Origin of the sequence: Bradyrhizobium sp. LTSP857 (assembly GCF_000938285.1) — a bacterium.
In the GTDB taxonomy this organism is placed as follows: Bacteria; Pseudomonadota; Alphaproteobacteria; order Rhizobiales; family Xanthobacteraceae; genus Bradyrhizobium.
Map to the genome: position 1 here is coordinate 838,917 of NZ_JYMS01000049.1, position 54,381 is coordinate 893,297.

The 54,381-nt window shown below is 64.0% G+C and carries 61 protein-coding genes (1 of these 61 cut by a window edge); 32 read left to right on the forward strand and 29 right to left on the reverse strand.

Translation table 11 applies throughout. The features are described 5' to 3' along the window. Positions 1-203: 203 nt before the first annotated feature. The 6 genes from UP06_RS37425 to UP06_RS37450 are packed head-to-tail and all read left to right on the forward strand — an operon-like array spanning position 204 to position 6,260. Positions 204-1,109 carry an STAS domain-containing protein gene (locus UP06_RS37425; protein WP_045008630.1) on the forward strand — a complete coding sequence of 302 codons (906 nt, stop codon included), beginning with the start codon at positions 204-206 and terminating at the stop codon, positions 1,107-1,109. 2 nt (positions 1,110-1,111) lie between these two features. Beyond that, a complete protein-coding gene (locus UP06_RS37430) occupies positions 1,112-1,501 on the forward strand; it encodes an STAS domain-containing protein (protein WP_045008631.1) in 390 nt (129 codons plus the stop codon). Next, the gene (locus tag UP06_RS37435; protein WP_045008632.1) at positions 1,482-1,886 is read left to right on the forward strand and encodes an anti-sigma regulatory factor; all 405 of its coding nucleotides are present in this window, start codon (positions 1,482-1,484) and stop codon (positions 1,884-1,886) included. Before UP06_RS37430 ends, UP06_RS37435 begins: the two co-directional genes overlap by 20 nt. Next, positions 1,886-2,878 (forward strand): ATP-binding SpoIIE family protein phosphatase, encoded by a 993-nt coding sequence (locus UP06_RS37440; RefSeq protein ID WP_045008633.1) that lies wholly within the window; start codon positions 1,886-1,888, stop codon positions 2,876-2,878. The genes UP06_RS37435 and UP06_RS37440 overlap by 1 nt, the downstream gene beginning before the upstream one ends. A gap of 5 nt (positions 2,879-2,883) precedes the next feature. Beyond that, positions 2,884-4,653 carry an ATP-binding protein gene (locus UP06_RS37445; RefSeq protein WP_245305644.1) on the forward strand — a complete coding sequence of 590 codons (1,770 nt, stop codon included), beginning with the start codon at positions 2,884-2,886 and terminating at the stop codon, positions 4,651-4,653. Further along, positions 4,650-6,260, forward strand: coding sequence for a response regulator (locus tag UP06_RS37450; protein WP_045008635.1), 1,611 nt, complete (start codon positions 4,650-4,652; stop codon positions 6,258-6,260). The genes UP06_RS37445 and UP06_RS37450 overlap by 4 nt, the downstream gene beginning before the upstream one ends. 10 nt (positions 6,261-6,270) lie before the next feature. On the opposite strand, the gene UP06_RS37455 is transcribed toward UP06_RS37450, so the two are convergent. Beyond that, the gene (locus tag UP06_RS37455) at positions 6,271-6,837 is read right to left on the reverse strand and encodes an SET domain-containing protein (RefSeq protein WP_045008636.1); all 567 of its coding nucleotides are present in this window, start codon (positions 6,835-6,837) and stop codon (positions 6,271-6,273) included. Between the two features lie 224 nt (positions 6,838-7,061). Next, the gene (locus UP06_RS37460; protein ID WP_045008637.1) at positions 7,062-7,784 is read right to left on the reverse strand and encodes a TetR/AcrR family transcriptional regulator; all 723 of its coding nucleotides are present in this window, start codon (positions 7,782-7,784) and stop codon (positions 7,062-7,064) included. Positions 7,785-7,892: 108 nt separating this feature from the next. On the opposite strand from UP06_RS37460, the gene UP06_RS37465 reads away from it, so the two are divergent. The 5 genes from UP06_RS37465 to UP06_RS37485 all read left to right on the forward strand — a co-directional run bounded on the left by UP06_RS37465 (position 7,893) and on the right by UP06_RS37485 (position 11,438). After that, entirely contained in the window at positions 7,893-9,290 is a 1,398-nt protein-coding gene (locus UP06_RS37465) for a carotenoid oxygenase family protein (protein WP_045008638.1), read from the forward strand. A 43-nt stretch (positions 9,291-9,333) separates the two neighbouring features. Then, positions 9,334-9,816: an MAPEG family protein gene (locus tag UP06_RS37470; RefSeq protein ID WP_050032610.1), complete on the forward strand. Its 483-nt coding sequence runs from the start codon at positions 9,334-9,336 to the stop codon at positions 9,814-9,816. A 76-nt stretch (positions 9,817-9,892) separates the two neighbouring features. Continuing rightward, on the forward strand, positions 9,893-10,468 hold the full coding sequence (locus UP06_RS37475; protein ID WP_045008639.1) for a hypothetical protein: 576 nt from the start codon (positions 9,893-9,895) through the stop codon (positions 10,466-10,468). 12 nt (positions 10,469-10,480) lie between these two features. Next, positions 10,481-11,035 carry an inner membrane-spanning protein YciB gene (locus UP06_RS37480; RefSeq protein WP_045008640.1) on the forward strand — a complete coding sequence of 185 codons (555 nt, stop codon included), beginning with the start codon at positions 10,481-10,483 and terminating at the stop codon, positions 11,033-11,035. 106 nt (positions 11,036-11,141) lie between these two features. After that, on the forward strand, positions 11,142-11,438 hold the full coding sequence (locus UP06_RS37485) for a hypothetical protein (protein ID WP_045008641.1): 297 nt from the start codon (positions 11,142-11,144) through the stop codon (positions 11,436-11,438). A gap of 127 nt (positions 11,439-11,565) precedes the next feature. Here the strand turns inward: UP06_RS37485 and UP06_RS37490 are convergent, their stop codons facing one another. Together UP06_RS37490 and UP06_RS42490 are read right to left on the reverse strand one after the other, a co-directional pair. Beyond that, a complete protein-coding gene (locus tag UP06_RS37490; protein ID WP_045008642.1) occupies positions 11,566-13,221 on the reverse strand; it encodes a fumarate hydratase in 1,656 nt (551 codons plus the stop codon). Positions 13,222-13,473: 252 nt separating this feature from the next. Further along, positions 13,474-13,647, reverse strand: a complete 174-nt coding sequence (locus UP06_RS42490; protein WP_349509955.1) for a type II toxin-antitoxin system RelE/ParE family toxin — start codon at positions 13,645-13,647, stop codon at positions 13,474-13,476. On the opposite strand from UP06_RS42490, the gene UP06_RS41820 reads away from it, so the two are divergent. From UP06_RS41820 to UP06_RS37510, 4 genes are all read left to right on the forward strand, one after another. Next, a complete protein-coding gene (locus UP06_RS41820; protein ID WP_197087475.1) occupies positions 13,576-13,857 on the forward strand; it encodes a hypothetical protein in 282 nt (93 codons plus the stop codon). The genes UP06_RS42490 and UP06_RS41820 overlap by 72 nt on opposite strands. 133 nt (positions 13,858-13,990) lie before the next feature. After that, positions 13,991-14,470, forward strand: coding sequence for a hypothetical protein (locus UP06_RS37505; RefSeq protein ID WP_045008865.1), 480 nt, complete (start codon positions 13,991-13,993; stop codon positions 14,468-14,470). Positions 14,471-14,778: 308 nt separating this feature from the next. After that, complete coding sequence (locus UP06_RS41825; RefSeq protein WP_197087467.1) at positions 14,779-14,952, forward strand: hypothetical protein; 174 nt, start codon at positions 14,779-14,781, stop codon at positions 14,950-14,952. 116 nt (positions 14,953-15,068) lie between these two features. After that, positions 15,069-15,743: a methyltransferase family protein gene (locus UP06_RS37510; RefSeq protein WP_045008644.1), complete on the forward strand. Its 675-nt coding sequence runs from the start codon at positions 15,069-15,071 to the stop codon at positions 15,741-15,743. A 1-nt stretch (position 15,744) separates the two neighbouring features. On the opposite strand, the gene UP06_RS37515 is transcribed toward UP06_RS37510, so the two are convergent. Both UP06_RS37515 and UP06_RS37520 read right to left on the reverse strand, forming a co-directional pair. Further along, entirely contained in the window at positions 15,745-16,452 is a 708-nt protein-coding gene (locus tag UP06_RS37515; RefSeq protein ID WP_045008645.1) for a glutathione S-transferase, read from the reverse strand. A gap of 229 nt (positions 16,453-16,681) precedes the next feature. Further along, on the reverse strand, positions 16,682-17,353 hold the full coding sequence (locus UP06_RS37520) for a hypothetical protein (protein ID WP_045008866.1): 672 nt from the start codon (positions 17,351-17,353) through the stop codon (positions 16,682-16,684). A gap of 190 nt (positions 17,354-17,543) precedes the next feature. Here UP06_RS37520 and UP06_RS37525 point away from each other — a divergent pair, with 190 nt between their 5' ends. The 4 genes from UP06_RS37525 to UP06_RS37540 all read left to right on the forward strand — a co-directional run bounded on the left by UP06_RS37525 (position 17,544) and on the right by UP06_RS37540 (position 21,191). Beyond that, entirely contained in the window at positions 17,544-18,665 is a 1,122-nt protein-coding gene (locus UP06_RS37525; RefSeq protein ID WP_156163459.1) for an NrtA/SsuA/CpmA family ABC transporter substrate-binding protein, read from the forward strand. A gap of 14 nt (positions 18,666-18,679) precedes the next feature. Continuing rightward, a complete protein-coding gene (locus UP06_RS37530; protein WP_245305645.1) occupies positions 18,680-19,504 on the forward strand; it encodes an ABC transporter permease in 825 nt (274 codons plus the stop codon). Between the two features lie 20 nt (positions 19,505-19,524). Continuing rightward, entirely contained in the window at positions 19,525-20,364 is an 840-nt protein-coding gene (locus UP06_RS37535) for an ABC transporter ATP-binding protein (RefSeq protein WP_045008648.1), read from the forward strand. A 101-nt stretch (positions 20,365-20,465) separates the two neighbouring features. Continuing rightward, complete coding sequence (locus UP06_RS37540) at positions 20,466-21,191, forward strand: Crp/Fnr family transcriptional regulator (RefSeq protein WP_045008649.1); 726 nt, start codon at positions 20,466-20,468, stop codon at positions 21,189-21,191. A 10-nt stretch (positions 21,192-21,201) separates the two neighbouring features. Here UP06_RS37540 and atzF read toward each other — a convergent pair whose 3' ends face one another. From atzF to flgB, 9 genes are all read right to left on the reverse strand, one after another. Beyond that, a complete protein-coding gene (atzF, locus tag UP06_RS37545) occupies positions 21,202-22,587 on the reverse strand; it encodes an allophanate hydrolase (protein ID WP_045008650.1) in 1,386 nt (461 codons plus the stop codon). 168 nt (positions 22,588-22,755) lie between these two features. Further along, entirely contained in the window at positions 22,756-23,748 is a 993-nt protein-coding gene (locus UP06_RS37550) for a Tim44 domain-containing protein (protein ID WP_045008651.1), read from the reverse strand. Positions 23,749-24,070: 322 nt separating this feature from the next. Further along, positions 24,071-26,644, reverse strand: a complete 2,574-nt coding sequence (gene cckA, locus UP06_RS37555) for a cell cycle histidine kinase CckA (protein ID WP_045008652.1) — start codon at positions 26,642-26,644, stop codon at positions 24,071-24,073. A 154-nt stretch (positions 26,645-26,798) separates the two neighbouring features. After that, entirely contained in the window at positions 26,799-27,878 is a 1,080-nt protein-coding gene (gene flhB / locus UP06_RS37560) for a flagellar biosynthesis protein FlhB (protein ID WP_045008653.1), read from the reverse strand. An 11-nt stretch (positions 27,879-27,889) separates the two neighbouring features. Further along, positions 27,890-28,660 (reverse strand): flagellar biosynthetic protein FliR, encoded by a 771-nt coding sequence (gene fliR, locus UP06_RS37565; RefSeq protein WP_045008654.1) that lies wholly within the window; start codon positions 28,658-28,660, stop codon positions 27,890-27,892. A gap of 17 nt (positions 28,661-28,677) precedes the next feature. Beyond that, positions 28,678-28,941, reverse strand: coding sequence for a flagellar biosynthesis protein FliQ (gene fliQ / locus UP06_RS37570; RefSeq protein WP_007612284.1), 264 nt, complete (start codon positions 28,939-28,941; stop codon positions 28,678-28,680). Positions 28,942-29,097: 156 nt separating this feature from the next. Next, the gene (gene fliE, locus UP06_RS37575) at positions 29,098-29,406 is read right to left on the reverse strand and encodes a flagellar hook-basal body complex protein FliE (protein WP_045008655.1); all 309 of its coding nucleotides are present in this window, start codon (positions 29,404-29,406) and stop codon (positions 29,098-29,100) included. Positions 29,407-29,422: 16 nt separating this feature from the next. Beyond that, a complete protein-coding gene (gene flgC / locus UP06_RS37580) occupies positions 29,423-29,848 on the reverse strand; it encodes a flagellar basal body rod protein FlgC (RefSeq protein ID WP_045008656.1) in 426 nt (141 codons plus the stop codon). Between the two features lie 18 nt (positions 29,849-29,866). Further along, positions 29,867-30,271 (reverse strand): flagellar basal body rod protein FlgB, encoded by a 405-nt coding sequence (gene flgB / locus UP06_RS37585; RefSeq protein ID WP_045008657.1) that lies wholly within the window; start codon positions 30,269-30,271, stop codon positions 29,867-29,869. 351 nt (positions 30,272-30,622) lie between these two features. Between flgB and UP06_RS37590 the strand changes: the two genes are divergently transcribed. Continuing rightward, positions 30,623-31,591: a flagellar biosynthetic protein FliO gene (locus tag UP06_RS37590; RefSeq protein WP_045008658.1), complete on the forward strand. Its 969-nt coding sequence runs from the start codon at positions 30,623-30,625 to the stop codon at positions 31,589-31,591. Next, positions 31,588-32,343, forward strand: coding sequence for a flagellar type III secretion system pore protein FliP (gene fliP, locus UP06_RS37595; RefSeq protein ID WP_045008659.1), 756 nt, complete (start codon positions 31,588-31,590; stop codon positions 32,341-32,343). Before UP06_RS37590 ends, fliP begins: the two co-directional genes overlap by 4 nt. A 211-nt stretch (positions 32,344-32,554) precedes the next feature. Here the strand turns inward: fliP and UP06_RS37600 are convergent, their stop codons facing one another. From UP06_RS37600 to fliL, 6 genes are all read right to left on the reverse strand, one after another. Further along, a complete protein-coding gene (locus tag UP06_RS37600; RefSeq protein WP_045008660.1) occupies positions 32,555-32,791 on the reverse strand; it encodes a hypothetical protein in 237 nt (78 codons plus the stop codon). Positions 32,792-32,871: 80 nt separating this feature from the next. Further along, positions 32,872-36,639 carry a hypothetical protein gene (locus UP06_RS37605; protein ID WP_045008867.1) on the reverse strand — a complete coding sequence of 1,256 codons (3,768 nt, stop codon included), beginning with the start codon at positions 36,637-36,639 and terminating at the stop codon, positions 32,872-32,874. A 102-nt stretch (positions 36,640-36,741) separates the two neighbouring features. Next, the gene (locus tag UP06_RS37610; protein ID WP_045008661.1) at positions 36,742-37,500 is read right to left on the reverse strand and encodes a MotE family protein; all 759 of its coding nucleotides are present in this window, start codon (positions 37,498-37,500) and stop codon (positions 36,742-36,744) included. Between the two features lie 9 nt (positions 37,501-37,509). Continuing rightward, a complete protein-coding gene (locus tag UP06_RS37615; RefSeq protein ID WP_045008662.1) occupies positions 37,510-37,956 on the reverse strand; it encodes a DUF6468 domain-containing protein in 447 nt (148 codons plus the stop codon). Next, positions 37,953-39,155: a flagellar motor switch protein FliM gene (fliM, locus tag UP06_RS37620; protein ID WP_045008663.1), complete on the reverse strand. Its 1,203-nt coding sequence runs from the start codon at positions 39,153-39,155 to the stop codon at positions 37,953-37,955. The genes UP06_RS37615 and fliM overlap by 4 nt, the downstream gene beginning before the upstream one ends. Before the next feature lie 19 nt (positions 39,156-39,174). Next, positions 39,175-39,675 (reverse strand): flagellar basal body-associated protein FliL, encoded by a 501-nt coding sequence (gene fliL, locus UP06_RS37625; RefSeq protein WP_045008664.1) that lies wholly within the window; start codon positions 39,673-39,675, stop codon positions 39,175-39,177. 383 nt (positions 39,676-40,058) lie between these two features. Between fliL and flgF the strand changes: the two genes are divergently transcribed. From flgF to UP06_RS37650, 5 genes are all read left to right on the forward strand, one after another. Next, positions 40,059-40,820, forward strand: a complete 762-nt coding sequence (gene flgF, locus UP06_RS37630; protein WP_045008665.1) for a flagellar basal-body rod protein FlgF — start codon at positions 40,059-40,061, stop codon at positions 40,818-40,820. Positions 40,821-40,836: 16 nt separating this feature from the next. After that, the gene (gene flgG / locus UP06_RS37635) at positions 40,837-41,625 is read left to right on the forward strand and encodes a flagellar basal-body rod protein FlgG (RefSeq protein ID WP_045008666.1); all 789 of its coding nucleotides are present in this window, start codon (positions 40,837-40,839) and stop codon (positions 41,623-41,625) included. A 10-nt stretch (positions 41,626-41,635) separates the two neighbouring features. Beyond that, positions 41,636-42,754 (forward strand): flagellar basal body P-ring formation chaperone FlgA, encoded by a 1,119-nt coding sequence (flgA, locus tag UP06_RS37640; RefSeq protein ID WP_045008868.1) that lies wholly within the window; start codon positions 41,636-41,638, stop codon positions 42,752-42,754. Positions 42,755-42,757: 3 nt separating this feature from the next. Then, positions 42,758-43,525 carry a flagellar basal body L-ring protein FlgH gene (gene flgH, locus UP06_RS37645; RefSeq protein ID WP_045008667.1) on the forward strand — a complete coding sequence of 256 codons (768 nt, stop codon included), beginning with the start codon at positions 42,758-42,760 and terminating at the stop codon, positions 43,523-43,525. A 322-nt stretch (positions 43,526-43,847) separates the two neighbouring features. Next, complete coding sequence (locus UP06_RS37650; protein WP_045008668.1) at positions 43,848-44,666, forward strand: N-acyl homoserine lactonase family protein; 819 nt, start codon at positions 43,848-43,850, stop codon at positions 44,664-44,666. A gap of 130 nt (positions 44,667-44,796) precedes the next feature. On the opposite strand, the gene UP06_RS37655 is transcribed toward UP06_RS37650, so the two are convergent. Beyond that, on the reverse strand, positions 44,797-45,576 hold the full coding sequence (locus UP06_RS37655; protein WP_045008669.1) for a 2-keto-4-pentenoate hydratase: 780 nt from the start codon (positions 45,574-45,576) through the stop codon (positions 44,797-44,799). An 83-nt stretch (positions 45,577-45,659) separates the two neighbouring features. Beyond that, positions 45,660-46,688 carry an SDR family oxidoreductase gene (locus tag UP06_RS37660; RefSeq protein ID WP_045008670.1) on the reverse strand — a complete coding sequence of 343 codons (1,029 nt, stop codon included), beginning with the start codon at positions 46,686-46,688 and terminating at the stop codon, positions 45,660-45,662. A 114-nt stretch (positions 46,689-46,802) separates the two neighbouring features. Here UP06_RS37660 and UP06_RS37665 point away from each other — a divergent pair, with 114 nt between their 5' ends. Then, positions 46,803-47,195, forward strand: a complete 393-nt coding sequence (locus tag UP06_RS37665) for a winged helix-turn-helix transcriptional regulator (RefSeq protein ID WP_045008671.1) — start codon at positions 46,803-46,805, stop codon at positions 47,193-47,195. Between the two features lie 280 nt (positions 47,196-47,475). Here the strand turns inward: UP06_RS37665 and dksA are convergent, their stop codons facing one another. Together dksA and UP06_RS37675 are read right to left on the reverse strand one after the other, a co-directional pair. Beyond that, complete coding sequence (dksA, locus tag UP06_RS37670) at positions 47,476-47,841, reverse strand: RNA polymerase-binding protein DksA (protein ID WP_008554760.1); 366 nt, start codon at positions 47,839-47,841, stop codon at positions 47,476-47,478. 226 nt (positions 47,842-48,067) lie between these two features. Next, entirely contained in the window at positions 48,068-48,679 is a 612-nt protein-coding gene (locus UP06_RS37675; RefSeq protein WP_045008672.1) for an NAD(P)-dependent oxidoreductase, read from the reverse strand. Positions 48,680-48,837: 158 nt separating this feature from the next. Between UP06_RS37675 and UP06_RS37680 the strand changes: the two genes are divergently transcribed. Then, the gene (locus tag UP06_RS37680; RefSeq protein ID WP_045008673.1) at positions 48,838-49,209 is read left to right on the forward strand and encodes a winged helix-turn-helix transcriptional regulator; all 372 of its coding nucleotides are present in this window, start codon (positions 48,838-48,840) and stop codon (positions 49,207-49,209) included. Between the two features lie 37 nt (positions 49,210-49,246). Here the strand turns inward: UP06_RS37680 and UP06_RS37685 are convergent, their stop codons facing one another. Next, positions 49,247-49,660, reverse strand: a complete 414-nt coding sequence (locus UP06_RS37685; RefSeq protein WP_045008674.1) for a flagellar assembly protein FliX — start codon at positions 49,658-49,660, stop codon at positions 49,247-49,249. A gap of 268 nt (positions 49,661-49,928) precedes the next feature. On the opposite strand from UP06_RS37685, the gene UP06_RS37690 reads away from it, so the two are divergent. From UP06_RS37690 to UP06_RS37705, 4 genes are all read left to right on the forward strand, one after another. After that, positions 49,929-51,053 carry a flagellar basal body P-ring protein FlgI gene (locus UP06_RS37690; protein ID WP_045008675.1) on the forward strand — a complete coding sequence of 375 codons (1,125 nt, stop codon included), beginning with the start codon at positions 49,929-49,931 and terminating at the stop codon, positions 51,051-51,053. Beyond that, a complete protein-coding gene (gene flgJ, locus UP06_RS37695; RefSeq protein WP_045008676.1) occupies positions 51,053-51,421 on the forward strand; it encodes a flagellar assembly peptidoglycan hydrolase FlgJ in 369 nt (122 codons plus the stop codon). Before UP06_RS37690 ends, flgJ begins: the two co-directional genes overlap by 1 nt. A gap of 11 nt (positions 51,422-51,432) precedes the next feature. After that, complete coding sequence (locus UP06_RS37700; protein WP_045008677.1) at positions 51,433-51,930, forward strand: hypothetical protein; 498 nt, start codon at positions 51,433-51,435, stop codon at positions 51,928-51,930. A gap of 159 nt (positions 51,931-52,089) precedes the next feature. Then, the gene (locus UP06_RS37705; protein ID WP_045008678.1) at positions 52,090-52,449 is read left to right on the forward strand and encodes a hypothetical protein; all 360 of its coding nucleotides are present in this window, start codon (positions 52,090-52,092) and stop codon (positions 52,447-52,449) included. 3 nt (positions 52,450-52,452) lie between these two features. Here UP06_RS37705 and UP06_RS37710 read toward each other — a convergent pair whose 3' ends face one another. The 3 genes from UP06_RS37710 to UP06_RS37720 all read right to left on the reverse strand — a co-directional run. Next, complete coding sequence (locus tag UP06_RS37710; protein ID WP_045008679.1) at positions 52,453-52,821, reverse strand: hypothetical protein; 369 nt, start codon at positions 52,819-52,821, stop codon at positions 52,453-52,455. Between the two features lie 12 nt (positions 52,822-52,833). Beyond that, positions 52,834-53,202 carry a flagellar biosynthesis regulator FlaF gene (gene flaF / locus UP06_RS37715; RefSeq protein WP_045008680.1) on the reverse strand — a complete coding sequence of 123 codons (369 nt, stop codon included), beginning with the start codon at positions 53,200-53,202 and terminating at the stop codon, positions 52,834-52,836. 293 nt (positions 53,203-53,495) lie between these two features. Continuing rightward, positions 53,496-54,381: the end of a DUF1522 domain-containing protein gene (locus tag UP06_RS37720; protein WP_045008681.1), read on the reverse strand. 1,400 nt of this gene lie beyond the right edge of the window; only the last 886 of its 2,286 coding nucleotides appear in the window; the start codon falls outside the window, past its right edge; the stop codon is at positions 53,496-53,498.

Here is a 54,381-nt window from a genome sequence, read left to right on the forward strand (position 1 = left end):
GGCCGTAGCCCGGCACCCGCGGAACTAATGGTTCCCTCGCACGTTGGGAACCTACGGTCTCAGCCCTCTCGCTGGGCGATCATGTTGCCGAGGGCAACGAATTACCAAACAATTCAGCAGGATGCAGGCGGGTGCATTTGCCACCGGAGAGCCGCCCACTCTCAACGAGTGGCCGCGGTTAGGTGTGATGAAGGAGAACAATAATGGCCGCGCAGGCGGGAGTTGGCGTCGCATCGCTCGTGTCACGAAACGAGAAAACCATTCTTCCGGAATGGGTCGAATTGCAGAAGAAGGCCGGCATTCTCCACACCGGCCGCATTTCCGAAGGCGAGTTGCAGTCGCAGTCCAGAAACTTCCTGCATTTGCTGCACGAGGCACTGACGCAGGGCGGGACCGACACCTCCGGCGCGGCTTACGAGCCCGCAAGGGCCATGCTCGCCGATCTCTCGCGAACCCGCGCATTGCAGGGCTTTTCTCCGAGCGAAACTGCGACGTTCATCTTTTCGCTGAAGCAGCCGCTGTTCAACGCGCTCAATCGCGACGGGACGCTGTCCGCGGAGCAGATCGCGTCGACGGTCTCGACGTCAACGGCATTGCTCGACGAACTCGGCCTGTTCACGCTGGAGATCTTCCAGAAAAGCCGCGAAGAGATCATCGTCCGCCAGCAGCGTGAGATCGCGGAATTGTCGACACCGGTCGTCAAATTGTGGGAGGGCATTCTCGCCCTGCCCCTGATCGGTACGCTCGACAGCCAGCGCACGCAGGTGGTGATGGAAAATCTCCTGCAGACCATCGTCGATGACGAGGCCGAGATCGCGATCATCGATATCACCGGCGTGCCGACGGTCGATACGCTCACGGCCCAGCACCTCCTGAAGACAGTCGCTGCCGCGCGCCTGATGGGCGCCGATTGCATGATCAGCGGGATCAGGCCCCAGATTGCCCAGACGATGGTGCATCTCGGCGTCGAGCTGAACGTGATCTCGAAGGCCTCGCTGGCCGACGCGTTCGCAGTCGCGTTGCGACAAACCGGGCGTGCCGTCGTGAAGACGAGGAGAATCGAGGGATTCGCACTTCCGGGGAAGAAGAGCGGCGGGCAGGACGCCTGACGATGGATCGCATCCCTATTCTCAAGTTCGGTAACGCGCTGCTCGTCACCATCCAGGTCGACATGCACGACCGGCTGGCAACGGCGCTGGAAGAAGATCTGACCAGCAAGATCGTCGCCCACAATTCGCGCGGCGTTCTGATCGACATTTCGGCGCTGGAGATCGTCGACAGCTTCATCGGCCGGATGCTGGACAACATTGCCGCGGTCTCGCGCATTCTCGACGCGGACACCGTCGTTGTCGGAATGCGGCCCGCCGTCGCGATCACGCTGGTCGAGCTTGGCCTGTCGCTGACGGGCGTCAAGACCGCACTGAACGTCGAGCGCGGCATGGCCTTGATCCACGATCGCCTCGCCGGGTCGGAGGCAGACGATGCCGACGACCAAGACTGACCGTGTCGCGATCAAGATCTCCGATGACGTGGTTCGGGTGAGGCAATTGACCCGGGCGCTGTCGGTCGAGGTCGGACTGAGCCTGGTCGATCAGACCAAGATCGTCACGGCGTCCAGTGAGCTCGCGCGCAACACGCTGGACTATGGCGGAGGTGGCGAAGTGACGGCAGAGATCGTCGAACAAGGCGGCCGCCGTGGCGTCCGGCTGACGTTCGAGGACAAAGGCCCCGGCATTGCGGATATCGAGCAGGCCCTCAAGGACGGCTTTACGTCCGGCAAGGGCATGGGTCTCGGCCTCGGCGGCGCCAAACGGCTGTGCAACGAATTTTCCATCGACTCCAGGCCCGGCGAAGGCACCAAAGTCACCATTGCACGTTGGAAGTGATGATGAAATCCGTCGGCGTCAACGATCAAAGCGGCGTCGCGGAGGCAAGGCGGGCAGCAACCGATCTCGCCCAACGCGTGGGCTTCACAGAGACCGACAAAGGCAGGCTCGCCCTGGTCGCGACCGAACTTTCAACCAACCTCGTCAAGCACGGGTCGGGCGGGGAAATTCTCGTCGGAACCTATGAGGACAACGAAGGCCAGGGCATTGAAATCCTCGCGCTCGATAAGGGTGCCGGCATGAGCAATGTCGCGGCCTGCTTGGAGGACGGGTATTCCAGTGCAGGCACCGCGGGCCGCGGCCTCGGCGCGGTCATACGGCAATCCCACTACGTCGACATCGGCTCGTGGCCCGGCGTGGGGACCGCCGTGCTGGCGCGCGTAGCGCCTGGCACGCCCCCTTCCATCAAGCCGCCGACTGTCCCAACCTGGGGCGGCGTCTCCATCGCCAAGGCCGGCGAGGATGCCTGCGGTGACGCCTGGAGCGTGTCCAATGCGGGCAATGTCCGCACCCTCCTCGTGGTTGACGGCTTGGGGCACGGACCGGAAGCCTCGGACGCAGCCGTCGAAGCCGTCCGGCTGTTCCATCGCTACAACGGCCACACCGTCGCGACCCTGATCGACTACATCCATGGCGGCCTGCGCGCGACGCGCGGAGCAGCCGTCTCGATCGCGCGCTTCGACCCCGCCACAAAGAACATCAACTTCTCCGGGATCGGCAATGTCGCCGGCGTCATCATCACCGCCGGCGAGACCAAACGGATGGTATCGATGGCCGGAACGGCGGGCTTCAACACGCGGAAGATCCGGGCGTTCGACTACCCGTTTGCTCAGGGCCTGATCATCCTGCATTCGGACGGGCTGGCCTCAAGCTGGACGGTGGACCGTTATCCCAATCTGGCGGCACTGCACCCGTCGCTGATCGCCGCGATCCTCTATCGCGATTTCACCCGGGTTCGCGACGACGCGACCGTGCTCGTGGCCAAATGGTGAAGCTCATGGCGGCATCGTCCAAACTCTGGCCCATCGTCACCGTGCCGATCGAGAACGAGAGCGACGTCGTCGCGGTCCGCCAGCGCGCCCATCGCGTCGCCGATATGCTGGGGTTCGAACGGCAGGACCAGACCCGGATCGCCACCGCGGTCTCCGAGCTTGCGCGCAATGCTTATGGCTATGCCGGCGGCGGTCGCGCGGAGTTCATTCTCGATGCCGCCACGACGCCGCAGCGTTTCGCCATTCGCATCTGCGACAACGGACCGGGCATCGACAATCTCCAGCTCATCCTCGACGGACAATACCGTTCGCCGAGCGGCATGGGGCTCGGTCTGATCGGCGCACGCCGGCTGATGGATACTTTCAGCATCGATTCCAAGCCCGGCAAGGGGACGACCGTCGAGGTCGGACACAAACTGCCACTCCGCGTCGCGCCATGGCCGCGGGCCAAACTCACCGACATCGTATCCAGCCTGAAGAAGGAAACGTCGTCCGATCCGCTTGCGGCTCTGCGAGAGCAGAACCGCGAGCTGATGCAGAACCTGGAGGAGCTGCGACGCCGGGAAGAGGAAAGCCAGCAGCTCAACCAGGAGCTCGGCGACACCAACCGCGGCGTGGTGGCGCTCTATGCCGAGCTCGACGGCCGGGCCGAGCAATTGCGGCAGGCCAGCGAACTCAAGACGCGCTTCCTCTCGAACATGAGTCACGAATTCAGGACGCCCTTGAATTCGGTGCTGGCGCTGTCGCGCCTGCTGCTCGACCGCATCGACGGCGACCTGACGCCGGAGCAGGAACGCCAGGTCGGCTATATCAGGCGCTCGGCCGAAAGCCTGCTCGACCTCGTCAACGACATGCTGGATCTCGCCAAGGTCGAGGCCGGTAAGGCCGAGATCAAGCCGGTCCGGTTCGCGGTGACGAGCCTGTTCGGTGCGTTACGTGGGGCGCTGCGCCCTCTCCTGACCAGTACGGCCGTCGAGCTGCTGTTCGAATCTCCAAAGGATCTGCCGCCGCTCTGCACTGACGAAGCAAAGGTGGCGCAGATCCTGCGCAATTTGATCTCAAACGCGCTCAAATTCACAGAAGAAGGCGAAGTGCGGGTAACCGCGCGCACGGGCGACAACGGCGCCAGCGTCGTCTTCTCCGTTCGCGACACCGGCATCGGGATCGCGCCGGAGCACCATGAACGCATTTTCGAGGAGTTCTCGCAGGTCGATACCAAGCTCCAGAGAAAGGTGAAGGGTACCGGCCTCGGCCTGCCCCTGTCGCGTTCGCTGGCGCGCCTGTTGGGCGGCGACCTCACGGTCGAGAGCGGCCAGGGCCAAGGCTCTGTCTTCTCACTGAAGATTCCGGCTTCGCTGGGCGAGCCGGGGCGCGAAATGCTGACGCGCTCCGCCGACGACAGCAAGAGCGTGCTGCTGATCGATGACGACGAAACCTTCCGCTACGTCATGCGCCAGATCGTCGGCAACGAGACGCGCTATGATTTCATCGAGGCAGACGGCGGCGAGGAAGGATTGCGGCTCGCCCGCGAGAAAAAGCCCGACGTCATCGTGCTCGACCTGCAAATGCCGGCGGTGGACGGCTTCACCGTGCTGCAACAGCTGGCCGCCGACGATCGCACCAACGGCATCCCCATCGTCGTCTCGACCTCGATGACGATCGACGCCTCGCTGAGGTCGCGGCTACCCGAGCACGTGCGGCTGATCTCCAAGAACGCGATCTCCCGCGAAAGCGTGTCCTCGTTCCTGCGCGACGCCGTCCAGGGTGTCTCATGAGCGCCGGCGAAAAAATCGTCATCCTGAATGTCGACGATCTTGAATCGCAGCGCTATGTGAAGACACGCGACCTGCATGCCGCCGGATTTGCCGTGATCGAGGCGCAGACCGGCGCGGAAGCGCTTCGCCTGATCGAGCAGCACAGGCCGCCTCTCGTGCTGCTTGACGTTCAGTTGCCCGACATCAGCGGCTTCGAAGTCTGCGCCTTCATCAAGACGAAGTGGCCGGAAGTGATGGTGTTGCAGACGTCGGCGACATTCACGGCGTCCGAAGACCGCGTCAGCGGACTGAACGCCGGCGCCGATTCCTATCTCGTGCAACCCGCCGAACCGGTCGAGCTTGCCGCCGCGATCAACGCCCTGCTGCGGGTCCGCCGCTCCGAGGATGCCTTGCGCGCGTTGAACGCCACGCTGGACAAGCAGGTTCAGGCGCGCACCGAAGAACTCGAACAGGCCAACCGGAAACTCCGTGAGGAGGTCGTGCAGCGCCAAAAGGCCGAGTCGCAGCTGTTGCAGTCACAGAAGATGGAGGCGGTCGGACAGTTGACGGGCGGGCTTGCGCACGATTTCAACAATCTCCTGACCGCGGTCGTGGGCAATCTCGACCTGATCCGCGCCCGGGCGACCGAGCCGCGCATTGCCAGGCTTGCGGAGAACGCCTTCAAGGCCGCCGAACGCGGCTCGAAGCTGACCGCGCAATTGCTGGCGTTTTCGCGGACCCAGAAGCTTGCCACCGAATCCGTGGATCTCAATCGCCTGATCATGGACGGGTACGAACTGCTCAAGCAGTCGCTCGGGGCCAACATCGCGATGCAGACCGATCTCCACCCGAGCGCGCCTTGCGTGGTCGCCGATTACAACCAGCTTGAAGTCAGCCTTCTCAATCTCGCAATCAATGCGCGAGATGCGATGCCGGAGGGCGGAACCCTGACGATCACCACGGCCTGCGACGACACCGACGATCGCAAGGTCGTGCTGTCGGTGACGGACACGGGGACCGGCATGTCGCCGGAGGTGATCGCGCGCGCCTTCGATCCGTTTTTCACGACCAAGCCTCCCGGCAAGGGAACGGGCCTGGGATTATCCCAGGTCTACGGACTTGTGCGACAGATGGGCGGCGACGTCGCCATCAAGAGCGAGATCGGCAAAGGCACCTCGATCCAGCTATTGCTTCGCCGGTCGAATGTCAGCACGGAGACGGCCACCGAAGCCCAAGGCGCCGCCGAACGCGGACATGCGGAGCGCATTCTGATCGTGGACGACGATCACGACGTCCGCGGTCTCATGACCGACTTCCTGTCCGATATCGGATACGTCGTTCACGAAGCGGACCATGGCGCCGCGGCGCTTGCCTTGCAAAAGACGGTGAACCCGCAATTGATGATCATCGACTTTTCGATGCCGGGCACCAATGGCGCCGAGGTCGTCAAGGCGGCGCGGGCCGTGCAGCCATCCCTGCCCGTCCTGTTCGTCAGCGGCTATGCTGACTCCGCTGCGCTGGAAGCGGCGATGGGGACTGCACCGTTTTTGCGCAAGCCGTTCCGGCCTGCCGAGCTGGCCTCGGCCGTGCGGACGACGCTTGATGCAGGTGGCGGAAGCAAGCCGTGATCGAGAGAAGCTACGCCTTCGCCCGGCCGACCTTGCCGGCGAAATGCTTGCCGTTCAGCTTCTTCTTTTTCGCCGCGGCGCCCTTCGCGCCCGCCTTCAGCGCTTTACGCTCCACGCGCGCCTTCACCTTGGCGCGTTCGGCACGCTCTTCGGCGCGCAGCTTCTTGCGCTTGGCCTCGCAGGAGGGGCACTTGCAGCCGATCGGCTTCAGATAGGCTTTGAAATAGTCGGTGCCGTAATCGTAGTTGATCTCGTCGCCCGGCTCGATGTTCCTGATGGCGCGGATGAACACCTTGCGCTCGCGCGGGCGGACGTCGGATTCCGCGTTGGGCCGGCAGGAATGGTTGATGTAGCGGGCGAGGTTCTTGCGCACCGAGCCGTCGATGGTCCAGCGGCCGTTGAGCTCGAACAGATATTTGTTCTCGATGTCGTCATGCTCGGGGATGCGCGAATCCAGGATCGGTCCGTAATAACGGATGATCCGGGTCCCCTTCTTGATCGGTTTGGTGGCGAAGAGGCCAAGCCCGGTCTTGGAGCGGCCGACGCGATAGGGCTTTTGCGACGAGATGGCTGGCATGATCAGAAGTAAGGAGGACGCGAACGAGGCTGAGTGAGCCCAAGCGAAGTCGCTCTTCTAGAACGATTCCGTGCCGCTGTCAGGTATCTCCCGCGCTTGTTTGAACCTTGCCCACAATGAAGATGTCTGATGCGTGGAGTTCCCGGACATCAGCGCATCTCGTTTGCCCTTGCAGGCGCCCAATCCGTGAGCAGCATCTGCAACACAGCCAAAAGACTGCGGCGCTAAGCCGGCAGCTTTCCTGTCACGGTCGACTTCAGCATCGCTTCCAGCAGCTGCTCGGCCGTCGTACCCGCGGGCAGCCGCTCCAAAATATCCTCGAGCCGCCCGTCCAGCAGCAGCATGGTGAAGCCGTGCACCATCGACCAGGCCCGTGCGATCGCGGCGCCCTGCTCGATTGTCAGCGCATCGCCGCTGATCTGCTCCTGCCGCATCGCGCCGATCGCGTTGGCAAGCCCGGCGAAGGAGGATTCGGCCGCCTCGTGCAGCGACGGCCTGGAATAGTCGAGACGTTCGGTGCGGAACATCAGCCCGTACATGCCGGGATGGGCCTGGGCATAGGCGACATAGGCCTTTGGCCGCGCCAGCGCGCGCGACAGCGGCGTGGTCGCGGAGTCGCACGCCGATGCCATCGCGGCATTGAATTGGCGGAAGCCAATCGCTGCGAGCTCGCTGACGAGCCCGGTGAGGTCGCCGAAATGATGCGTCGGCGCGGCATGCGAGACCCCCGCCTCGCGCGCGACCGCGCGCAGCGTCAGGCCGGCCAGCCCGTCGCGTTCCAGCACGCGTTCGGCCGCTTGGAGCAGCGCCTCGCGCAGGGCGCCGTGATGATAGGGCGTCTCGGCCTTCGCGCTCGCCGGGCGGCGTGTCGGACGTGCTGCCGATGCCGTCTTCTTCGGGGGGCGCGCGAGGCGCGCCGTTTCTGTCTTGGTATCGCTCTTGCCCATGGGCCAAGCTATATGACGCAATATTGACAGTGTAAAGATTTCGCTTGACGAATGAAGCGGTCGGCACTATCTCATCTTTACGATGTAAAGATAAGGGAGAGATGCGCCGTGCAACAGGACGCCACCGCTGAGCGCCGCAACAATATCGCGCCGATCCCGTTCGAGGCGGATGCGCCTGTCCTCAAGATCATTGGCGAATTGCCGCGCGAACTCAACGGCACTCTCTATCGCAACGGCCCCAATCCGCAGTTCGAGGCGCCCGGCGCGCACTGGTTCGTCGGCGACGGCATGCTGCATGCCTTTCACCTCGAGAACGGGCGCGCCAGCTACCGCAACCGCTGGGTCCGAACGCCGAAATGGCTCGCCGAGCACGATGCCGGCCGCGCGCTGTTTGGCGGATTCGGCCGCAAGCTGCCGGATGCGCCGGCAGACCTCACCGACGGCGGCGTCGCCAACACCAACATCATCTTCCATGCCGGCAAGCTGCTCGCGCTGGAAGAGGCGCATCTGCCGACCGAGATCGAGCCGGGCACGCTCGCAACACGCGGCTATCACAATTATCAGGGCCGCGTCGCCGGCAGTTTTACCGCGCATCCGAAGATCGATCCCATCACCGGCGAGCTCGTGTTCTTCGGCTATAATGCGGCGGGGCCGTTGACATCAGCTCTCTCCTACGGATCGATCGATGCGTCCGGCAAGGCGACGCGCTTCGAACGTTTCGAGGCGCCCTATGCCAGCATGGTGCACGACTTCATCGTCACCGAGAACCACGTGCTGTTTCCGATCCTGCCCATCACCGGCAGCATGGAGCGCGCGACGAGCGGGCGGCCGCCCTACGCCTGGGAGCCGGAGAAAGGCGCCTATGTCGGCGTGATGAAGCGCAGCGGCACGGCAAAGGACATCGTCTGGTTCCGCGGTGAAGCCTGCTACGTCTTCCACATCATGAATGCGTGGGAGGACGGCAACAGCATTATCGCCGACGTCATGCAGTTCGAGGAGGCGCCGCTGTTTCCACATCCTGACGGGCGGCCGACCAATCCCGAGAAATCCTTTGCGCGCCATTGCCGCTGGACCTTCGACCTCTCAGGCAATACCGACCGCTTCCAGCAGACTTATCTCGACGATCTCACCGGCGAATTCCCGCGCATCGACGATCGCCGCGCCGGGCTGAAGAGCCGGCACGGCTGGTACGCCTGCGCCAATCCAAAACTGCCGAGGTTCGGCGCGCTGTCCGGCATCGTCCATGTCGACGGCAATGGAACGCGGCTCGGCCATTATCTGCTGCCGGCCGGCGACACCATCTCCGAGCCGGTGTTCGTCGAACGGTCGAAGGATGCGGCGGAAGGCGACGGCTGGCTGCTCGCTGTGGTCTGGCGCGCCCGTGAAAACCGCAGCGACCTCGCCGTATTCAACGCCACCGACATCGAGGCCGGGCCCGCCGCGCTGGTGCAGCTCGGCCATCGCGTGCCGGACGGCTTTCACGGCAATTGGGTGGGGGCGCAGTAGCTCCCTCCCCGTCGTTGCGGATGCATCACCAGGGAGGCTTCGCATGCACATGCCCGCGATCACCGCGAACTATCTCGCCATCCTCGCCTTGATCTACGCAGCGCTCGCGCTCCAGGTGATCCGGCTGCGGCGGAGCAGCGAGGCTCCCTTCAACGACGGCGGCAATGCGAGCCTGCGCAGCGCGATCCGCGCTCATGCCAATTTCATGGAATACGTCCCCATCATCGCACTGATGGTCGCGCTGCTCGAAATGTCCGGCGCGTCGCCCTTGCGCATCCACATGCTGATGGGCGCCCTTTTGCTGTCGCGGCTGCTGCATCCGCTCGGCATGTACGCGACGCCGGGATCGCTGCGGTTCCTGATCTGCCGCGGCGGCGGCATCTTCCTGACCATCGGCCTCTTGATCTCTTGCGCGCTGACCATCCTGTCGCGCCTGCCCTGGGCCGCGGTCGCCGACCAAATCTCGGATCAAGCCATTGCAACAATTCAGTTTTTACAAGTCATTCACGTCATTTTGACACTGTAAAGATTTCGCTTGACCCAGTGCCGGCGCTGAACTAGTTATCTTTACACCGTAAAGATTGGCTCGACCGAGGCGGCCCATGACGATTTTCCTGATCCTTGCCCCCTATGGCGTCTACACTTTCCTGATGTTCGCGACGTCGGCCACCATCAGCGTGTTCGCGGCCTCCGCGATCTGCCTCGCGACAATCGCGATCGACGTTGTGCGCGGCCGCTCGGTGAAGATTTTAGCCGCGGGCTCGGCGATCCTGTTCGCCGCAATCGGCCTCACCCTCGCGCTGTTCGATCCGAAGCTCGGCACGCTCGGTGTCAAGCTCTCGGTCGATATCGGCATCTTTGTCATTTCGCTCGGCTCAATGCTCGCGCGCCGTCCCTTCACGCTGCAATATGCGATCGAATCCGTTCCGGCCGAGACCGCGGCGATGCCCGGCTTTCTCACCGCCAATTACATCATCACAAGCGCATGGACCGCCGCCGCCTTGTTGATGATGGCCGCCAACATCGTGCTGCTCTACTTCCCGGGCCTGCCGGTTTGGCTGGGTCTCGCGGTCGCCTTCGCCGCCCGCAACAGCGCGATCTACTTCACAAAGTGGTATCCCGAATATCGCCAGATCAAGTACGGTGCGCCGGCCGGCGCGCTGCCGAACAGGCACTGACAGGGATCGACGATGAAGGACGTATTCGCCCGCCTCGCCTCCGACTTCCTGTCGGCCATCGTCTTCCTGGTGATCTATCTCATCACCGACAACGTCATCCTGGCGACGTCGGTGGCGATTGCCGGCGCGATCGCGCAAGTGATCTATGCCCGCGTCAGGAAACAGCAGCTCAGCTACATGACCTACGCGAGCCTCGCGCTCGTCGTCGTGCTGGGCACGATCACGCTGCTGACCAACGATCCCCGCTTCATGCTGGCGAAACCCTCGATCGCGCATTTCGCAATCGGCGCGATCATGCTCAAGCGCGGCTGGATGCTGCGCTACATGCCGCCGATCGTCACGGAGACCGCGCCGGAATATGTGACGGCCGCGGGCTATGCCTGGGCTGCGCTGATGTTCGCAATCGGCGCCGGCACGATCGCGGTCGCCTCGACCGGCGATCTGAAACTGTGGGCGTTCTACATCTCGGTGGTTGCCGGCGGCGCCAAGATTTTGGCCTTTGCCGTGCAGTATGTCGTGCTCCGGCTCGTCGTCACCAGCCGCCGGCGCGCCGCCGCCCGCGCTTGATCGCCTCAACGGGGCGTTAGGCGGCCACCGCGAGTTGCGCTATACGCTCGGCCCAGGACTGGCTGCGGATCGTCGTGGCCCGCCGGGATCTGTTCGGGAGACGCGAATGGCCGTAGACGGCAACTGGAATCTGACCATGACCACGCCCATGGGCGAGCGCCAGGCGACGCTGACCCTGCTGAGCTCCGGCGGCACGCTGACGGGCACGCAGGGCGCGGAAGGCAATACCGCCGAGATCTTCGACGGCACCATCAGCGGCGACGCCGTCAACTGGAAGGTGTCCATCACCAATCCGATGCCGTTGACGCTCGAGTTCATCGGAAAGGTCGCCGGCGACAGCATGAGCGGCGAAATGGGCATCGGCCCGATGGGCAGTTTCCCGTTCACGGGGGTGAAGGCTTAAGCGCTCCTCTCGGGTCCCGGACAAGGAGCTGCGCCTGGCGCTGCTCCGCAGAGCCGGGACCCAGTCTCCACACGGCCCCCGGATCAGCAGCGCACCGCTTCGCGCTGCTGATCCGGGGAAAGTGGAGCTAGCCCAAATTCAACTCCTTGAAGAAGTCATTCCCCTTGTCATCAATGATGATGAACGCCGGGAAGTCGACGACTTCAATGCGCCAGATCGCTTCCATGCCGAGCTCGGGATATTCGAGCACCTCGACCTTCTTGATGCAGTGCTCGGCGAGGTTCGCCGCCGCACCGCCGATCGAGCCGAGATAGAAGCCGCCATACTTCTTGCAGGCTTCGCGCACCGCAGGCGCGCGATTGCCCTTCGCCACCATCACCATCGAGCCGCCGGCGGCCTGGAACTGGTCGACGAAGGAATCCATGCGGCCTGCCGTGGTCGGGCCGAACGCGCCGGAAGCGTAGCCCTCGGGCGTCTTGGCCGGGCCGGCGTAATAGACCGGATGGTTCTTGAAGTAATCCGGCAGCGGCTCGCCCTTCTCCAGCCGCTCGCGCAGCTTGGCATGCGCGGAGTCGCGCGCCACGATCATGGTGCCGGTCATCGAGACCCGGGTCTTGATCGGGTTTTTCGAGAACGTCGCCAGAATGTCCTTCATCGGCTGGTTGAGGTCGATCTTGACGACCTCGCCGCCGAGCGACTGCTCGACCTGCGGCAGATATTGCGCCGGGTTATGCTCGAGCTCCTCGAGATAGACGCCGTCCTTGGTGATCTTGCCGAGCACCTGGCGATCGGCCGAACAGGACACGCCGAGCCCGATCGGCAGCGAGGCGCCATGACGCGGCAGGCGGATCACGCGCACGTCGTGGCAGAAATACTTTCCGCCGAACTGCGCGCCGACGCCGAGCGACTGCGTCATCTTCAGAATTTCCTGCTCCATCTCGAGATCGCGGAACGCGTTGCCATCGGGCGAGCCGTGCGTCGGCAGCGCATCGAGATAGCGGGCTGACGCCAGCTTCACCGTCTTCATGCAGAGCTCGGCCGAGGTGCCGCCGATCACGATCGCGAGGTGATAGGGCGGGCATGCCGCGGTGCCCAGCGTCAAGACCTTCTCCTTCAAGAAAGCGAGCAGCCGGTCCTTGGTCAGCACCGAGGGCGTGGCCTGGAACAGAAAGCTCTTGTTGGCGGAGCCGCCGCCCTTCGCCATGAACATGAACTTGTAGGCGTCATCGCCCTCGGCATAGATCTCGCACTGCGCCGGCATGTTGTTGGCGGTGTTCTTCTCCTCGTACATCGACAGCGGCGCGACCTGCGAGTAGCGCAAATTGCGGCGCAGGTAAGCATCGCGCGCGCCTTCCGACAGCGCAGCTTCGTCGTCGCCGTCGGTGATGACGTTGCAACCCTTCTTGCCCATGATGATCGCGGTGCCGGTGTCCTGGCACATCGGCAGCACGCCGCCGGCGGCGATATTGGCGTTCTTCAAAAAGTCCAGCGCGACGAACTTGTCGTTCGGGCTCGCCTCGCCGTCCTCCAGGATCGCGCGGAGCTGCTTGAGATGGCCGGGCCGTAAGTAGTGATTGATGTCGCCGAAAGCCGCCTCCGACAGCGCCCGCAGCGCCTCGCGCGATACCACCAGCATATCCTTGCCCAAAACCTTCTCGACCCGGACACCCTCGGCCGTGATCTTCTTGTAGGGCGTCTCGTCCTTGCCCAGCGGGAACAGCGGGGTGTGCTTGTAGGGCGGAACGGGCTTTGACTGGTCGGGGAAAGCGGAGGGAGCGTTCATGGGGCGGGTCTCGGGTTTTGGAGCCCTCGCGCGGGCCCCCTAGCATAGAAGCGTTCTAAGCTTTTTTGCCGCAAAGGGAAGGGAGCGAATCGCCGACGGTCGTCCCGCTCTCGCATAGGGGGCAACATCTACCGGCGGCCCTCCTAAACGCCTCGTTCCTGTGCGCCGTGAAAGACCGCAGCGATCACAACCCGGCGGTGTAGTTCATCGACCTGATAGACCACGAGATAGGGCAATCGTGGCACCACCCATTCATAGAACCAGGCCAGCGTGCCCCATGAAAGGAAAGGAAGTCAGCAGTCCGATACTCTTGAAAAGTCGGTCCGTAACCTTCTTCGCTGCGACAGGGCTGTCTTGCGCGATCCAGTTGAAGATGCCCTCGAGATCAGCGATAGCCTGATCGTCGAAGACAAGGTCCATCGACATTTACGAGCCGAAGCGCTCGACGCGAGCGCGGGCCTCGGCGAGAGAGAGCAATTTGCGGTTTGGATCAGCGATCCGGCGACGCACTTCTGCAACCTGCTCATCCGTCAACCGGATTTCGTGCATATGCCTGACGTAGTCCAACAACGCGCCGGCTGCGGCGTCTTGCTCACCTTCCGGAAGTTGCTCGATTTGGCGAATAGCCTCTTCTAGGAGCTTTGTCATAGGGGCAACATAGCACGCCGGACGAGCTAGAACAGCCACTCCGCCCGTGGAAATGCACCTGCTCACCCTTGCACTTCGCGCGCGCCGACGCTTGAATGCGCCCTCCAAGGGGCTTTTCATCATGATTTTCAAACTGAACGTCCGCGGCGCGATTCTGGTCGCTGCCGCAATCACCGGCCTTGTCACCCTCGCCGCGCCTGCACGTGCGGACCAGTGCGACGACATCGCCAAGCAGCTCGCGAGCGGCATCGACGGGCTGAAGGTCAACTTCAAGGCCGCCAACATCATCTATCTGACGCATCCGGCGGCGAAGGAGCTGTCGCTCGGCTGCCAGGCCCAGGGACAGACCTATTCCAACGAGCTCTATGCCAAGGGCGATCGCAAGCCGACGCCGAAGTTTTTTGATCTGGTCGCATCCGCCGCAGCCATCACCTTCACGCTGCCGAAGGACGACACCACGACCGGTGCCACGCGCTGCCTGAAGCGCATGGGCCTGTTGCGCGGCGACAAGGTGTCGATGCGCTACAAGCGCCTCAACATGGAGTGCACGCGTACGAAAACGGACGCCGCGATCACGATCACGCGGCCGAAGGACGAGTAGGCGGGGCCGCTCCTCCGCTCTTTCCGCGCGCGGGCGGCGCAGGCATCGCGACGCCGCCCGCCACAGACTCCGTCATTACGAGCGCAGCGAAGCAATCCAGACTGTCTCCGCGGAAACAGTCTGGATTGCTTCGTCGCAAGAGCTCCTCGCAATGACGGGGATAGATTTGTCATTTCCTCACGACCACGGCGGGCGCGAAAACAGCGCATCTCACCGCACCGGATCCATCGCATTTTAACGATTGGCTTGACGGAAGTTTCGTCGCCCGCAGGGCAGGATCAATTGTTTCAATGTGTGAGGATTTGTGGATGAGTGTTTCCAGCGTTGCGCCGCCTCCTGTGACGATCGTGGTCCCGAGCTACGACACGACCAAGCAGCAGGACGACCAGGCCAAGACCAACGACAACGACCCGACCCATCAGCCGACGCCGCCCGCGCCGCTGCCGCCGGGCCAGGGCACGCGGATCGATCAGCTCGCTTGATCCGGCTGGCCTGCGACGGATCGCCCGATCCGGTTGATCGGGCCTTTCGCGTGTTCGGCCGCATCTTTGCCGGATAGCACGGCTATACTCGTGCGAGACTGCCCGGGGAACCGCGCATGATCACACGCCTGCTCTTGCAGAACACGATTCTCATCACCGCGATGGGTGCGCTGCTGTTCGCAGCCGCCGGCACGCTGCATTGGCCTGGCGCATGGGCGTTCCTCGTCATCTCTGTTTTGCTTGGCCCGCTCTGCGGCTGGTGGCTGTACCGGATCGATCCGGCACTTCTGGCCGAGCGTCTGCGGCCCGTTCTTCAGAAAGGCCAGCCAGCCGCCGACAAGGCCTTCATGGTCGTGTTCATCGCGGCGATGCTGGGCTGGCTCGTCGCGATGGGGCTCGACCAGCGCCATCTTGCATCACACATGCCGCTTGCATTGCACGCACTCGGTGTCGTGTTGTACCTCGCCTCGACGCTGTTCACGCTGTGGGTGTTCCGCGAGAACTCGTTCGCAGCACCGGTGGTGAAGCTGCAAGCCGAGCGCGCACAGCGCGTGATCTCGACCGGACCCTACGCCCATGTCCGTCACCCCATGTACAGCGGCATGATCCTGTTCTTTGCCGGCGTATCGCTGATACTCGGCTCATGGTGGGGACTTGCGATGGCGCCGATCTTTCTCGTGCTGTTTACGGTTCGCATCCGCATCGAGGAGCGCACGCTGCGTGAGGGCCTGCCCGGCTATGCCGACTATGCGACGCGGGTGCGCTATCGGATGCTGCCGGGGGTTTGGTAGCTTAACCGTCGAGTTCCTTGTAGCGGCGGAAGATGCCCTGCTCGTTGAAGGGGATGCGGCGCTCGCTTGCGAGGTAGGCCTTGATGTTCGGCCGCGCCGCGACGCGGTCGTGCAGGCTGACGAGACCGGGGATGTCGCCTTCGAACGCCTTCATGCGCTTCGGAAAGGCATAGCGCAGGCCGTCGACGATCTGGAACAGCGAGAGATCGACGTAAGTCAGCCTGCGGCCGGTGACATAAGTGCCGCCATTGTCGTCGAGAAGCTGTTCGAAATAGCCGAGATATTTCGGCACGCGCTCGCTCCAGAAGTCAGCCGTGCGCTTCTTGGCCGCCGGCTTCTGGTCTTCATAGTAGAGCGAAGGTCCGAGCGGATGATGGGTGTCGTGGATCTCCAGCACGAAATCGGTGATGGTGAGCTGAAGCTGGTGCACCCAGAGTTTGCCGGCTTCCGTCTTCGGCGCGAGCCCGTGGCGGGCGCCGAGATAGAGCAGGATATTCGCGGTCTGGCCGATCACGAGTTTTCCGGCCTTCAGGAACGGTGGCGCAAACGGCGGCGTGCCCTTATGCGCGTCCATCATCTTCATCATCACGGCCGTACCGCGCGGCCCGCGCGCGACGTCGACGTAAGCCGCACCCGCCTCCTCCAGCGCCAGCCGCACATATTCGCCGCGGCCCTGGATCTCGGGCCAGTAATAGAGCTCGTATTTCATGGGGGGTCCGTGCGGGTGGTAGCGATTGCTATCAATGTAGCATGCGTCATCGGGTTCCGTCAGCGTGGGACGGAGCGACTCTCGATGAACACTCCATCATTGCGCGCGCAGCGAAGCAATCCAGAGTCCCTCCGCGTAGACAGTCTGGATTGCTTCGCGGAGCCTGTCATCGGGCCGCGCTTCGCGCGGACCCGTTGGCTCGCAAGGACGAATGAGGGAGCTCAGTGTCTTAGTTCACCGCAAAACAATACAGCAGTCCGTCACCGCCGGTGCTCTTCAGATCAGCCTGCGAGCAGCCGCCATCGGGTCCGCGCGAGGGGTGTGCGGAGTTCCAGGATTTGACCGTCGGATTGGTCGCAGGGCCGTTGATGTCGGAGTGGCCGAGCATCGCGGCGCCTTGCGTGCTCGACGTCCAGTTCTTGCAGGTGCGGTCGTCGGAGCCCACAAACGCGGTGCCGTCGGGCTGCGATCCCGTGAGAATATCGTGCCGGTTGGGCTGGTCGCCATAGCCGTTCACAATCTCGCCCTTCTCGGTCAGCGCTGTTTCCTTGTTGATCTTGTTGGCGCCGTGCAGATCGGCCACGTCCTTGGCGACCGTGGCGCCCTTCGCATTCTGCCACGGTCCCTTGCCGATGCGGTCGCGCGCGTTGACGGCCGGCTTGCCGTCAGCAGCCTGCGTCGAGAGATAGGCGCGCCAGCTCCTGGTGCCCGCACCGGCCGATTGCGCGAGCTTCTGGCATTGGGCGTCGGCACCGTCGAGGCCGCCAAGATCGGCACCCTTGCCCGGCCCGCTCGAGGTCACGAAGAACGTCATGTCGGCCGACTGAGCCCGCACCGCTGGACTTGCGAAGACCGCGAGCGCAACGCCTGCTGGCACGATGACCCTGGCAAGAATGCTCATCCTATCCTCCCGGTTGTTCCTGCGACTGCCCCTGGCCAGCGCAGCTTTGATCTGCTGACATGAACCCATCACGGCGGGCATTATTCCGGCGGGCACCCGCCGCACGCGCATCACCTCGAGCGGCGCGGGACCGGTCGCCCCGAAGGCCATGTCGATTAATTGCTTCCCGAGACCGTAGCGCCGGGCGAGCATGCCTACGTGGGCCGATCCTCAAGCGATCGCCCAGGGGAGGATGCGGGAGTCTGTTGCGGAACCGTTCAGGGCGGTATCCGCGATCACATCGGGGCTGCCGCCGGGCGCGGCACGAGGGGAGATCGTCATGCACTGGAACACCGTCCGCCCAATCGCGGCAATTGCCGCGCTTTGCTGCCTTGCCATCGGTCCGGACTGCGCCTCGGCCACGGAATTGCTCAAAGCCCGGCTTGCGCAAAACCTCGGACCGATCTCCGGCCTTGCGATCGTCGCCAAATCGAAGGGGATTTTCGAAAAGAACGGACTGGACATCGCGGTCTCGAACTTCACGTCCGGCAAGCAGTGCCTGGACACCGTGGCCGGGGGCGGCGCCGACATCGCGACGACGGCGGAGGCGCCGGTCACCGCTTCGGCGATGGCAAACCAGCCCATCGCCTTCGTCGCCGGCATGGAATATTCCGACCTCAAGACGGTCGTTGCGGCCAAGGCCGGCATCAAGACCAAGGCAGATCTTCGCGGCAAGCGGATCGCATTCACTGCCGGCACCGGCAGCGAGGTTTACACGGCGACTTTGTTGAAGTCGGCGGGATTGACTCCCAAGGATGTCACCCTCGTCAACCTGCGGCCGCAAGAAATGCTGCCCGCACTTGCAGCCGGAAGCATCGATGCGTTCGACACTTGGGAACCCCACATCGCCAACGCAAAGAAGGCCCTGGGCGAAGCCGTCGCTGAGCTCGATACAACGGGCACTTACTCCGAGACGTTCAACATCGTCGTCATGAGGCCCTATCTGGATGCCAACCCTGCGGTGGTTGAGAAGTTCATCGCCGCACTGATCGATGCCGAGGTCTGGATGAAGGCACACCCGGATGAAGCGATCACAGTCGTGGCGGACGCGGTCGGCATGAAGCGGGACGAACTCGCCCCGATCTGGGCCGACTATGTTTACCGGGTGCGCCTCGACGACCGGCTGATCGAGATTCTCAAGACCCACTCCGCATGGCGCCTCGAGAGCGGCAACCATCCTCCGGGAGCGGCGATGCCCGACTTCAGCAAGGTCGTCGTCACCGAGCCGCTGAAGAAGGTCGCCCCCGAACGCGTCACCCTTTCGTGGAAATAGGCGCCCGCACAGCCATGCAGGACGGCACTTCAGCACGACAAGAGATTGCTCTCCGCACTGATGGTCGCGGTCGGCGGCCGGATTCAGCTCGTCTTCGCCGCCTCAATATTATGGTCGGAGCGCTTTCGCTTCCCTTGTTCATCGGCCTCTGGGAACTGGTCTCCCGTTCCGGGACCGTCAACATGGTGCTGTTTCCACCGCCGACGGTGGTCGCTGCGGCCGTCCTTGAGTGGATACGAAGCGGACAGTTCCTTGGCGATCTGCTGGCCAGCCTCTTTCGCGTGACCACGGGATTCATCGTGGGCGGCGCGCTCGGCATCCTGCTTGGTATCCTCACCGGCCAATTCCCTATTATTTCGAGCTTGCTGTCCCCGTTATTCCATATCCTGCGGCCAATTCCGCCGATTGCTTTCGTGCCGATCGTCATCCTCTGGTTCGGCCTGTCGGAGACGGGAAAACTGTTCCTCGTCGTATGGGGCGTGTTCTTCACGGTTTGGCTTTCGACCCATATCGGCGTGCAGAAGGTCGACCGCGGCCTGATTCGGGCGGCGTTGATGCTCGGCACGCCCCGGCGGCAGATGCTCCAAGAGATCGTGCTGCTGGGCGCGCTTCCCTACATCGTGGTCGGGTTGCGCACCGCCGTCAGCATCTCCTTTTACACGCTTGTCGCGGCCGAACTTGCAGGTGCTTTCGCCGGCATCGTCTACAGGATCGAGATTGCGCAGCAGAATTTGCAAACGGGCCAGGTCATGGGCGGGCTCGCAACGCTCGGGTTGATTTCGTTCATTGCCGACCGGCTGTTTGCGGCTCTTGCGGAACGTACTGTCTGGTGGCGTTGATGTCGGGACCTCGATCGATCATGAAACTGGCTCTGGCAAGTTCGCCAGCCTCCGTCGAATCCGCGTGCAAACAACCGGCCATTCAAGTCTCGAACCTGAGCATCGTTTTTGACACCAACCGCGGGCAGACCATCGCGGTGGATCGCGTTTCCTTTGACGTGGCGCCTGGCGAGTTCGTTTGCATCGTCGGGCCCTCCGGCTGCGGCAAGTCGACGGTGCTCAATACGATCGCCGGACTGGAGGTGCCGTTTGAAGGTGACATTCTGGTAGAGGGCTCGCGTGTCTACAGCCCGCGACCCGACGTGGGCATGGTGTTCCAGCAGCCGCATCTTTTCCCCTGGAAGTCCGTCCGCAGGAACATCGCTCACGGCCCCAGAATGCTTGGGAAGTCCAGGACGGAGGCGAATGCCATCGCCGACGATCTGATCGCGATGGTCGGTCTCAAGCGTTTCGCAGACGCCTATCCGAACACCCTGTCCGGCGGCATGCAACAGCGCGTCGCGATCGCGCGAGCACTGGCCAATCAGCCCCGCGTGCTGCTCATGGACGAGCCCTTCGGGGCCCTCGACGCGCAGACCCGGGCGGTGATGCAAGACAATCTGCTGGAGCTGCGCGACCGGATCAAGGCGACAATCGTGTTCGTCACGCATGACATCGATGAAGCCATCGTGCTGGCCGACCGCGTTCTCATCATGAGCGCGGGGCCCGGCCGCATCCTGCGCGAAGTCGCAGTCAAGCTGCCGCGCCCGCGGTCGAGCTCTATCATGGTCGAGCCAACTTATCTTTCCCTCAAGAAGGATTGTCTCGACGTCATCCGCGCAGAAGGGTTGCGGGCGTTCAATCAGTCGGACGCGAGCTGATCGCCAAGAACTCGCAGAGAACGCGCAGATCGAGAAGCCGACCGCAGCGCGCTGGCATGGTTCTTGAATAATCGATGCCGGGTCTCACAGCGGAGCCGGCTATGCACAGGGCGAACAGCGCGATAGCGGCAGGTGTGATGCTGGCTGAATCGGACAATCTCGTCAGGCCGCTGCCCGGCTTGCTGGACGGTCTCAACCGGGCTGATTGCAATCGCTTGCGTGCGATCGGACGCGAGAAGGCCCTGGAAGCCGGCCAGCTGGTTTGGTCGCAGGGCGACGCACAGGCCGGGATCTACCTGATCAGCGAGGGGCGCATACGCAGCTACTATGCGGCGCCGTCGGGGCGCGAGGTCACACTCGCCTACTGGTTTCCCGGCAACTTTGTCGGCGGCCCCGACATATTCGGAACGGGCCCGCACATGTGGACATCGGTTGCGGCCGAACGCAGCCGGATGACGTTCATGCCCGGGCCGGCGCTACGGCGGCTTGCGCTGGAATCGCCGGCGATCGCCGTCGCCTTGCTGGATGCCCTGGCCTTCAAGGCGAGATGCTATTCGGCGATGGCCCAGATGCTCGGGACGCGCTCGGTGACCGAGCGGCTGCATAGCCTGCTGATCTTCCTGTCGCACGTCTACGGCGTGAAGCGCGACAACGAGATCGTCGTCGGCATGCCGTTCACCCACGGCGATCTCGCCAATCTCATCGGGTCCACCCGCCAATGGGTGACGGTGCAACTCGCGCGGCTCCAGGAGGAAGGCGTGATCAGGTACGACAGATCCGTGATTTCGATCCTGGATCTTTCGATGCTCGGGCAGGAGACGGAATAATACCCGCCCTTCAGCCGCCAGATTTCACTTCGAACGCCGCTTGGCCTGCACTGGCCTCGAACCGCCGTGCCAGTCCGATCAGCGCGCGATCATGCCAGGCCGGCGCCAGCAGGGTCACGCCCATGGGCATGCCGTTCGGCAGTGTCGCGTTCGGAACCGCCACGCCGCAGAGATCGAGCAGATTGGCAAAGTAGGAGTAGTAGCCGAGGCGATTGTTCAGGGTGAGCGGATCGCGATCCATCTCCTCCAGCGTGAACGGCCGCGGTGCGGTCGGGACCACCAGCGCATCAATCCCCGCAAAGATCGCCTCGGCGTCGCGGCGAAGCCGGTGCAACCGGTGAATGGCACCAAACGTGTCGATTGCCGAATAGCCGGCGGCTGAGCCCAGCACGGTCCTTGTGACATCAAGCAGGAAGCCGGAATCGATGTCCATAAGCGAAGCGATGGCCGAGTGCCGCTCCGCGACCCAGGGTCCGCTGAACATCAACTCCCCGGCTTGGCGGAACGGGGCGAAGTCCACCTCAATCGCTGTTCCTCCGATCTGCGCAAAACGCGCGCAGGCGCGCTCATAGAGCTCGCCGCATTCCGGCATGCCGAAGCATTCGAGATCGGCCGACGCAATGCGGCCGAACCGGAACGATGGCACCGTCCCGCTGGCGAATGAAAAGGCCTTGGGCAGGCGGCTGTAGGGATCTTCGAAATCGAACCCTTCGATAATTTCGAGGATCGCCTCGCCATCGCTGACGGTATTGCAGAACACCGAAACGCAATCGATCGTCGGACAATTCGGCACCAGCCCGCGTGATGACACCAGCCCGACGGTCGGCTTGATCCCGACGATGTTGTTGAAGCCGGCAGGTATGCGGCCTGACCCGCCGGTATCGGTGCCGAGCGCGAACGCAACGTGCCCGGCCGCCACGGCGACCGCGGACCCGGAACTGGAGCCGCCCGCAATATAGCGCGCATCGGCAACCGACGCGCAGGGGCCATAGGGCGAACGCGCGCCGGACAGGCCTGTGGCGAACTGATCGAGATTGGTCTTCCCAAGGCAAACTGCGCCGGCCGCGGTGAGGCGTTCGACGCTGTGCGCGGAATGCCAGGGCGTGTAGCTGAACGCCGGGCATGCGGCAGTGGTCGGCATTCCCTCGACATCGATATTGTCCTTCACACCAAAGGGAATACCGAGCAGCGGAAGATTTTCGCCTGTCCGGGCGCGCGCCACGAGCTTGCGACATGCTTCGAGCGCTTCCTCCCGCGGGCGGAGATAGATCCAGCAATTGCGGTCGCGCTCGGCCTCGATCCGGTCATACGCCGTTTCGATCGCCTCCAGCGGCAGGGACGAATTCCAGGCGATGGTTTCGTGATTGGTCCTGGAGCACGCGACAGACTGACTCACCGAATATCTCCTTCTCTAACTAGCAGGAGCGAAATTGCGGGAGCTCGGCGCGGGCAACAAGCAATTAAATGCTTAGCGCAAATGGTCTGCCGTATCAGGATATAGGCGGCCCAAAGAAAAAGGCGCCGTGCCCGAGCACGACGCCTTGGTTTCTGATGTCGCGAGCGATCAGTTGGTCTGCTGGATCGCCGACAATTCCCATGCGCTGCCCGGGCGGCGGGCAAACGTCCAGACTTCGGTGATCTCGCCGGGCTGCTCGCTGCCGGTGACGATGGCACCGGTGTTGCGGTCGACCGTCTTGTCGGTGAGCGCGAAGCGCATCGCCACCGTTGCATAGTCGGTCTCGCCTTCGCGCCAGGCCTCAGCGAGGTCGCCCTGCAACAGCTTCACGTTGGACGTCTTGTTGACGACGTTGCGCGCGCGGTTCTCTGTGAGATCCTTCTCCAAATAGGAGACCATTTCCGGCGTCGCGAGCGTGTGCAGTTTTGCAACGTCCTCGTTCGACCAGGCAGCCTGGATATCGCTGAGCAGGCGCTCGAACGCCTCATAGTCGTCCGGCTTGATTTCGAGCGGCGCATTGTTGGCGCCAAAGCCAAAGCCGCCACCAAGACCGCTGCGATAGCTCGTCTGCGGTCCCGGACCGGCGCCAGCATCAGCACCGGCATAGGCCGCCTGCGGCGCGTTGCGGCGCTGCCACCAGGACATCGCCAACCGCACCACGAACACGACGAGCACGATCTGGATGATCAAGCCGAGGATCGACGACAGGCCGCCGAGGCCACCGAACAGGCCGCCACCGAACAGCATGCCCAGAAGGCCCGCGCCGAGGAAGCCTGCCGCGAGGCCGCCCAGGAAGCCGCCGCCGCGGCCGAACAGGCCGCCGCGCGCGGGCGCTGAGGCAGCCGAGTTCATGCCAGCGCCCGGCTGGGTGAAGGTGCGGTTGAACTGCGAGGTCGAGCCCGGGGCGGTCGAGGTCGACGGCGGGGCCGAGAAGGTCCGCGAGCCGCGCGAACCCGACGAGAAGCCGCCGCCGACGCGAGCGTCAGCCGACGAGATCGCCAGCGCGGTCGGCAGCGCGAGCGCCAGCACCACGGCGAGCGTCTTCACGAGACGGCGGGACCATTGCGAGAAATTCATGTTCGTTTCCCAAATCCCCAGCATGGGGATGTGCCCCTAAGATGGGCAGACTTCACCAAAAAGGAAGGTGGTTTCGGACCCCCCGGCTGCGGCCCTCAGTCGCGGGGATGGGGCAAAAGTCGATATTTGGCGGGGGTTTGGCGGGAATCTGGAGGGCTGTGGTCGCCGGTTACCGGCGGGTTATACGCGATATCTGCGCGATGTCGTCCTGGCGAAAGCCAGGACCCATTCCCCCAAGAGTTGGTTTTGCGAAGATCGGTCGTTCGGGATTGGCACCGGGGTCGACCGATAGATCACGCGGTATGGGTCCTGGCTTTCGCCAGGACGACAGCGGAGGTTGCCGTACTCACCCCTGCTTCGCCATCGTCTCCTTCACCGCCGCCACGAGCTGGCTGAGCGTGAATGGTTTTGGCAGGAAGTCGAACTGCTGGCCCTCGGGCAGGCTCTTCTCGAAGGCGTCTTCGGCGTAGCCGGAGACGAAGATGAACTTGATGTCGGGGTTCTTCTCGCGCATTGCCTTGAGCAAGCTCGGGCCGTCCATCTCCGGCATGACGACGTCGGAGACGACGAGATCGATGCCGCCGCTCTGTTCCGCCAGCACCTCCATCGCCTCGACGCCGTTCTCGGCCTCGACCACGGTGTAGCCGCGTGAGCGCAGGCCGCGAGCGTTCAGCGCGCGCAGGCCCTCTTCGTCTTCCACCAACAGGATGGTGCCTTGTCCGGTGAGATCGGCGCGCGGCTTGGCTTCCGCCGCAAGCGCGGCGTCCTTGGCGGCACCATGGGTCACCGCCGCCGGCTGCTCGACCTGCACCTCCGGCTCCGCATGATGGCGCGGCAGGAAGATGTGAAACGAGGTGCCCTGCCCCGGCTCGGAATCGACGTAGATGAAGCCGCCGGTCTGCTTGACGATGCCGTAGACGGTCGAAAGCCCGAGACCAGTGCCCTTGCCGACTTCCTTGGTGGAGAAGAACGGCTCAAATATCTTGTCGCGGATGTCGGCCGGAATGCCGGTGCCGGTGTCGGCGACCTCGATCCGGACATAGTCCGCCGCCGGCATGCCCTTGTAGGCAAGCTTGCCCGCGTCCTCGGTGGCAACGTTAGCGGTACGGATGATCAGCTTGCCGCCGTCGGGCATCGCGTCGCGCGCATTGACCGCGAGATTGACGATCACCTGCTCGAACTGGGAGACGTCGACCTTCACCGGCCAGAGATCGCGGCCGTGGATCAGGTCGAGCTTAACCTTCTCGCCGATCAGCCGGCGCAGCAGCATGGTGAGATCGCTTAGCGCATCGCCGAGATCGAGCACCTGCGGCCGCAGAGTCTGCCGCCGCGAGAATGCGAGCAACTGCCGCACCAGCGTCGCAGCGCGCGTCGCGTTCTGCTTGATCTGCATGATGTCCTGGAACGACGGATCGGTCGGCTTGTGCGCGTTCAGCAGGAAGTCGTTCGCCATCATGATGGCAGACAGCACGTTGTTGAAGTCGTGGGCGATGCCGCCGGCGAGCTGGCCGACCGTCTCCATCTTCTGCGACTGGTTGATCTGGTTCTCCAGCGCGCGCCGCTCGGTGGTCTCGAGCATGTGGACGATCGCAGCTTCCGCGTCGTTCTCACCGCCGTCGACCGGCGTGACGAAGAACTGGCCCCAGCGCTCCTTGGTGCCTTCCAGCGCGACCTCGACCGGCGCGATGTCGGCCTGGTTTTCCGCGGCCTGGTTGATGGCCGCGATCAGCAGATGCCGGTCGCGCGAACTGACCGCGCGGAAGATCGACTTGCTGGCGCTGTCGAGGCCGAGCGCTTGCCCGAGTTTGGCGTAACGGGCATTGGCGCGCACGACATTGCCGCCGCGGTCGACGGTGGCGATCGCCATCGGCGTATGATCGAAGAAGCGCATGAAGCGCACTTCGGCGGCGCGGTCGGGATCGCTGCGCTCGTCGCGGGCACGGCTGATGACCAGCGTACGCGACGGCCCGGGCGCGCCGTCGGCGCCGAAGGCGAGCTTGTGATAGAGCCGCACCGGCATGGTCTTGCCGGTGCGCATGCGCAGGTCGATGTCGAAGACTTCGGTCTTCACCTCGCCCGGCACCGCCACGATCGAGCTGAGCAGCGAGGCGCCGTCGCCGGAGACGATGTCGGCGAGCTTCAAGCCGCCGGAACCGATCTCGGCGAGGTCGTGGTCGAGCCAGTTCGCCAGCGTCGCATTGACATAGGCGAGCTCCCCGGCAGGATTGACCGAGAAGAAGCCGCACGGCGCGTGATCGAGATATTCGATCGCGTGCTGAAGTTCCTGGAACACATCCTCCTGGCGTTCGCGGTCGCGGGTGATGTCGGCGATCGACCACACCGCATATTTGGCCTCGCGCTTGCCCGTGCCGAGCGGACGGACCCGCATGCGCAGCCAGCGGCCCTGGCTGCCGTCTTGGCCGGAGATCCGCACCTCTTCCTGCTGCCGCTTGCCCTCGCGGGCCGCCTTGAGCAGGCGGAACACCGCTTCGGAGACGTCGGGATTGCCGATGAAGACGCGCTCGACGGGACGGACGTCCTGCGGACCGGAGGCGCCGGTCAGCGTCAGATAGGCCGCGTTGGAATAGACCACATGGCCGCGCGGATCGGTGACCGCGAGGCCATCGAAGGCGTGATCGGCGATGCGCCCCATCACGGGATCGTCGAGATTGCGATCAACGAAGCGGATGATGCCGGCGGCAAACGCAAACAGGTTGAACAGGCCGATCATCGCCAGCACGGCGAGGATGCCGAGGATATAGGGCTGCGCCTGCGCACGCCCGAGCGTCATCAGCCCGATGGCGACCGCGACGAGGCCGGTGGCTACCAGCAGCACCAGGGCAATGCTGCCCGAGCGTGGCGACGGCTCATGCGCCGCAACGGGCTCGCGTGACAGGTCGTGGTCGGTCTCGGCAGTCATTTCACGCTGCTACAGCCTGTCGGCAGAGAATCAAGGCGCTACGGGGCACGTGGGGTCCTCCCTGCCTGAATCGGACCCGCAGGCGCAAGGGCGGCAGGGGCGAAAGGTACGCTGATTCCCAGTTTACGGCCATTTCCGGTACTTTTCGGGGGTTTTATTGCCGTGCGGCACTAAATCCGCGCTTCATCCGCATGACGTAGCCGATGACTTCGGCGACTGCGTGGTAGTGCTCCATCGGGATTTCCTGGTCGATTTCAACCGTGGCGTAGAGCGCGCGGGCCAACGGCACGTTCTCGACGATCGGAATGTCGTGCTCGCGCGCGATTTCGCGGATCTTGAAGGCGAGGTTGTCGACGCCCTTGGCGACGCAGATCGGCGCCGACATGCCACGCTCGTAGGACAGCGCTATCGAATAGTGGGTCGGGTTGGTGATGATCACCGAGGCTTTTGGAACCGCCTGCATCATGCGCTTCTTGGAGCGCTGCTGCCGCAACTGCCTGATCTTGCCCTTGATGTGCGGGTCGCCTTCGGACTGCTTGAACTCGTCCTTGATCTCCTGGAGCGACATCTTCTGTCGCTGGAACCAGCTGCGATACTGGAAGAAGTAGTCGCCGATCGCGATGATCGCGAGTGCTGCAACCACCGCGCCGAGCAGATGGACGGTCATGCTGGTGATGGCGCCCATCATGGCGGACGGATCGAGATGGACCATCGCCTCCATGCGATGCCGCTCCGGCCACAGAATCGCCGTCATGACCACGCCGAGCACGACCAGCTTGCCGATGCCTTTCAGGAAGTTCGCGGCCGCCTGCTTGCCGAAGATGCGCTTGAAGCCGGCGGCGGGTGAGAGCTTGCTGAATTTCGGCGTGAGGGATTCGGCCGACCACACCAGCCGGTGCTGGAGCACGTTGCCGGCAATCGCCGCCAGCACCAGCATTAGCAGGGGTATGCCGACGGCCGCGAGCACCGCGACTTCGACCTGCTGCATCAGCGCAAGCAGGTTCCCGGGATCGGTCTTGATCATCCAGGAATTGGCGAGCAGGTTGCGCATCGGCGTCACCAGCCCGCTGCCGACCGACCCGGAGAAGGTGGAGATCACGAGCGTGCCGCCCGCGATCATGAACCAAGTATTGATCTCCTGGCTCTTGGCGACGTCGCCGCGTTCGAGCGCCTGGTCAAGACGCTTTTGCGTCGGGTCTTCTGTTTGACTCTCTGGATCGTTGTCTTCCGCCATCGATCACCTTGTCACTTGAGCGGCATCATCTGGTGCATCACACCGATGAAGTAATCGAGGTAAGTGCCCATCATCGCCGTGAGCACCATGGCCAGCACCATGAAGCCGGCGAAGATCGACAGCGGCACGCCGACGAAATAGACCTGCATCTGCGGCATCAGCCGCGCCAGCACGCCAAGCCCGATATTGAAGACGAGGCCGAACACCAGGAACGGCCCGGAAAGCTGCAAGCCGAGCAGGAACGCCGCGGAAAAGGCCCTTGTGGCAAGCGAAGCAACGTCGCCGCTCGATACGGTCTCGCCCGGCGCAAAGATCGCGTAGCTGTCGTTCAATGCCGCGATCACCAGATGATGGCTGTCGGTGGCAAACAACAGCGTCACCCCGAGCATGGTGAGGAAGTTGCCGACCAGCACGCCCTGCTGGCCCTGGGTCGGATCGACCGAGGTGACGAAGCCCAGCCCCATCTGCTGCGCGATCACGGCGCCTGCGACTTGCAGGGCCGACAGCGTCACGCGCGCGGTTGCGCCCAGCACGATGCCGATCACGATCTCGTGCAGCATCAAGACCAGCATCGGCGCAAGCGAACCCATGTCGACATGGTAGGCATCGCGATGCAGCGGCAGGATGATCAGCGTGAGCAGAAGCGCGATCGACAGCTTCACCCGTGTCGGGATGTTGGTCTCGCCGAGCCCCGGCAGCAGCATCACCATCGCACCGACCCGGGCGAAGGCGAGCATGAAGGCCGCGGCGAGCGCCGGCAGCAGCGAGACGTCGATGCGCATGTTAGGCGCATTGTGCCTCAACCGCCGATGATTCGCGACGATATCCGCAGCATGTGGGAATGGAGTGCGTCGGCCATGAAGGGCAGCGCCAACAACATCGTGGCAAAGATGGCCAGAATCTTCGGCACGTAGATCAGCGTCTGTTCCTGGATCTGCGTCAGCGCCTGGAACAACGACACCACCACGCCGACCACGAGCCCCACCACCATCAGCGGCGATGACACGATCACGATCGTCCAGATCGCATCGCGCGCGACGTCGAGGGTTTCAGGTCCGGTCATTACAGAATTCCCTTATTCAAACTTCTTCCCCACCGCTCCGGCGAGGACCACACAGTCCCTCCCCGTCATTGCGAGCGAAGCGAAGCAATCCAGACTGCCGCCGCGGAAAGACTCTGGATTGCTTCGCTTCGCTCGCAATGACGACGGAGGCCAAGATCAGATCGGCATCTTCATGATGTCTTCATAGGCCGCTATCACGCGGTCGCGGACCGAGACCAGCGTGGACACCGCGACGTCGGTGTCGGCCACCGCCGTCACCACGTCCATCACGTTGGCCTTGCCGGCGGCCATCGCCACCGTCTGCGCATCGGACTTGCGGCCGGACTCCATGACGCTGCCGACGGCGTCTTTCAGCATCGACGCAAAGGATTGCCCGTTTGCCTCGCTGCCCTTGCCGGCACCGCTGTTTTCCAGCACGCGGGCGAGGTTGGCGTAAGCATTGGCTGCGATTGTCGGTGTTGCCATGGCCTAGGATTCCCGTTCAGCTCTTGAGGATGTCGAGCGTGCGCTGGATCATCCGGCGCGTCGCACTGATGATGTTGACATTGGCCTCGTAGGACCGCTGCGCATCGCGCATGTCGGTCATCTCGACCACCGAATTCACGTTGGGATATTTGACGTTGCCGCTGGCGTCCGCAGCCGGACTGCTCGGCTCGTATTTGACGCGAAAGTTGGACTGGTCGGGCTTGATCTTTCCCAGCGTGACGACTTGCGCATCGAGCGTGCGGTCGAGCGCGGAGGAGAACGTCGGCACCTTGCGCCGGTAGGGATCGCCGCCGGCGGTCTGCGAGGTCGAATCCGCATTCGCGATGTTTTCCGAGATCACCCGCATGCGCCCGGCTTGTGCGCGCAACCCGGAGGTTGCGATCGCCATCGAACGGGCAAAGTCGCTGCTGTCATTGGCCATAATGCACCTCCTCTAGCTCTAGCCCTTGCCGATCGCGGTCTTCAGAAGATGCAGGCTCTTCGAATAGAGCGAGGTCACCGCCGCATAATCCATCTGGTTGCTGGCGGACTTCATCATCTCTTCCTCGAGATTGACGGCGTTGCCCGCAGGGCGGGTCTCGAAGCCCGCATTCTTGTTCTGGTCGAAGCTCGAGGCCGCGCCGGACGGCGTCATGTGGGAAGCGCTGGTGACGGCCATGGCCAAGGGCCCCGTCGAGCCTGCTGGAACGCCGGTCTTGTCGAATTTCGGCTCGACCAGGTCGCGTGGCCGGAAACTGGGCGTGTCGGAATTGGAGACGTTCTCGGACAGGACGCGCTGGCGTTCCTGGTGCCACTGCATCTTGGTGCGAAGCGCCGACAGCACCGGGAGATCGTTGATGGACATCGTTGCGGCTCCTTCCGCCTCGCAGGACCCATGGTCCGAAGCTAGGCAGAATTTGCCGCGTGTATGGTTAACAGGTGGTTAAGGCGCGGGAGATGCATGTTTCCGGCTGGGACATGTATTGCAGCCCCCGTGATTCTACGCGTTCCAAAAGCCGCATTAACCCAACCGTTTGGCCGCGCGTGCACAGGCCAAGAAGTCGTTTTGGATCGGGCGATTCATAGGTTATTAAGGGTTGGGGACGGCAAAACTTGCCGCGGGACGTTAAGAGATCGCAGTTTTTGGGGCATCGCACGCCGGTGGTCGGCGCATCGACCATAGGCACGAGAGAAGCGCCATTTACCGGGGACAGGTATGAACGGTAGCCCTATCACTTTCATCGTCGCGTTCATCGTCGTACTGGCGTTGATCGGCGTCGCCGCGTGGCTGGTCCGCCGATTCGCGACCACCCGGCTCGGCGCCAACACCCAGCGCGGCAGAATGCCCCGGCTCGCCGTGATCGACGCGGCCGCGGTCGATGGCCGCCGGCGCCTGGTGCTGGTCCGGCGTGACAATGTCGAGCATCTCCTGATGATCGGCGGCCCGACCGACATCGTCGTCGAACCGAACATCGTCCGCGCCGCGGCTGGCCGCGACCAGCTTCCGCAGCGCTCCAATGCCGCCGAACCGCCGCGCCTCGCCCCGATGCCCGACACCGGCAGCTGGGCCGACGAAGCGCCGCGGCCCGAAGTGCTCGACCATCCCGAGCCGCAAATGCCCGAGCCGCCGCCGCGGCCCGCGCGTCCCTCCTTCGCCGACGAAGTCCGCCGGCCGGCGCCTGCTCTGGCCGAGCGCCGCAGCGATCGCAGCGATCCCTTGGCCGGCTTTACGCCTGAGCCGATCACCCCGCGTCCCGAGCGCGAACTGCGTCCGGACCCGGTGCCGCCGCGCATTGCCCGCAGCGAACCGCCACTGATGCCGCGCCCGCCGCGCCAGAGCGAGCCAATGAAGGTGCCGCCGGTGCGCGCCGAGCGCACGGCCGCGCCCCCGCCTCCTCCGCCTGTGCCGCAGGCTCCGCCCGTTCCGCCGCCGGCCGCTGCCGCGCCGTCGAGCGCCGAACAAAATCTCGCCGAAATGGCCCAGCGCCTCGAGGCTGCCCTGCGCCGTCCGGCTGGCGAGACGGTCGCGCCTCCGGTGGCGCCGGAGCCGCCGGCAGCTCCGCCGCGCGTGGCACGCAGCGAGCCACCGGCCTCGCCGGTCAGGCCGGCTCCGGAGAAGACCAGCTTTGAGAATCTCGAAGACGAGATGGCCTCGCTGCTCGGCCGTCCGAAGCCGTCTTCGTGAGGCTGCAGGCCCTCCCGCGTAGAGTTTTCTTTTTTTCTGTCCTGATCGCCGCGGCTTCGCTCGCGATGCCTGCGCACGCGCAGGACATCAGCATCAATCTCGGCAGCCAGGGCGGCGGCGGTGTCACCGAGCGCGCAATCCAGCTCATCGCGCTGCTCACGGTGCTGTCGATCGCGCCGTCGATCCTGATCATGATGACGTCGTTCACGCGCATCGTGGTCGTGCTGTCGTTGTTGCGCACCGCGATGGGCACGGCAACCGCACCGCCGAACTCGGTGATCCTCGCGCTCGCGATGTTCCTCACCTTCTTCGTGATGGGACCGGTGCTGCAAAAATCCTACGACGACGGCATCCGCCCGCTCGTCGCCAACCAGATCAGTGTCGAGGACGCGCTCCAGCGCGCCTCCGTGCCCTTGCGCGGCTTCATGCAGAAGAACGTGCGCGAGAAGGACCTGAAGCTTTTCCTGGATCTCTCCGGCGAGCCGCCGCCGGCCACGCCCGACGAGCTCGCGCTGCGCATCCTCGTCCCCGCCTTCATGATCTCGGAGCTGAAGCGCGCTTTCGAGATCGGCTTCCTGCTGTTCCTCCCGTTCCTGATCATCGACCTCGTCGTCGCCTCGGTGCTGATGTCGATGGGCATGATGATGCTGCCGCCCGCGACGATCTCGCTGCCGTTCAAGCTGATCTTCTTCGTGCTGGTCGACGGCTGGTCGCTGGTGGCGGGGAGCCTGGTGCAGAGTTACGGGGGATGAGGCTTTGGGCGAATCCTCTCCATACCCGCTGTAACCTCCGCTCCCTCCCCGTCATTGCGAGGAGCTCTTGCGACGAAGCAATCCAGGCTGCCTCTGCGGAAAGCTTCTGGATTGCCTCGCTGCGCTCGCAATGACCAGAATGTGGCTGCGTGCCGGACCGCACTTCGCGCGCGGAATGGCCCGGCATCACAGCAAGCGAACGACGACGCCCCTACCCCTTCACGTCATACTGTTTGCTGAGGTGATCGCCGATCTGCACCAGCATAGCGACGCTTTCGGGGAAGCCGGGCTTGTCTCGCGTCGCCTGATCGGCATCGGCGCGGAACTCCCAGCTGTCGCCGTCGCGGACGATTGAGATGACCAGGCCATCGGGACCGTCGGCATGGACCTTCAATTCGGCCCGCGCCATCGCAATGAGTTCGGCTTCGGTTTTGGCAGGCTTGCTCATATCGCGGCTCTCCCGGCATGAAGGTACGCAGGTTGCCGCCTTGCGCGGCACCTGTCGAGAGGTCAGAGGTAGCAGGATCCCTACCGCGTCATCTTGATCTGCCGCACGACGGGGATCGTGGGCAGCGAGCCGGTGTGGTCGGTCTCGTCCTTGGCCTGTGGGGCGGCCGGTGCGCGGGCGGTGGCGTCGGGGAAGCGCTGCTTCATGTCGCGCAAGAAGCCGTCGAGCGTGTCGACACTGGCAGCGAGCTTGGCGATGTCGGCGAATTCGGCGCTTGAAGCCCCTGCCGGCTTGCTGGCGATGTCGAAGGCGAGCCGGTCGGCGCTCTCGCTCATCAAGGGCGCGTATTTCTCGCGGAAGCGCGACAGCCCGATCGAGTCATCGGCGAGCGCGTAGCCGACCGCGGCGCGGATGATGTCGCTCTTCTCCACCGCATTGAGCGGCTTGAAGTCGCGGAAGCGCTCGCCGTAGTAGAGCTCGATCTGCTCGGCGGATTCGCGCCAGCGCCGCGCCGCCCAGAAGATGTCCGAGCGCAGGCGGAGCACCTCGCGGCCCGAAACGTTGGAGACGATGTCGAGCGCGAGATCGTGGCGGCCGACGTCGCTCTGCGCGCGGGCTTCCAACAGCAGGCGCTGCTGCCGCAACTCGCCGGAGAGGTCGCTGATGCGGCTCGCGCGCAGCGCCGTGATTGCCATGTCCGGCTTGCGGTTGGCCAGATAGATCATGGACAGGCGCGCGGCGACCTGCGCGCGCGCGGCGCCTTCGAGGCGGTGGTCGACCTGGTATTGCAGAAGCTCGGCGGCCTGGTCGAGCAGATCGATCGAGGCGAGGCGATCGGCAAGACGGCGGATCAGCTCGTCGCCGCGGCGGCCGATCGGCGTCAGCTCGCGGAACTCGTAGAACATCCCTAGTGCCTCGACCGGCGGCAGCTCGTCGCCCTTCGGACCCAGGAAGATCTGCGTGAACAGGTCGGACGCGAGGTCCTGGGCCTGGCGCGAGGCTTCTGCGTTCGGCTGGAGTTTGGTCGCGGTGCGCGCCGCCGTGAGCGCGTCGCGGTAGCGCCCATTCTCCGAGTACATCTGCGACAGCATCTGGAGCGTCTTGACCTCGATCGAGTCGCCACGCCAGGTCATTGACAGCGTCTCGAGCTCGCGCAGCGCGTCTTCCTTGCTGATCTCGTCGCGCTTCTGCCGCAGCGCGATTTCGAGCTGCTTGGCTTCGGCCGCCGCCGGCCGATCGTTCGAAGCGACCGCGAATTTGTAGTCGTCGAGCGCGTCCTTGTCGTGGCCGAGCGCCTCGGCAAGCCGGCCGCGCAGTACGGCAAAGCCTGGCGCGGCCTCAGGGGACACGCCGACCACTTCGAGCTCGCCGCGGCGCTTGGAGGCGCCGGCGTAGTCCTTCACCTCGAGCGAGGCGCGCATCGCGTCCATCGTCACGATGCGCTGGATGTCGAGCGGCAACGAAGCGATGGCGAACTCGACGTTCTTGAACTTCTCGCGCGCGTCGGCCCATTTGCCCTGGCGCGCATAGGCGAGCGCCTTCCAGAGCTGGGAATCGTGGCTGTTGCCGATCACGGGATTGGCGAGATCCTTCAGGCCCTGCGCCGGCCGGCCGATCAGGATGCTCGCGATCGCATGCATGATCAGCGCGCTGCTCTCCTCCTTGTTGAGGGGATCGGTCAGCATCACGTCGGTGACCGACTTGGCCTCGTGATACATGCTGCGCGACATGTAGAATTGCGCGAGATCGAGCCGCGGCAGCGAGCGCTGCGCCGGCTCGACGGCCGAGATCGCCGTGATCAGATCGCTCTGGCGCGTCCAGAAATCTTCCGACTGGCCCTTGCGCCAGCCCTCGGGATTGAAGATCGGCCGCACTGCGGTCGGCGCCCGCTCGGCCGAGACGTCGACCGGCGAAAGCGTCAGGCCGCCCTTCTTGCCGAGAATGACCTTGTCGGATCCGACCTCGACGCCGATCTCATCGGAGTTCGGCCGGATTGCGATGCCGTGCGCGGATTCGAGCAGCGAGAGATCGACGAGGTCCTGCCGCTTGATGAAGCCGCGGACCGGCCGCCCTCCCGTGACGACGTAGAGCGTGTCGCCGGCATCGGGATCGGTAAGCTTATGCAGGAGGCCCGGGTTGGCAAAGGGGATTGCAATATTGGCGAGCGCAGGATCGGTGATGTTGCGCGACATCATCAGCGGCAGCGGCGTCGCCTGGATCTTGTCGGCGAGCGTGAGCAGCCAGTTTGTCTCCTTGCCGACCTCCTCACTGGTCAGGGAATAGACCAGCGGACGGGTGAGACGGATGCGCACCGCCTGCCCCTTCTCGAGCGGCATGCGGGCGACATCGCCGATCATCGCGCCGCCTCTGGCGCGGATCGCCTCGAGGTCGATCGGCTTTTGCGAGTCGAACACCAGCCACACCGTGTCGCCGCGGCGGAACGCCGCCGCCGGCGTTGCGACCTGAAGCGGGAACGTCACGCGCAGGCCGTCGCTGTCGCGCCGTACGTCGACGCTGGCTGCAGCGGGCGCCGGCGCGGCTTGAGCCTCGGCAGGTGCAGCCTTGGGCGCCTCCTTGGGAGTTTCCTTCGGAGTTTCCTTGGCTGCTTCCTGGGGCTCTTGCTTGATCGGCTCCTTCGCGGCTTCCTTCACGACCTCTTTGGGCGCTTCGTTCACCACGGGCTTGGCGGGCGCGGCGGCTTCCATTGCGGGCTGCGCGGGCTTGGACGCTTCCGTGACGTGCGGAGCTTCTGTAGAGGTTATTGCCGGTGCCGGCTTCGGCGCCTCAGCGGGTGGCGTTGCGGCGGGCGCTTCCGGCTTACCTTCGGGCTTCACCTCGATCTTAGCTTCGCGCGCGATCGTCTCCGAGGTTGGTGGCGTGATCTCGCTATGGGCGTCCTTCGGCTTCGCGGCCGCCGGCTTTTCCGCAGATCGCGCCGCTCCGTGACCACCGGATTCGGCCTTCGCGATCGCAGCTTCAGGCGTTGCAGCCGTCTTGCCCTTGTCGGGCTGGAAGGCGACGTCGACGACGTAGTTCTTATCGTCGCGGAATGAGTGCACGTCGGAATCGCCGATCAACAATATCTCGACCGACGTCGTGTCGATATCGGCCTTCTGCTTGATCGAGGCAACGTTCGGCGGTGCCGCGACGACGGCATCTGCGAGGTCGAAACTGAGATTGGCGTTGAAGGCGAGCGTGAGCTTCTGCTCGTTGAGCACGGAGGAGACACCGACGCCGTCGGGCATCTCGAACACGAAGCGCACGAAGGTCGGCTGCACCGAGGCACGCACGCGGATCGGCGGCCGCTTCTTGGTTTCGGCCGCAGCGCGCTGGGCGCGCAACGCCCGCTCGGCGACGCGCGCGCGCTCGGCGAGTTCTTTCACCACGTCCATCGGCAGGCTTGGTGGCGGACCCTTCCAGCCCTCCGGCAGCAGGTCGACGAAGGTGCGCTCGCCGGCATTCATGGTGTTGACGGTGACGCGCCGCGCCAGCGACAGCCTTATGGCGCCGCCATCGGGATCGCGCCGGGCGGAGTTGACGTAATCGGGCGCGCCTTCCGGAATGCGATCGACGGGAACGTCGACGGGCCGGTCGAAGCGGATGATGAGGATGGAGCCGGCGGTCGTCACCTCGGAGGGAATATCCTCGCCGAGCTTGATCACGAGACGGGCAAAGCCGCCGCCGGCCGAAAAACTCGCCTCGCCGCGGACCGCATCGGCCGCGCGGGCGGCGCTGAGGCCGATCAGGAGGCAGGCCGCCAGCACAGGGACGCTGCGGACATGGCGCGACAACCCCAGCGCCAGGGCGCGGGCTCGCGACAACAATCCAGCGGCAGCCTCTCGCGCCATTGGCAGCATTTCTTCCGGTTCGGCGGTCCATGCCGGCACTGGCGCCGGCCCGTGCCGTCGACTGTAGATTTTGCCAATTAAGGACTTCTTAAGTATGAGCCCTCAATTCGGCTTTTGGGTTGGCTTGCCGTCGATCTTGGGGAGATCGCCGGCAGAAGCGGACTGATCCCCGCCGCCATTGGCACGGCGCGCCATCTCGACCGTCAGCCGCTCGGCGGCCTCGGGCGACATCAGGCCGAGGATATCGGACATCTTTCGCGGCGCGATCTGGGTGGCGATCTCGATCAGCACGCCCATCTCGAGGCGGTCGAACACCCGCGCGGCGTCCTTCGGCTTCATGCCTTCATATGTGGTGATGAGGCCCTTCATGCGCTGGGCTTCGGCGGCCTTCTGCTCGGCCTGCGTCGCGGAGATGCGGGATTCCACCGCCTTCATCTCCTCGACCTTGTTCTCGATGCGCTTCTCGGCCGACTTCAGCAGGCTCTCGCGGATGTCGATCTCGCGCTGGCGAGCCTCGATCTCCTGGCGGCGCGACTGTAACCGTTCCAGGATCGCGCGCTCCGAGGCCGAGACCTGCGGCTGGGCCTCCTCCACCTTGACCATGGTGCCCTCGGGCTTGGACTCGGGAGCAGCGGGCTTCGGCGGCTCCGGCGCACCATGGGTCGAACCGGTGATGTCAGGGTCCTCCCGCCCGGTCGGGAAGTTCAGATTTTCCTGCGCCCAGGACTTCTTCACGGTGTTCGGCTGGTAGTCGAAGACATAGCCGCCATTGATCACGAGGCCCGCGACCTTCAGCGTGGCGAGACCTGCGACCGCAACCAGGACGACCGGAATGACGCGGATGTTACGAAAGGACTTCATACCCTGACTTTATGCGGCAAGACCGTTGGACCTTCGGCGTTCGGAGAATGCCTCGGCCGCAGCCGCCACCGCCTTCGCGGCTGACGGCTTGGCCGCGGGCGCGGCGGCAACTTCCGGATTCGTCACGGGACGCGCGGCGATCGCGATCTTGGAGAGGCGGCGCACCACGTTGTCGGCTTCGCCGAGCTGCTTGTAGAGCTGCTCGGACATCTGCGTGGCGGCAGCAAGCTGGCTGCCGAGATTCTCGTTGACGTCGCGCACAGCGAGCTTCAGCCCGCCGATCGCGCGCTCGGCGATCTCGGTCGCGGTGATCAGCTCGCCGATCACCGCTTTCAGCGAATGCTCGTCCGCCTTCAGCCGCGTCAGCCGCTTGTTGAGCAGGATGCAGTAGCCGATCGTGAGCATCAGCAGGATAGCCACCAGCGTTTCGATCGCCATTCCTAGAGAGTGGTTCATGGGGCCTCCATCATCTTGTTCTGCTCGTCCACCTTCTCGAACATCGCAAGTGTCGTACTTGGCTTGCGCAGGGGTTTCGTCACCCGAATCGCGACGCGGTCGCCGACCCGGCCCATCCGTCCCTCGGTAAGCGTGACGTCGCCGCAGCGGACGGTGACGTTGGCATCCGCGCGCATATCGAGCGGCAGCGTGTCGCCGACCTTCAACCGCATCAGCTGCTTGAGCGGAATGTCGGCCTCATAGAGCACGGCATCGACGGCGATCTCGGCCTGGTTGATCTCGGTGGCGAAATGGCCCTCCCAGATCGTGTCGCGGCCGAATTTTTCGCCCATGAACATCTGGAGCAGAACGGCCCGGATCGGCTCGATGGTCGCGTAAGGCAGCAGCAGCTCGATGTTGCCGCCGCGATCTTCCATGTCGATGCGCAGGCGCACCAGGATGGCGGCGTTGGCGGGACGGCTGATCGCGGCGAAACGCGGGTTGGTCTCGAGCCGGTCGATCGTGAAGGTCACCGGCGACAACGGCCGGAACGCCTGCTCGGCGTCGGCCAGCACCACCTCGACCAGCCGCTTGACCAGCTCGGTCTCGATCGTGGTGTAGGGCCGGCCCTCGATCCGGAGCTGGCTCGCGCCGCGGCGACCGCCGAGCAGCACGTCGATCATCGAATAGATCAGGCTGGAGTCGACCACCGCCATGCCGAAATTGTCCCACTCCTCGGCCTTGAACACCGTGAGCACGGCCGGCAGCGGGATCGAGTTCATGTAGTCGCCGAAGCGCACCGAGGTGATGCGGTCGAGCGAGACTTCGACATTGTCGGAGGTGAAATTGCGCAAGCTTGTCGTCAGCAACCGCACCAGGCGGTCGAAGACGATTTCGAGCATTGGCAGACGCTCGTAGGAGACCATCGCCGAATCGATGATCGCGCGAATGCCGGAATGGTCGTCGAGCGTGACATCGCCGACGGTGAAGCCGAGGAGATTGTCGATCTCCTCCTGCGACAGCACCCGCTCGCCGGAGTTCTTGCCGGTGCCGAGATCGCGGCTGCCGTCCTCGACCATGGCCGCCCATTGCAGGGCCATGGTCTCGGATAATTCGTTCTCGGCAGCAGCCTTTGCAGCCTCCGCGGGATCCTCGGAATCGAGCGAGGCCTCCCATTGGGCGGCAATTGCATCCTGGTCCGGTTGGTCGTTGCCTGCCATGATCCCTAGCCCACCATGCTCACTGGATCACGACTTCCTTGAACAGCACCGCGCTGACCTGAACCGGCGCGACCGCCGCGTTGACACGCTTGGTCAGCTCTTCCTTGAGGCGGAAGATGCCGGCGGAGCCGTTGAGGTCGGAGGAACGAAGCTCGCGCACATAGGTCTGGAAGATGTCGGTGATGCGCGGCATCGTCGGCTTGATCGCCTCGATCTGCTTCTCTTCCTTCAGCTCAAGCACGATCTTCAGCTTCAGATATTGCACACGCTCGCCGGGTGCGCCGGCGAGGTTGACCATCATGTCGGGCACGTCGACGAAGGCCGGCGGCTTCGGCGGCGGTGCGACCTCGGCATGGTGCTCGTCGTCGCCGTGACGGAAGAAGAAGAACCAGGTCGCAGCGCCGCCGCCGAGGACGGCGAGCAGGCCGACGGCCATGATGATGAGCTTGAGCTTGTTCTTCGGCGGAGCGGCTTCCGCGCCGTCGGCGCCTGCGCCGCCTTCCGCTTCATTCTCTGCCATGGTTGATAGGGCTCGCTCATCTCAAAAAGGGTCGAAAGAGCGAAGCCTCCTGGCAGACAGTGACGCGATACAAATGCCCCAGCGCAAAGCGCTCCTCTTACCTGCAAACGCTACGGTAATAATGGTTAACGGAACCTTTCGTTTGGGCTTCCACTAGGAAAAATCTGCCGGGCAAACATGGCTAACAGAACCTTTCTTCCTCCCGCCGGCACGCTCTAAAAATAGCCAAGCCGTTGCAATCATGTAATTTTCCGCGTTGGCACGGCTTTCGCTGAGAGAGCACCGAGACCCGATGGTTTGGGAGAACCGGATGGTCTCGTTCACGGGGTCGGCCAAGGCGCTTGGGAGAGCGGGTGGCGGATCTCACTCAGGGGAGATCTCCGATGCAGAACGCGCTTCTGATCGGCCTGTCACGGCAAATGACGTTGGAGCGGCAGATGGATGTCATCGCCAACAACGTCGCCAACGTTAACACCAACGGCTTCAAGGCCGACCATTCGCTGTTCGAGGAATTTCTCAACTCGAACGCGCATGAGGACAATTTCGTCAGCTCCGACCGCCGGGTGTCCTATGTGCAGGACCGCGGCACCTACCGCGATATCGGCCAGGGACCGATGGAGCCGACCAACAACCCGCTCGACATGGCGATCAACGGCAACGCCTATTTCGCGGTGCAGGCCAATGGCGGCGAACGCTACACCCGCGACGGCAAGTTCTCGCTCAACAACACCGGCCAGCTCGTCACCTCGGACGGCAACCTCGTGCTCGGCACCGGCGGCCCGATCACCTTCCAGCCGACCGACCACGACATCAACATCGCGCCCGACGGCACCGTCACGGTGCTCGAGGGCACGGCAAAGACCGACTCGATCCGCGGCAAGGTCCGCATGGTGTCGTTCGACGATCCGGCCAAGCTGACCAAGCTCGGCGCCAATCTCTACAGCGCCGGCTCGGCCAACCAGCAGGCCGACACCAAGTCCACCGTGCAACAGGGCTATATCGAGAAGTCGAACGTGAATTCGGTCGGCGAGATGAGCCACATGGTCGAGGTCATGCGCAGCTACACCGCCGTCGCCAACCTGCTCCAGCAGCAGAGCGACCTCCACAAATCGGCGATCGAAAAACTCGCCGACGTTCCGGCCTGATTGAGGAAAAACTGACATGCAGGCGCTTCACACCGCAGCGACCGGAATGGCGGCACAGGAACTCAACGTTCAGGTGATCTCCAACAACATCGCCAACCTCCGCACCACCGGCTTCAAGAAGCAGACCGCGGCGTTCCAGGACCTGATCTACGAGCACGTCCGCCGCGTCGGCGCCCAGTCGTCCGACCAGGGCACCATCCTGCCCGTCGGCGTCGACATCGGCGGCGGCGTCAAGACCGTCGGCACGCCGCGCAGCATGACGCAAGGCACGCTGTCGCAGACCGGCAACGATCTCGACACGGCGGTCTCGGGCGAAGGCTTCTTCAAGATCCTGATGCCCGATGGCACCTACCAGTACACCCGCGACGGCACCTTCCAGATGGACAATCAGGGCCGCATCGTTACTGCGCAGGGCAACCCGGTGCAGCCCACGATCACGATCCCGAACAACGCCTCGGGCCTCACCGTCAACGTGCAAGGCCAGGTCTCGGTGACGCTGCCGGGCTCGTCGACCTCGACCATCCTCGGCCAGATCGGCCTGACCCGCTTCATCAACAAGGCGGGCCTCCAGCCCGTCGGCAGCAACCAGTTCACCGAGACGCCCTCCTCGGGCCCGCCGCAGGACGGCACGGCAACCGCAGAAGGCTACGGCAGCATCACTCAGGGCAGCCTCGAGCAGGCCAATGTCGACGTCGTCTCCGAGATGAGCGACCTGATCGCCGCGCAGCGCGCCTACGAGATGAACGCCAAGGTGATCAGCGCCGCAGACCAGATGATGCAATCGACCACGGCGTTGTTCCGCTGAGGTAATGACGATGATCCGTACCACGCTCGCCACCATCTCCGCCCTGCTCGTGCTGGCGCTGCCGGCGCAGGCCGCCGACGACGGCATCGCCGCGCCGACGCTGCGCGCCAGCATCACCGTCACCTCCGACGTGGTGCGGGTCGGCGATCTCATCGACAATGCCGGCTCGGCCGCGCTGATCCCGGTCTACCGCTCGCCCGATCTCGGCACCACCGGCGCGCTGCCGGTCGCCCAGGTCCTGAGCGTGCTGCGTGCCAAGCAGGTGATCGGCGTGATGACCGGCGACATCAAGGAGGTGTCGGTCACCCGCCTCGCCCGCACGCTCGCCAACAAGGATCTCGAAAACGCGATCGCCTCCGCGCTCGAGCGTCGCTTCGGCCTCGGCGAGGCCGCCAACATCACCGTCACCTTCGACCGCGGCGTCTCCGACATGCGCCTCGACGCCGGCAACACCGGCACGCTCCAGCCGGTCGCGACCCGCTACGACGCGCGCAGCGGCCGTTTCGACATCGCCTTCGAGGTCAGCAACGACAACAATCCGACGCCGACCAAGCTGCGCTTCACCGGCACCGCGATCGAGACCGTCGAGGTCGCCGTCCTGACCCGCGACATCGAACGCAGCGAGATGCTGAAATCTTCCGACGTCGCGCAGGAGCGCCGGCCGAAGGCGGAAGTCACGGGCGAAGCCGCCACGCGCGAGCGCACTGTCGGCATGCAGCTGCGCCGGCCGATGCGCGCGGGCACGCCGATCCGCGTCGCCGACATCGCAAAGCCCGAATTCGTGCAGCGCGACCAGAATGTCACCATCATCTACCAGGTGCCGGGCCTCTACCTCACCACGCGCGGCAAGGCAATCGAAAGCGGCGCCGAGGGCGATATCGTCAACGTGCTCAACGTGCAGACCAAGCGCACTCTGACCGGCGTCGTCACCGCCCGCGGCCAGATCACGGTGCAGGGTGTGAGTCAGGCCCCACCGATGGCGCCCGCGGTCGAGCCGGCGGACCAGACCTCGTCACTCCAGCGCGACGTGCCGACACCGGCAGCTCCAGCACCGGTGTCGCCGACCAAAGTCTCGCAAGCCCAGATCCCGCCAGCCCAATTCGTGCAAGCTCAAGCAAAGTCAGAGTAAGTCATGTCCGCTTTCAGTTCGGCTTCCCGTCGTCGTCGCGTTGCGCTTTCCGGCCTGCTGCTCGCAACCTCAGCACTGGCGAGCGGCTGCTCATCGATCGACCGTCTGTCGCAGATCGGCGAACAACCGAAGATGTCGGCGATCGACAATCCGACGACGCAGCCCGGCTACAAGCCGGTGCAGATGCCGATGCCGAAACCGGAAGTCGCCTCCTACAATCCGAACTCGCTGTGGCGCAACGGCAGCCGCGCCTTCTTCAAGGACCAGCGCGCGACCCATGTCGGCGACCTCCTGACCGTGACCGTGAACATCACCGACAAGGCCAACATCGCCAACGAGACCCAGCGCAGCCGCACCAACTCTGAAGACTCAGGCATCACCGATTTCATCGGCGCCAAGACGCTCGGCGCCCAGGCGCAGAAGGTGCTGCCCGGCCGCATCCTCACCGCCGACTCCACCGCCTCCAGCGACGGCAAGGGTTCGGTCAATCGCCAGGAAGCGTTGCAAACCAATGTCGCCGCGGTCGTCACCCAGGTGCTGCCGAACGGCAACCTCGTGGTCGAAGGTAAGCAGGAGATCCGCGTCAACTTCGAGATCCGCGAGCTCGTGGTCGCCGGCATCGTCCGCCCCGAAGACATCCAGAGCGACAACACCATCGATTCCAGCAAGATCGCGCAGGCCCGCATCGCCTATGGCGGCCGCGGCCAGATCATGGACGTGCAGCAACCGCGCTACGGCCAGCAGGTCATGGACGTGCTGCTGCCCTTCTAGCCTTCTTTAAGAGCTCCCACATCGTGTTCGCGAACCTAGGCGCGAACGACGATGTACTACGCGGCCTCCGGTAGCTCCCCTGCCGGAGGCCGCATATTTTGCGGTGTCGCGATTGCGAGCCGCGAGTTTGCAAGCAGCCGCGGCGCTGAGGCACCGCAATACACTCCGTCATTGCGAGCGCAAGCGAAGCAAGCCAGAATTCTGCCGCCGATACAGTCTGGTGTTTTCGGGTATATGCTGTGCCCGGGACCCGCGGCGCGCTGAATGTCTTGAACGCCGTTACAAAAGATTACGCCTCACCGTTTCATCAATGGAAAAAACAATGAATCGAATGCTGATCAAGCTTGCCATTAGCGCCACTCTGCTCTCCGGCATTGCGGTGCCTGTGCAAGCAGCGCCTGAGCTATCGCTGGCGCGCATCGATTGCGGCACGCCGCAGGCGCCGACAGCCGTCAACGAGCGCTTCTCGGATATTTACGCCCACGGCGATCTCAAGCTTCAGTTCGTCTACAGCTGCTACCTCATCAAGCATGGTGACGATTATATGCTGTGGGACACAGGCCATGCCATGACGGCCCCCAATGTCGCGCCCAAGGTGAGCCTGGTCGACAATCTCGCCAAGATCGACGTCAAGCCCGACCAGATCAAATATGTCTGTATCAGCCATTATCACGCCGATCACACCGGCCAGATCGCTTCATTCCCGAAAGCAACATTGCTGATTGGCGCCAGGGAATGGGATGCGATCTCCAGCCCCAAGCCGCCAGAGGGCGCCAACTTCAAGCCGTTCGAGAGCTGGATCAAGGGCGAGAGCAAGGTCGAGCCGCAAGCCATCGACAAGGACGTGTTCGGCGACGGCACGGTGATCATGCTGCGCACGCCGGGGCATACCGCAGGCCATTCCAGTTTGCTGGTCAAGCTCTCGCAGATGGGCCCCGTCATCATCACCGGCGATGCGGCCCACTTCCGCGAGAACTTCGATTCCGACGGCGTGCCCTCATTCAACTACGATCGGGCCCAGACCGTGGCTTCAATCGAGCGTCTCAAGAAGATCGCGACAAATCTCAAAGCCACCGTCATCATCCAGCACGATGCGCGCGACGTCGAGAAGCTGCCGGTATTTCCCGCGTTCGCCAAATAGATGCGAACTCAAGCTTGCGAGCGCCCACACTCCGTCATTGCGAGCATAGGCGAAGCAATCCAGATTGCCTCCGAGGAGACGCTGGATTGCTTCGTCCCGAAAGGCTCCTCGCAATGACGCCGGGCTAAGCTCACGTAAACTCCGCCTCGACCACGCCCAGCCCCTCCAGCTCCATCCGCACCTTGTCGCCGGCCTTCAGCCACAGCGTCTTCACCAGGCTTCCCGTCAGCACGAGCTGCCCGGCATGCAGGCCCTTGCCTTCGGCGGCGAGGTGGTTGGCGAGCCAGGCGAGGGCGTTGTGGGGATGGCCGAGCACGTCGGCGCCGGTGCCGTGACTGACTTCCTCGCCGTTGACCAGAGCGCGGCCTTTGACCGCCTTCAGGTCCGGCACCGACGAGCGCGGAACGGACGGCCCCAGCACACAGCCGGCGGCGAAGAAATCGTCGGCAATGAGTGTCGGCGCGCCCATCGTCTCCCATTTCACGTAGCGGTCGTCGACGATCTCGATTGCGGGATGATAGGCCTCGACCGCTTCGCCGACCCATTCGGCCGTGAATGGCGCCTCGCCAGCAGCAAGATCGCGCTTCAGCCGGACCGCGATCTCGCATTCGACGCCGACGCGGACATAGTTGGACGCGGCGAGCTTGACGCCGCTGTCGTGCACGCCCTTCTGGAACACGCCGCCGCCGCAGGGATGCGGAATGCCGATATAGTCCTGCATCACCTGGCTGGTGCAGCCGATCTTGTAGCCGACGAGCGGGCCGACATGCGGCAGCAGCAGATCATGCAGCGCGCGCTGGACCTGGTAGCCCTCGGCCTCGTCGGCCGGGGGAACCTCGAGCGCCGCGAGCGGCGCATGGTTGCGGCGCGCCAGCGCGATCGCCTTTGCGGCTTGGAGAATTTTGTCCATCGGCGCCGCCTCCCACGCTACGCGATCATGCGCGGCAGTGGAGCATCCCCACCCGGCCCTGACAAGCGTGGGGGGCGGGTGGCTTACGCCTTGACCAGGCCGAGCCGGATCAGGCTCTCGGCCGTCGAGAGGATCGCCTCTTCGTTGGAACGAGCCGTCCAGCCGAGCAGCGACTTCGCCTTGGCACTGGTGGAGTCGCGCACCTTGCCGAGCATCGGCGCCACGGCGCGCAGCAGCGGAATCCGGGTCGCGGCCAGGCGCACCGCCCAATCCGGCGCTTGCAAGCGTGGAACCCGGCGGGCCCTGGGGCCTAGCTCCCGCCGCAGCACGTTGGCGATGTCCAGGAGCGACAGCGTTCCGCCGGACGCTGCGATGAAGCGCTCGCCCCTGGCCTCGGGCGCGGTCATCGCCCTCAGGTGCAGGTCGGCCACGTCGCGCACGTCGACCGGGCCGAAATAGATCCGCGGCACCGCCGGCGCGGCACCGTTGAGCAGCAGTTTGACGATCTCGATCGAGCCGGAAAAATCCGGCCCCAGCACGGGACCGAAAATGGCGGCGGGGTTGACGACGGAGAGCTCCAGCCCGCCGCCCTCGCGCGTGACGAAATCCCAGGCCGCCCGCTCGGCCAGCGTCTTGGATTTGATGTAAGGCTGCGCCTCCATGCCGTCGAGATTGGTCCAGTCGGTCTCGTCGAACGGTTTTGCCCGCGGCGGGTGGCCGTAGGCGATCGCGCCCACCGACGAGGTAATGACGACGCGCTTGACGCCGGCATCACGCGCGGCGCGCAGCACCCGCAGCGTGCCGTCGCGGGCCGGGATGATCATCTCGTTCTCGTCCGTGGGGACGCTGGTCGACAATGGCGAGGCGACGTGCAGCACGTAGTCACATCCCTCAACCGCCTCGCGCCAGCCCTCATCCCGGGTGAGGTCGGCGGTGAAGAAGGACAGGCTTTCCGGCGCAACTGCCCCGCCCTCGCGCAGCATCGCCAGCACATCGTCCTGTCGGTCCGGCCGGCGCACCGTCGTCTGCACCGCGTGGCCGGCGGCCAGGAGTTGCAGGACGACATGGATGCCGACGAAGCCAGAGCCGCCGGTGACCAGAACAGTGCTCATTGCCCAAATACCCTCGTTGTCCGGGCCGGCAGATTGTTCCACCAAGGCCCTGCTCAGGGCGGCATCTGGTCACTATCTCTCGGGGGAACAAGTAGACTGAATTTCGAGACCAGTATGGAAAACCTGACCACCGCCCCTTGCGGCAACGATTGCGACTGCACCCCCGACGCTGCTCAGCTCGCCGATTTCAGTCGCGCCATCCATGCACTCGGCGGCAAATGGAAGCTCGAGATCCTGTCGTCGCTGATGCACGGCGCAATGCGCTTCGGCGCATTACGCCGGTCGGTCGCAGGCATCACCCAGCACATGCTGACCACGCAGCTCCGCGAGCTCGAGCTGGACGGTTTGGTGTCGCGGACCGCCTTCCCCGGGAAGCCGCTCCGGGTCGAGTATGAGTTGACGGATGCGGCCTACGGGCTGGAGCCGACCTTTAAGGAAATGTTGAGCTGGTCGAGGCTTTATGGAGGCGCGCGCCTTGCGGCCTCGCAGGTGACGCAAGAGGCGTGATTGCAGCGCTACTTGATGCGGCTCGATCAACGACTCAACATCCGAGTCGATCTCGTTGATGCGACTCGTAAAACCTCCCGCACCTGAAGTGAAGGCTGTTTCTCATCTGAACTCACGTGAGCTTGGAGGATTAGACTCTAGCCCATTGATCGTGATTCACTTTTCGGATTGCGGTCACGAGCTGACGCGCGCCGCAGCAAGGCGTAGGCAACATGCTGATCGCGGCGCGAAGCGGCGCCTTGTTTCCAAAAACAAAGAGCCGCACGCGGCGGCTCGGACTCTATTCGTCGCGATAGACCTTCTCGCGTTTCTCGTGGCGCTCCTGCGCTTCCACCGAGAGCGTCGCGATGGGCCGGGCCTCGAGCCGCTTCAACGAGATCGGCTCGCCGGTATCCTCGCAATAGCCGTAGGTGTTGTCCTCGATCCGCTGGAGCGCGGCGTCGATCTTGGCGATCAACTTGCGCTGGCGGTCGCGGGCGCGGAGTTCGATGGCGCGGTCGGTTTCGGACGAAGCCCGATCGGCGAGATCGGGGTGGTTCACATTCTCCTCCTGCAAGGCTTGCAGGGTGAGCTTGGACTCTTTGAGGATCTCATCCTTCCAGGCGAGGAGCTTCAAACGGAAGTACTCCTTCTGCCGGTCGTTCATGAAAGGCTCTTTTTCGGTCGGTCGGTAGTTTTTCAACTTTTCCAAGGGCGGCCTATCTTCTGAAGCAACGACTCGTGAACGGAACGAAGTCCGTTGAGCCGGGGCTTATATAGCGACCTCCCGTGACAGACAATATTTCCTTAATCGGTCGGTTACCGCCCCCAAGCCCTTGCACACGAAGGTTTATCCGGAAGACCCCGGGGGCGGCCTAGAACTCGGTCAGAACTCAGTAGCCGACCGTGAAACGCTGCCTCGAATGGGCCGGCCGCTCGACCTCATCGGCCAAGGCTATGGCGTAGTCGGCAAAGCTGATCCAGCTCTTGCCGCTCGCATCTGCGAGAAGCTGGTCGGCCCCGAGCCGGAACTTGCCCGTCTGCTCCCCCTCGACGAACAGCGCCGATGGCGAGATGAAGGTCCAGTTCAGGTCCTTTTCCTGCCGCAACAGGTCGAGAAAGGCGGAGCCCGCCTCCGCCTCGGCCTTGTATTGGGCTGGAAAAGCGGGGGTTGTGACCAGTTTCACCCCGGGAGCGACCTCCAGGCTGCCGGCCCCGCCGACGACGAGATAACGTCCGACCCGGGATGCCTTGGCAGCTCCAATCAGCTTGTGCGCGTCGCTGGCCAGGAAGTGCACGGAACTCACGGCGACGTCATGCCCGGCCCACAGCTTGGTCAGGCCGGCCTGGTCGAGCACGTCCCCCTTGGTCGGCATGACGTTCGGCAGCGCGGCGATCTTCTCGGGGTTCCGTGCGATGGCGGTGACGCTATGCCCGCGGCGGGACAGTTCCTTGGTGATCTCCGACCCGGCCCGGCCCGAGGCGCCGGCAACTGCGATTTTCATGGAGGCTCCTTTTCTCTTTGGTAACTAATAGAAACTAGATATCAAAAAGAATGCTAGTGTTAAGAGAGCACTTTGTGCTTACCTAATTACGCAGGAGTAACCGGCAAGAGCTATCGACAGGAGCAGCCGGCAACCGGAACGGAGCACGAGGATCGGAGATGAAACCCAACGTCTATGCAGCAGACTGTCCGACCCGCCGGATTCTCGACCGCGTCGGCGACAAATGGGCGGTGCTGATCCTGTTGCTGCTGCGCGAGGAGCCGATGCGCTTCAATCAGTTGCGCCGCACGATTGAAGGCATTTCGCAAAAGATGCTGAGCCAGGTTCTCAAGTCGCTCGAACGCGACGGCCTGATCAAGCGCCGCGCCATCGCGACCGTGCCGGTGACGGTGGAGTATTCGATCACGCAGCTCGGCGTAACACTCGCCGGTGCCGTCGATCCCCTGCGCGATTGGGCCGAGCAAAATCTGAAAGACGTGCTGGCCGCCCAGCGTCGCTATGATTCACAGCAAAAGGAAGAAGCGGCGTAAGGCCGTTCCGCGAGCGCTTCAGATTGCCGGATAACGACTACGCCTGCCCGGCCTTCGCGAGCTCGACCTCGACGCGCAGCTCGATCTCGGAGAGCACGGCATCGAGGCCGGGATCGCCGGAAGACGATTTCAGGTTCGCCGCAGCATCGCGCAGCCGCATTACGGTCGACGCGTTGAGATTGCCGGACAAAAGTCCCATCTTGAGATCGTCGAGCACGTCGAGCGCGGTCTTGCCGCGGGTGACCGAGCGTTTGCGGCGCTCGACCGGATCTTCCTCGATACCTTGCAGCGCGAGCAGCGCATCGATGTTGGCGGATGCCTTGGGCGCGGCAGCGGCCCGTGTCTCCTGTGCCGACGACGTGTCCGGCAACGCGAAGGTGCCGGAGCTCGTCCGCCTGGCCTGGTTGGCCGGCGTTCCCAGCGTGGTGCCGTTCGGTCCGTAGATGCGCATCGAAGCAATCCGGGTGATCGATGCGGGAGCTTCACCGTTTTATGGTTAACGACGCGTAAACAGCCCGGCAAAATCTGCCGACAGGCGGCAGTTTCGCTCCTCAAGGCGAACACGGTCTGGCATCGACCGAAAGAGATTTATTCAACCTATTCAATCACCTGCCCCCGCTGCCCCGCGTTGGCACAGCCCTCGCAAGGACAGCGTCGGACCAGCTCGTCATGGGAGTGTCGGGACGGTCCGAGATTTGAGGAGCCTCGGGGAGCAGAGGATGCCAGGCGTTCGTTGGGTCAGGATTCTTGGAGTGGCTTGCGCCGCGCTGTCAGCGCTGGTGCTCTCCGTCGTGTCCGCAAGCGCGACCTCGCGCATCAAGGATCTCGCCAATATCGAAGGCGTGCGGCAGAACCAGCTCATCGGCTACGGCCTCGTCGTCGGCCTCAACGGCACCGGCGACACCCTCAACAACATCCCCTTCACCAAGCAGTCGCTGCAGGCCATGCTCGAGCGCATGGGCGTCAACATCCGCGGCGCCACCATCCGCACCGGCAACGTCGCCGCCGTGATGGTGACCGGCAACCTGCCGGCCTTCGCGACACAAGGCACGCGGATGGACGTCACCGTCTCCGCGCTCGGCGACGCCAAGGACCTGCGCGGCGGCACCCTGCTCGTCACCCCCCTCCTCGGCGCCGACGGCAACGTCTATGCGGTCGGCCAGGGCTCGCTCGCGATCTCCGGCTTCCAGGCCGAAGGCGAAGCGGCCAAGATCGTACGCGGCGTTCCCACCGTCGGGCGCATCGCCAACGGCGCCATCATCGAGCGCGAGATCGAGTTCGCACTCAATCGCCTGCCGAACGTGCGCCTCGCACTGCGCAACGCCGACTTCACCACCGCCAAGCGCATTGCGGCCGCGATCAACGACTATCTCGGCGTCAAGAGCGCCGAACCGATCGATCCCTCGACGGTGCAGCTTTCGATCCCGCCCGAGTTCAAGGGCAACGTGGTCGCCTTCCTCACCGAGATCGAGCAGCTCCAGGTCGATCCTGATCTGGCCGCCAAGATCGTCATCGACGAACGCTCCGGCATCATCGTGATGGGCCGCGACGTCCGTGTCGCAACCGTTGCGGTCGCGCAAGGCAATCTCACGGTCACGATCTCCGAGAGCCCGCAGGTAAGCCAGCCCAATCCGCTGTCGCGGGGACGGACGGTGGTCACGCCGCGTACCGGCGTCAGCGTCACCGAGGACGGCAAGAAGTTCGCCGTCGTCAAGGACGGCGTCTCGCTCCAACAGCTCGTCGATGGCCTCAACGGCCTCGGCATCGGCCCCCGCGACCTCATCAGCATCCTCCAGGCGATCAAGGCCGCCGGCGCGATCGAAGCCGACATCGAGGTGATGTGATGCATATCGGCACAACCACCACCGCCTCCGTCGCAAACCCGGCCTTCACGGTGGAAAGCCGCAACGGCCGGCCGGATTTCGAGCTCGCCGCAGCGCTGCAAAAGGTCTCGCCGCAGCAGCAGGCCAAGTCGCAGAAGACCGCCACCGATTTCGAGGGCATGTTTCTCAACAGCATGTTCGCGCAGATGACCTCGGGCCTGAAGGGCGAAGGCCCGTTCGGCGACACCCCGGGCACGGGCGTGTGGCGTTCGATGCTGACCGAGCAATATTCCAAGAACTTCGCCAGCGCCGGCGGGGTCGGTGTCGCCCGCGACGTCTACCGCACCCTGATCATGCAGCAGGCAAAAACCACTCTTCGTACGGCATAAGGTCAAACGAGATGAACCGCTTCAGCCCGTCACGTCAGCCGATGCCAGCGCAGCGCCCGAGCAACACGCCCGAAAGCGCCGCGGCGCGCAAGCTCGCCGAGGACCTGATGGACGCGATGAGCGCCTTGCTCGGCCTGATCGAGCGCGAGACCGAGCTCGTGCGCGCTGGCAAGGTCCGCGAAGCGATGACGCTCGAGAGCCAGAAGCAGGAGCTGTCACGGCGCTACGTCGGAGCCGTCAGCCAGTTGAAGGCGAACCAGGCCCAGCTCGCGAAATCCGCGCCCGAACTGCTCTCGACGCTGCATCGGCACCACGACGCCTTCCGCGCGATGCTTCAGGTCAACCTCACCGTGCTCGCGACCGCGCATGCGGTCTCCGAGAGCGTCGTGCGCGGCGTCAATGCCGAGATCCAGAAGCGCAACGTGCCGAACACCTATACGGCGGCTGGGCGCCGCGCCACGCCAGGCCCGCGCCACATCACTCCGCTCGCGGTCAGCCGCTCGCTCTGAGCGCAGACGAAAACAGCTTACAATTTTACGAAAAACCGCGCGGCGATCTCGTCGCGCGGTTAGGCACGTTTCCTTACCGGGTCTTCAAACCTGGTGTTCCATGGTTGCGTATTGAGAGGGGTTGGGATTTGACTCACACGAGGCAACCAGGAGGCTGCCATGAGTACAGATTTCAGCATCAGGCCGGTGGGGATACCGGCACCAGCGCAGATCGTGACGACGTCGAATACGGCGGCGAACGATGCCGTGCAAACCGATTTGCCAGCGAGCCAGACGGTGGCCGCAGGCAATGCGGCCGCACCCGCGCGCAATGATCTGCCGAGCAGCGAAAACGTCTCACGCCAGGTGGTGTTCGACCAGGCGGCGGCATCTTTCGTCTTCCAGGTCCTCAACGAGAAGACCGACGCGGTGGTGAATCAGTTTCCGGACGAGGCGATGCTGCGCCGCCGGGCCTATTTCCATGCGCAGGATCTGAAGTCCGAGCCCTCGCGTCCGCTCAATACGGACCTCAGCGCCTGACGATCACGTGTCGAGCGTGGCCTGGGCCGTGTCGAGATAGGTCGAGCCGGTCGCGGGATCGGTGACGACGTTCTTGATCTGGGCCTGACCGGTGTCGGTCAGCGTGAACTTCGTATTGCCGAAGCGGAACGAAGAATCCTTGATCAGGACCTGCTGGTACTGGGACGTCCCGTCGCTCTGATAGTGGACCTGCGCGCGAAACCCGTCGACCTGCGAAACGTTGAGCGAGAATTTCTTGCCGTCGGGATAAGTACCGGTCCAATTGCCCTGGTACAGAGACGAATCGACTGCGACGTATTTGGACGAGCCTGTCGTGGTCGAAAGAACGTTGGACTTATACGCGGTCGACAAGATGCTCATGATGTCGGCCATAACAAGCCTCCGTCACGGCCGGCCGGACAGGCCGGCGGCGATATTGCGGTTGATCTCGATCAGCGGACGGAAGTGATCGAACTGCGGGCTCATCTGGAGCGCCGCGGTCTGGCTCAGCACGAACACGCTGATATTCGCGATCTTCTGCCGGACATCGAGCGGCTGCGGATTGTTGTCGCGCATCGCCTCGCTCAGGAAGATCGTCCAGAGCTTGCGGTTGAACATCAGGGCATGCGTGGTCTGCTCGCTGAACGGGTCGGCGTTGTTGACCGCGTCCTGGAGCTTGTTCGCTGCCTTCAGCAAAGTTTGTGCCTCAATGTCGCGAGGAGATGCGGTGGTCGTTGCAACACGCGCGTAGGCCGAGGCAGCAGAATTCGACATCAATCACACCTTGGAAGCTTCCTAGCCCGTTGAACAGGCTTAAGGATTTCTTTCCCAACCCTAGGCAGTACCGCTTAAGATTTGCTTACGTGTGCGCTTGGAAGCACTCCGGAGTATTACGGGTCGTGGAGTCCTTCGTCAGCCCAACGCTAAATGCCCGCATGCATGCTGTAAACGTGCTTCGCATGACGCGCGTCAATCTGAGCTAATCTTGTCTTAGCGATCTCCCTCAAAAGAACGGCGGGGCATTAGCCCCGCCGCGATATCTCGAGTGGCGATCTTGCGCTGCGATATTAGCGGAGCAGCTGGAGTACGCTCTGCTGCGACTGGTTGGCGAGCGACAGCGCGGAGACCGCGATGGACTGGCGGGTCGACAGCGCCTGGCTGTTGGCCGCCTCTTCGTTCGTATCGGCGAGCGTCAGGTTGGACGAGCCGGTTTGCAGCACGTTGATCAGGTTCTTGGAGAAGTCCTGACGGACCTGCACGATCGAGAGGTTCGAACCGAGCGCGGAACCTTCCGATCGCAACGTGCTCGAGGCCGCGTTCAGGCTGGTCAGCACCTTGTTGGTGGCACCGTTGTCGATGAAGTCCGTGCCGGGCACGAGATTGCTGAGGCCGAGACCCGCCGAGTTGAAGACCACACCGTTGATGCCGAGCGTGGAGCTGCCGGTCTCGTTGAAGACCAGCTTCAGCGTATCGCCGTTCAGAAGGTTCACACCGTTGAAGGACGAGTCCTGCGACGTGGTGTCGATCTGCGCCAGGATGTTGTTGAACTGGCTGACCAGGCCGGAGCGCGCCGTCTGTGCGACGGGATCCTGGATTGGCGGCTGCGCGGTGGTAAAGGCGAGCACGCCAGTGAGGGTGCCGCCGACCGCGCCGCCGGCGGTGCTTGAGCCGAGGGTCGAGGATGCGTATTCGTTGACGGTGGTCACCGTCAGCACGCCGTTGGCATCGATCGTCGCTGTCAGGTGATTCGCCTGAAGCTGGACGTTGAGCTGGTCGAGCGTCTTGACCGTGCCGTTGGTGCCGTCGCCGAAGGTGACGTTAACCGGCGTGCCACCGTTAAAGGACGAGAAAGTCAGGGTCTTGCCGCTGACACCACCAACGCCGGAGGTGCGCGCCGCGCTGAAGGCGGTGGCCGTTCCGGTGTTGCCGCTGAGGCCGAGCGCGCTGAGCGCG

Coding starts and splice junctions, on each gene's coding strand:
- UP06_RS37455 (WP_045008636.1), bottom strand. CDS start 6,837: ATGCCAGCCATCTCGTCGCAAAAGCCCTATCGCGTCGGCCGCTCCAAG.
- UP06_RS37450 (WP_045008635.1), top strand. CDS start 4,650: ATGAGCGCCGGCGAAAAAATCGTCATCCTGAATGTCGACGATCTTGAA.
- UP06_RS37470 (WP_050032610.1), top strand. CDS start 9,334: ATGCACATGCCCGCGATCACCGCGAACTATCTCGCCATCCTCGCCTTG.
- UP06_RS37530 (WP_245305645.1), top strand. CDS start 18,680: ATGCAGGACGGCACTTCAGCACGACAAGAGATTGCTCTCCGCACTGAT.
- UP06_RS37430 (WP_045008631.1), top strand. CDS start 1,112: ATGGATCGCATCCCTATTCTCAAGTTCGGTAACGCGCTGCTCGTCACC.
- UP06_RS37660 (WP_045008670.1), bottom strand. CDS start 46,688: ATGAGCACTGTTCTGGTCACCGGCGGCTCTGGCTTCGTCGGCATCCAT.
- UP06_RS41825 (WP_197087467.1), top strand. CDS start 14,779: ATGAGTGTTTCCAGCGTTGCGCCGCCTCCTGTGACGATCGTGGTCCCG.
- UP06_RS37675 (WP_045008672.1), bottom strand. CDS start 48,679: ATGAAAATCGCAGTTGCCGGCGCCTCGGGCCGGGCCGGGTCGGAGATC.
- fliL (WP_045008664.1), bottom strand. CDS start 39,675: ATGGCAGAGAATGAAGCGGAAGGCGGCGCAGGCGCCGACGGCGCGGAA.
- flgG (WP_045008666.1), top strand. CDS start 40,837: ATGCAGGCGCTTCACACCGCAGCGACCGGAATGGCGGCACAGGAACTC.
- UP06_RS37705 (WP_045008678.1), top strand. CDS start 52,090: ATGAGTACAGATTTCAGCATCAGGCCGGTGGGGATACCGGCACCAGCG.
- flgA (WP_045008868.1), top strand. CDS start 41,636: ATGATCCGTACCACGCTCGCCACCATCTCCGCCCTGCTCGTGCTGGCG.
- cckA (WP_045008652.1), bottom strand. CDS start 26,644: ATGACTGCCGAGACCGACCACGACCTGTCACGCGAGCCCGTTGCGGCG.
- UP06_RS37505 (WP_045008865.1), top strand. CDS start 13,991: ATGATTTTCAAACTGAACGTCCGCGGCGCGATTCTGGTCGCTGCCGCA.
- UP06_RS37590 (WP_045008658.1), top strand. CDS start 30,623: ATGAACGGTAGCCCTATCACTTTCATCGTCGCGTTCATCGTCGTACTG.
- flgJ (WP_045008676.1), top strand. CDS start 51,053: ATGCATATCGGCACAACCACCACCGCCTCCGTCGCAAACCCGGCCTTC.
- dksA (WP_008554760.1), bottom strand. CDS start 47,841: ATGAACGACCGGCAGAAGGAGTACTTCCGTTTGAAGCTCCTCGCCTGG.
- UP06_RS37650 (WP_045008668.1), top strand. CDS start 43,848: ATGAATCGAATGCTGATCAAGCTTGCCATTAGCGCCACTCTGCTCTCC.
- fliM (WP_045008663.1), bottom strand. CDS start 39,155: ATGGCAGGCAACGACCAACCGGACCAGGATGCAATTGCCGCCCAATGG.
- flgF (WP_045008665.1), top strand. CDS start 40,059: ATGCAGAACGCGCTTCTGATCGGCCTGTCACGGCAAATGACGTTGGAG.
- flhB (WP_045008653.1), bottom strand. CDS start 27,878: ATGGCGGAAGACAACGATCCAGAGAGTCAAACAGAAGACCCGACGCAA.
- fliE (WP_045008655.1), bottom strand. CDS start 29,406: ATGGCAACACCGACAATCGCAGCCAATGCTTACGCCAACCTCGCCCGC.
- UP06_RS37485 (WP_045008641.1), top strand. CDS start 11,142: ATGGCCGTAGACGGCAACTGGAATCTGACCATGACCACGCCCATGGGC.
- UP06_RS37680 (WP_045008673.1), top strand. CDS start 48,838: ATGAAACCCAACGTCTATGCAGCAGACTGTCCGACCCGCCGGATTCTC.
- UP06_RS37615 (WP_045008662.1), bottom strand. CDS start 37,956: ATGAACCACTCTCTAGGAATGGCGATCGAAACGCTGGTGGCTATCCTG.
- UP06_RS37710 (WP_045008679.1), bottom strand. CDS start 52,821: ATGGCCGACATCATGAGCATCTTGTCGACCGCGTATAAGTCCAACGTT.
- UP06_RS37440 (WP_045008633.1), top strand. CDS start 1,886: ATGATGAAATCCGTCGGCGTCAACGATCAAAGCGGCGTCGCGGAGGCA.
- UP06_RS37690 (WP_045008675.1), top strand. CDS start 49,929: ATGCCAGGCGTTCGTTGGGTCAGGATTCTTGGAGTGGCTTGCGCCGCG.
- UP06_RS37515 (WP_045008645.1), bottom strand. CDS start 16,452: ATGAAATACGAGCTCTATTACTGGCCCGAGATCCAGGGCCGCGGCGAA.
- UP06_RS37600 (WP_045008660.1), bottom strand. CDS start 32,791: ATGAGCAAGCCTGCCAAAACCGAAGCCGAACTCATTGCGATGGCGCGG.
- UP06_RS42490 (WP_349509955.1), bottom strand. CDS start 13,647: ATGTCGATGGACCTTGTCTTCGACGATCAGGCTATCGCTGATCTCGAG.
- fliQ (WP_007612284.1), bottom strand. CDS start 28,941: ATGACCGGACCTGAAACCCTCGACGTCGCGCGCGATGCGATCTGGACG.
- UP06_RS37655 (WP_045008669.1), bottom strand. CDS start 45,576: ATGGACAAAATTCTCCAAGCCGCAAAGGCGATCGCGCTGGCGCGCCGC.
- UP06_RS37460 (WP_045008637.1), bottom strand. CDS start 7,784: ATGGGCAAGAGCGATACCAAGACAGAAACGGCGCGCCTCGCGCGCCCC.
- flaF (WP_045008680.1), bottom strand. CDS start 53,202: ATGTCGAATTCTGCTGCCTCGGCCTACGCGCGTGTTGCAACGACCACC.
- UP06_RS37665 (WP_045008671.1), top strand. CDS start 46,803: ATGGAAAACCTGACCACCGCCCCTTGCGGCAACGATTGCGACTGCACC.
- UP06_RS37610 (WP_045008661.1), bottom strand. CDS start 37,500: ATGAAGTCCTTTCGTAACATCCGCGTCATTCCGGTCGTCCTGGTTGCG.
- UP06_RS37540 (WP_045008649.1), top strand. CDS start 20,466: ATGCACAGGGCGAACAGCGCGATAGCGGCAGGTGTGATGCTGGCTGAA.
- UP06_RS37700 (WP_045008677.1), top strand. CDS start 51,433: ATGAACCGCTTCAGCCCGTCACGTCAGCCGATGCCAGCGCAGCGCCCG.
- UP06_RS37435 (WP_045008632.1), top strand. CDS start 1,482: ATGCCGACGACCAAGACTGACCGTGTCGCGATCAAGATCTCCGATGAC.
- UP06_RS37510 (WP_045008644.1), top strand. CDS start 15,069: ATGATCACACGCCTGCTCTTGCAGAACACGATTCTCATCACCGCGATG.
- UP06_RS37480 (WP_045008640.1), top strand. CDS start 10,481: ATGAAGGACGTATTCGCCCGCCTCGCCTCCGACTTCCTGTCGGCCATC.
- UP06_RS37550 (WP_045008651.1), bottom strand. CDS start 23,748: ATGCTGGGGATTTGGGAAACGAACATGAATTTCTCGCAATGGTCCCGC.
- fliR (WP_045008654.1), bottom strand. CDS start 28,660: ATGCGCATCGACGTCTCGCTGCTGCCGGCGCTCGCCGCGGCCTTCATG.
- UP06_RS37685 (WP_045008674.1), bottom strand. CDS start 49,660: ATGCGCATCTACGGACCGAACGGCACCACGCTGGGAACGCCGGCCAAC.
- flgC (WP_045008656.1), bottom strand. CDS start 29,848: ATGGCCAATGACAGCAGCGACTTTGCCCGTTCGATGGCGATCGCAACC.
- UP06_RS37605 (WP_045008867.1), bottom strand. CDS start 36,639: ATGGCGCGAGAGGCTGCCGCTGGATTGTTGTCGCGAGCCCGCGCCCTG.
- flgH (WP_045008667.1), top strand. CDS start 42,758: ATGTCCGCTTTCAGTTCGGCTTCCCGTCGTCGTCGCGTTGCGCTTTCC.
- UP06_RS37520 (WP_045008866.1), bottom strand. CDS start 17,353: ATGAGCATTCTTGCCAGGGTCATCGTGCCAGCAGGCGTTGCGCTCGCG.
- UP06_RS37535 (WP_045008648.1), top strand. CDS start 19,525: ATGAAACTGGCTCTGGCAAGTTCGCCAGCCTCCGTCGAATCCGCGTGC.
- UP06_RS37525 (WP_156163459.1), top strand. CDS start 17,544: ATGCCTACGTGGGCCGATCCTCAAGCGATCGCCCAGGGGAGGATGCGG.
- UP06_RS37445 (WP_245305644.1), top strand. CDS start 2,884: ATGGCGGCATCGTCCAAACTCTGGCCCATCGTCACCGTGCCGATCGAG.
- flgB (WP_045008657.1), bottom strand. CDS start 30,271: ATGTCCATCAACGATCTCCCGGTGCTGTCGGCGCTTCGCACCAAGATG.
- UP06_RS37475 (WP_045008639.1), top strand. CDS start 9,893: ATGACGATTTTCCTGATCCTTGCCCCCTATGGCGTCTACACTTTCCTG.
- UP06_RS37490 (WP_045008642.1), bottom strand. CDS start 13,221: ATGAACGCTCCCTCCGCTTTCCCCGACCAGTCAAAGCCCGTTCCGCCC.
- UP06_RS37425 (WP_045008630.1), top strand. CDS start 204: ATGGCCGCGCAGGCGGGAGTTGGCGTCGCATCGCTCGTGTCACGAAAC.